Genomic DNA, 56,259 nt, shown 5'->3' with positions numbered 1-56,259 from the left:
TCGCGCTTCGACTGCGTGCTGATGGATGTGCAGATGCCGGTGATGGATGGCCTGGAGGCGACCCGCCGGATCCGCGCCGACGCGCGCCTGGCCGGCCTGCGCGTGCTGGCGATGACGGCCACCGCCACCAGCGACGAGCGCGAACGCTGCCTGGCGGCCGGCATGGACGACTTCATCGCCAAGCCGATCCAGCCGGCGCTGCTGGTGCGCACGGTGGCGGCGTGGCTGCCGGCGCGGCGCGCGCTGGACGTCGGCAACGACGATGGCGATGGCGATGGCGATGGGAATGGAAATGGTGCCGGCGATGGCGCGGGCGCCGCGCCGCGCCGCCCGCATGGCACGCTGGTGGGCGACCCGGCCGTCGTCGACCTGTCCGTGCTGGCCCAGGTGCTGGGCTACCAGCCCGACAAGATCCGCAATTTCGCCGTGAAGTTCCTGCAATCGGCCGAGGCGGGGCTGGCGGAACTGGATGAGGCGCTGGCCGCCGGCGACATCGGCCGCGTGCGCGAACTGGGCCATCGGCTGAAGGCGGCCGCGCGCACCGTGGGTGCGTTCGGCATGGGCGAACTGTGCGAGCGCATGGAGACGCTGCCGGCGGCCGGCCCGGCGGCGGAACGGGGTGCCTGGGCGCTGATCGGGCAATACCGCCCGCTGCTGGGGCAGATCAGGGAACACATCTTGAACCATACGACGATTGGCGACCATTGACATGAACCACCCGCTGCGCATCCTGCTGCTGGACGATGACGTCTTCATGCTGGAACTGCTGACGGAAATGATCGGTAGCCTGGGTTATCCCCACGTGCACGCCGACACCGACGCCCGCAGCGCGCTGAAGGCGCTGCCGACATTCCGGCCGGACCTGCTGATCTGCGACCTGTCGCTGCCGGAAATGGATGGCATCGAGTTCCTGCGCACCGTGGCCGAGAAGGGTTTCACGGGCAGCGTGGTGCTGCTTTCCGGCATGGACAGCGGCATCCTGCGCGCGGCGCGCACGCTGGCGACGGCCCAGGGACTGACGATCCTGGGCGCCTTCAGCAAGCCGCTGGCGCGCACCGCGCTGGCCGAGCTGCTGGCGGCGGCCGGCGCCAGGTCCGCACCGCTACACGGCGACAGAAAATAGGTTATTATTTGATCCATCCCCGCTTGATTCCCTCTTGCAAGTCTCGTTATCCGACTTGGCTGAAGCGCAGTTGATACTCGTTGATACTTTTTCGTTGGTACTTTCGCTGGTACTTTCGCTGGTACTTTCGTTGATACGCGGTTGATACGCGGTTGATACTGAGCAGATATTCGATCGATGCTTTTGATCGATGCCTCGATCGATGCTGTGATTGATAATGTGACTTGACATTGAATTGTTGCGCGACGGCTCCATCTCCCTGTCAATGGGCTGGTGGGTCTCAAGGCTGAGGCACCGGGCGCGCCAGGCGAACTTAATCTGATCCCGAAAGGGGAAAACAACATGAGCGAAAATATCAAACACATTACCGACGCGTCGTTCGAAGCCGACGTGCTGAAATCCGACCGCCCCGTGCTGGTGGACTTCTGGGCCGAGTGGTGCGGTCCGTGCAAGAGCATTGCACCGATCCTGGAAGAAGTGGCCAAGGAATATGACGGCAAGCTGACCATCGCCAAGCTGGACGTGGACGCGAACCAGACCGTGCCGGGCAAGTTCGGCATCCGCGGCATTCCCACGCTGATCCTGTTCAAGAACGGCGTGCCGGCTGCCCAGAAAGTGGGCGCGATGGCAAAAGGCCAGCTGACCTCTTTCATCGACAGCAATATTTGAGTAATATAGGTGGTGCTGCGCCCGCAGCACCACCTGCCTGGCCGGGTCCGAGGCATCCGCCCCCCGAGAATATAGAGTCCACGCAGTTCCCTCCCCTACCTTACTTTCCCGTCACGGGACACTCAAACACCTATGCATCTATCTGAATTAAAGGCCTTGCACGTTTCGGCGCTGCTGGAAATGGCCATCAGTCTGGATATCGACAATGCGGCCCGCCTGCGCAAGCAGGAGCTCATGTTCGCGATCCTGAAGAAGCGCGCCAAGTCCGGCGAGCAGATCTTCGGCGATGGCGCCCTGGAAGTGCTGCCGGACGGTTTCGGCTTCCTGCGTTCGCCAGACGCCAGCTACATGGCGTCCACCGACGACATCTATATCTCGCCGTCGCAGATCCGGCGCTTCAACCTGCATACCGGTGACTCGATCGAGGGCGAAGTGCGCACGCCGAAAGATGGCGAACGCTATTTCGCGCTGGTCAAGGTGGACAAGGTCAACGGCGAATCGCCGGAAGCCTCGAAGCACCGCATCCTGTTTGAGAACCTGACGCCGCTGCACCCGAACGAGCCGCTGCGCCTGGAGCGCGAGATGAACGGCGCCGAGAACATCACCGGCCGCATCGTCGACCTGATCGCGCCGATCGGCAAGGGCCAGCGCGGCCTGCTGGTGGCGTCGCCGAAGTCCGGCAAGTCCGTGATGCTGCAGCATATCGCGCACGCCATCACGGCCAACCACCCGGACGTGACGCTGATCGTGCTGCTGATCGACGAACGCCCGGAAGAAGTGACGGAAATGCAGCGCTCGGTGCGCGGCGAAGTCGTCGCCTCCACCTTCGACGAACCGGCCACCCGCCACGTGCAGGTTGCCGAGATGGTCATGGAAAAGGCCAAGCGCCTGGTCGAGATGAAGAAGGACGTGGTCATCCTGCTGGACTCGATCACCCGCCTGGCCCGCGCCTACAACACCGTGATCCCCGCTTCGGGCAAGGTGCTGACCGGCGGCGTGGACGCCAACGCGCTGCAGCGCCCGAAACGCTTCTTCGGCGCCGCCCGCAATATCGAAGAAGGCGGCTCGCTGACGATCATCGCCACCGCGCTGATCGAAACCGGCTCGCGCATGGATGACGTGATCTACGAGGAATTCAAGGGCACCGGCAACATGGAAGTGCACCTGGAGCGCCGCCTGGCCGAGAAGCGCGTCTACCCGGCGATCAACCTGAACAAATCCGGCACCCGCCGCGAGGAACTGCTGATCAAGCCGAACGAGCTGCAGAAGATCTGGATCCTGCGCAAGCTGCTGTACTCGATGGACGAGATCGAAGCGATGGAGTTCATCCTCGACAAGATGCGCGCCACGAAGACCAATACCGAGTTCTTCGACATGATGCGGCGCGGCGGCTAACGAAAAAGTTGCCGCAAAAATGGGGACGTACCCCATTTTCCGGGAAACATTTCCTGGAAAATGGGGTCCGTCCCCATTTCTTTTACTGCGTTTGGTGTATAATTTTCGGCTGTTTTTAACCCCGGCAAGTGGGCGGCAATCGGGTCGAGAAGCTGTTGGACCGCCGAAGTGCTGTTTGGCTACCAAACTTTAGAGAGTAAGCACCATGAAACAAGATACCCATCCGGATTACCGCGAAGTCGTCTTCCACGACCTGTCCTGCGACTTCAAGTTCGTGACCCGTTCCACGATCCAGACCCGCGACAAGATCACCCTCGACGGCAAGGAATACCCGCTGGTCAAGATCGAAGTCTCGTCGGAATCGCACCCGTTCTTCACGGGCCAGCACAAGATCGTCGACACCGCCGGTCGCGTGGAAAAGTTCCGCCAGAAGTTCGGCAAGGTCGGTTCCAAGACCGCCGTCTCGCAGGGCTAATCGCCTCGTGCGCGAAAAAAGGCAGCTGCGGCTGCCTTTTTTTATTGTTATCGCCGATACTCCTGTTTCCAACGTCAGCAATACCGATTAATGAAGCCAGTCCGCCTTCCCGCCTCTGCCGTCCTCGCCCTGCCCCGCTGGGCCCTGATCGCCCTGGCCATGCTGTACATCCTGCCGGGCGTGATCGGACGGGAACCGTGGAAGAACGACGATGCCGCCAGCTTCGGGATCATGTGGACGATGGCGCACGGCACCTGGCAGGACTGGCTGTGGCCGAACATCGCCGGCATGTCGATGCCGGAAGAAGGCCCGCTGATGTTCTGGCTGGGCGCGCTGTGCATCAAGCTGTTCGGCGGCCTGTTCGGCGATGTGCTGGCGGCCCGCATCGCCACCATCGGGGTATTCCTGCTGGGCGCGCTGTCGCTGTGGTATGCCACGTTCAACCTGGGCCGGCGCCCCGAGGCGCAGCCGCTGAAGCTGGCCTTCGGCGGCCAGCCCGAGCCGGACGACTTCGGCCGCACGCTGGCCGATGCCGCGCTGCTGATCTATCTCGGCTGCCTGGGCTTCCTGCAGCACGGCCATGAAACCACGGCCGAGCCGCTGCTGACGGCGCTGCTCGCACTCACGCTGTACCGCTCGATACGCTACATGGAAAAGCCGTGCTGGCGCAATGCCGCGCTGATCGGCCTGGCGCTGGGCCTGATGACGCTGACCCGCGGCTGGGTGCCGCCCGCTTTCGTGCTGGTGGCCCTGTTCATCTGCACGCGCTTCCTGGCGATCCCGGCCGGCAAGGCGCTGCCGCACCTGCTGGCCTCGCTCGGCGTAGCGTGCGCCGTCACGCTGCCGTGGCTGGTCCCGGCGTTTGCCGCGCGGCCTTATGGCCAGGCGCCGCTGGTGGCCTGGAATACGTGGAACATGGCCCAGCTGGCGCTGCCGAGCCTGCGCCCGCTGCAGATCTTCTTCCGCGACGGCGTGTGGTTCTTCTGGCCCGCCTGGCCGTTCGCCCTGTGGGCTGCCTACGCGTGGCGCCGGCAGAACGACCTGCTGCACATCGTGGTGCCGACCACCTTCGTCACCGTGTCGATGATCATGCTGCTGATGCACCCGGCGCCGGAACATGCCCAATTGCTGATGCTGGTGCCGCCGCTGGCCATCATGGCCGCGTTCGGCCTGCTGACGGTGCAGCGTGGCGCGATCAACGCGATCGACTGGTTTTCCGTGATGGTGCTGACGCTGTGCGCGGCCGTGCTGTGGCTGTTCTGGTATGCCCAGCTGACGGGCTGGCCGCCGAAGCCCGCCCGCAACGTGCTGCGCCTGGTGCCGGGCTATGTGCCGGAAGTGAACTGGCTGGCGCTGATCGTGGCGGCCGCCGCCACCCTCGGGTGGTTCCTGCTGGTGCACTGGCGCGTGTCGCGCCGGCCGTCGGTCCTGTGGCGCGCCGTGGTGCTGTCCTCGGGCGGCGTGATCCTGATCTGGATCCTGTGGATGACGCTGTTCCTGCCGCTCACCAACTATAACAAGAGCTATGCCACGGTGGCACGCCAGGCCGCGGCCGTACTGCCGCCCGATACCGATTGCGTGACCAGCAATGCCGGCCCGGCCCAGCGCGCCTCGTTCGCCTACTTCGGCAAGCTGCCGTTCAACAGCGTGGACCACGCGCAATGCCGCGTGCTGCTGTGGCAGGACTACACGCGCGGCGTGCGGCGCGACCCGCCCGGCAACTGGACGCTGCTGTGGGAAGGCCGCCGCGTCAGCGAGCGCAGCGAGCGTTTCCGGCTGTTCCGCCGCGCCGTGCCGTGACCGGCATGCGCATCACGCTGGCAGGTGCCGCGCTGGCCGCCGCCGGCACCTTCAGCCTCGCCTTTGCCCTCGGCCAGCCGGCCATGGCGGCCGCCAAGTCCTCCGCCGCCGCACCGGATGCCTGGCCGCGCCTCGCCATCACGGGCGAGCATACGCCGCCCACCAGCATGCTGGTCGACGGCAAGCCCGCCGGGCGCCAGACCGACAAGGTGCGCGAAATGCTCGAGCGGGTCGGCGTGCCGCACACCATCGACTTGCTGCCCTGGAAACGCGCCTACATGAAGGCGCAGCGCAATCCGCTGACCTGCGTGTATTCCACCACCCGCACCGCCGAGCGCGAAGCCGGCTTCAAGTGGGTAGGCCCGATCGTGCAATCGGACTGGGTGCTGATGGCGCGTGCCGACCGTCCGCTGCGGCTGCGCACACTGGAAGATGCGCGCCCCCTGCGCATCGGCACCTACGCCGGCGACGCGCGCGACGAGTTCCTGCGCAGCCGCGGCTTCACCGTGGAGGCCGTACAGGACGATGCCGTCAATCCGGAAAAACTGCTGCTGAACCGGATCGACCTGTGGGCCGTGGCATCGCGGCCGGAACTGGACACCATGCGGCGGCTGGGCCGCGATGGCCAACTGGTGCCGGTACTGGTGTTCAACCGCGTGGGCCTGTACCTGGCGTGCCACCCCAGCGTGCCGGACCGGCTGGTGGCGCGCATGAACGCCATGCTCGACACGATGCGCCGTGACGGTTCGCTGAACCGTATCGACCGCCGCTACGATGGACGAACCGGCAACGACAGGCGCGCGGGTAAAAACAGCGGACAAAACACAGAGAAAAACGCAGGGAAACAGCCTTTGTAAATCAGGCTAGACAGACCGGAATCAGCCGTTGCCTTGCTGTTGCATCTGGGGATTTTTTCTTCAGGAAACTAAAGACAAAGCTTGTGGAGCCCGGTATAGTCCACATATACGCTACGTTGCCGCTCGGCATTAAAGACCGCTCACAGGTCATCAGATACAAGCTGCCGCCCAGGCAGCGCCCGTGCCCCGCCCAACGACACCTCCGGCAGTGCCCCATTCGCGTGCCGGATTTCCAGCTGGTGCTGATGTGCCCCACAACCGCATATCGAGCCCCGGCGAACGACAATCATCCGTGTATCAGTAACAGTCGAGTCTGCCTACATGTTCAATCTCTATAAACTTCAGCTTGCGCTCAAGAACACCTGGGTGCGCCTCGCCCTCGTCGTGCTGGCTGTCGCGGCCGTCGTTTTCGCCGTCATTCGCACCGAAGTCGTGCAAGACACGAGCCCGGTCGTCCGTTCGCAGAACATTTCGGAAATCACCGCCCTGGTGGGCCAGCGTGCGCGGCTCGATTACCTGCTGATCGCCCGTCCGCTGTCGGATTCGCCGCGTTATATCTACAAATTCAAGGATTCTTCCCAGCTGCACGTGGTGAAGGTGCCCAGCACCTCCCACCTGAGCCTGGAGCGCGAAGTGCTGCTGCGTAACGGCCTGCCGTACGCGATCGCCAAGGAAGACTACCTGTCCAAGCACAAGGCCGTGCTGCTGGACGATGGCGGCACGATGGCGGGCGTGACGGCTTTCGTGCAACGCCACGCATTCGACATCTTCCTCGTGGTACTGCTGCTGTTCGTGCTGAAGTTCGGCATTCCCGGCATGGGTGGCGCTTCCGCGTCCGTGATCACTCCGGACAAGCTGAAGGGTTCGATGGACGACCTGATCGGCATGGAAGACATCAAGCAGGAAGTGCTGCACCTGGAAGACATGATCCGCAACCGCGCCGTCTACAAGCAGCACAACATCGACAAGCCGTTCAACGTGATGCTGACGGGCCCTGCCGGTACCGGCAAGACCAAGCTGGCCGGCTACCTGGCCAAGCGCCTGGGCTACCCGCTGATCTCGGCTTCCGGCTCGGCGCTGGAATCGGGCTACATCGGTGGCGGCTCCAAGTCGCTGAACGCGCTGTACCGCAAGGCTGCCGCCCGCGGCAACTGCATCATCTTCCTCGACGAAGCGCAGGCGCTGTTCATGCCCCGCGGCCGCGGCGAGAAGAAGTGGGAAGACGATACCGCCAATACCCTGCTGGGCCTGCTGGACGGCGTGAAGAGCGACGAAGGCAAGGGCGTGATCTGGGTGGTGGCGTCGAACTTCGACGACAACAATTCGCAGATGGATGAAGCGATGCTGCGCCGCTTCTCCGTGAAGATCAACTTCCGCCTGCCGAACAAGCAGGAACGCAAAGAACTGCTGAGCTCGTTCCTGAAGCGCAAGGAAGACGGCCTGGTGGACTGGAACGACATGAACCTGGACCAGATCGCCGAGATTACCCAGAACCTGTCGCCGGCCCTGCTGGAAACCGTGGTCGACCGCGCTTCGCTGCTGTCGATCCAGGACAAGACGGTGATCAATACCGACCTGATGTTCCGCGCCTTCGAGCGTGCCACGATCGGCCTGACCGACCGCGCCACCACGGCCGAGAAGACCCGCCAGCGCGAGCGGATTGCCTTGCACGAACTGGGTCACTTCTTCATGCAGATCGATCCCTACCTGCGTGCCGGCCTGACGCTGGACGAAGTGAAAGAAAAATCGCACCTGCTGAAGATCAGCACGGAATCGGTCTCGAAGCTGAACGCGCTGGGCTATGTACTGTCCGCCGGTGACGACATGTCGCTGCGCACGCTGGAAGAACTGGAACGCGACGTGATGCAGCTGTACGGCGGCGTCGCGGCGGAAGAGCTGTTCTACGGCGCCCGCGGCATCTCGGTGGGCAGCCAGAACGATATCCAGAAAGCGACCTCGATGCTGCACACGATGGTCAACAGCCTGTCGATGTATTCCCGTTCCAAGCTGGACTACAGCCAGTTCAAGAACGAGATGAGCGGCGAGCACACGCTGGTGCAGGTGGAAGCCAAGGCCGACGAGCTGTACAGCGAAACGCTGAAATCGATCGGCGATTACCGCGACGTGATGGAATCGCTGAAGGACGTGCTGATGGAACGCTACGTGCTCACCAAGGACGACGTGTTCAAGCTGCTGCATGAACGCCTCGATCCGGTACCGCTGCGCCTGGCAGCCTGAGACCGGCACCTCGCCCCATGACAAAAGGCCCGCTGATGCGGGCCTTTTGCCGTTGATGCTCATCGCATCAGCGGCGCGCGATCATCTGCACATTGGTCAGGTTGGCGGCCACGCGGGCAGCCGGCAGCCGCTCGAAACCGTTGATGGTGACTTCATCGCCGTGGTCGCGGAAGCTCAGCTCGGCACCGCTGTCTGTCACGAAGGCGCCGGGGCCTATCGCACGCAGCCGGGTGGACACCATGCGCTGGGCGGTGCCGTCGGCGCGTTGCTGCGAGCGATACGAGTCTTTCAGTTGCACGAAATAGTGATTGCCGCGCTGGGTGAACTGGGCCACCTGGCCGTTGCTCAGCACGTAGGTATTGGCGAACTCGTCGAACTCGCCGATCCCGAGCGTGTACGACTGGCGCGGCGCGGTGACGGCGACGCTGGCCTGGTCCGGCTGGGCCGGCGCTTGTGCCTGGGCCGAGAATGGTGCCAGGATGCTGAGGGCGAGTGCTGCTGCGCCGATAAACGATTTGTTCATGTGAATCTCCGAAGTGGTTTGCCAGGTGGTCACCGCCTCTTCTGTAATGTGCGGCGACATATGCAAGGTAACAAAGACAACTTCGGGAGGGCAGCGAGAAGCGATGAAACGTCGAATATGCGGGATGAAACGCATTCGCCCCCGTCTGGAACGGCTTTCATCCAGGCACCATGTCGGGCTAACTTGACGCGAACTGCGCAGTGACCATTCCGCTCCGCCGCACGGTCGGGATTGCGCACCAGGTCGCTGCAAAGCGGCTCGGATCGTGCGTAGAACCGCCTTTTCCGGCTCGGCGGCGGTCCGTGCGCACCTGCTCTACAGCGGCGCCCTCGCGCTCCCCCCCACAAAAATGACTCTTGGTAAGTTTTGTTTTGGTAGCGTGACAATTGGCGAGAATGATTGCATTAATTACATGCTATTCTGCCAACTTACCCATCCACTCAATTACTCAGGAAGAGTCATGTTGAACAAGAATAAGGTCACGCTGGCGTTGGCATCGGCAATGTTTGCAGGCAGTGCATTCGCAGCACCCGTGGTACTGGATTTCGAAGGTATCGGCACTCAGGCGCAGATCCTGGATTTCTACAATGGCGGCACGGATAGCGAAGGGAACAGCGGCACCAATTACGGCATTTCCTTCGGTCCCGACGCGCTGGGCCTGGTCGACGAGGACGCGGGCGGCACCGGCAATATCGCCAATGAACCTTCCGGCGAAACCGTGATGTTCTTCCTGACCGGCAGCGCCATCCTGAACAATGCCGCGGGATTCGACACCGGCTTCTCGTTCTATTATTCGGCGGCGTACTCCGCCAGCGTGGACGTGTATTCCGGCTTGAACGCGACCGGCACCCTGCTGGGCACGATCCACCTGTCGGCGCAGCACACCAGCAATTGCGTGGGCGATCCGTACGGCCAGTATTGTAACTACACGGCGGCTGGCTTGAGCTTCGACGGTGAAGCCCGTTCGATCGATTTTTCCGGCACCGCCAACTACGTCGTTTTCGACAATATCACCTTCGGCGCGGCGACCCCGCCTCCTCCGGTACCTGAACCCGGCACGTACGCCATGCTGGGCCTGGGCCTGGCCGGCATGGCCGCGTACCGCCGCCTGGCGAACCGCAAGGCTTGATCGTCGATGGTATTTTGCCGGGCCGCTGCAACGCGTTGAACGCTTGCGCATGCATGTCGAATCATGGACCGGCGCTGTTTTACAAGCGCCTGGATGATTGACATTACGGCTTCAAGCGTTTGATTCCCGTATTCGCGCGAAAATACGTGAAAGCGGGTTTCATTGGAATGATGGGCAACCGGAACAAGGTCGCCCATCAGTGCGTCTACCAGTCCAGGGGCCCGGTCGGGTCAGGATCCCGGATTAAATAGCAGGTAAGTATCTCGTCGGGATAAGACTGGAAATTGCTTGCCTTGTGTTTGCGGTATGCCAGCTCATCAGCGTAGCCAGTTATATCCCAGCCTTTGTCAGGTTCCTCGGTCGCGTCATGAGTCAACAACAGCACGGAATAGCGGCATTGAGGTGCCGAGCGCATCAGCCGAAATGTCGTACGCCCCTCCCCACGCTCGATAATTCGATAGGGCATCGACTTGCATTGACTGAATGGGGTCAGCCAGGCAATACGCTTGTCGGTGATAGTGAGCGTTCCATAGCAGGCGCGGCCGGTTCCAAGGTACCGGCTGGTCGGGGGCTTTGCTGAAGCTGCCGTAACAGTCAGGCAAACGCTGACGATGCAGAGGCTCAGGATGCGCCTTTTTTTCGATGCACATGGCATGTTGTGTCTCACACGGCAGTCATTATCGTTTCCTGTCATAGCGCATATCCTGTTTGCCTGTTCATTGCGCTGTTCGATACTTCCTTGTCCAAGATGTCTCCTGCCGGTGTAGCGAGAGAGACATCGTAGAACTGGATAACAGACACAATAGTGCGCTATCGCAATAATTTACTGTACGTCGGCAGCACGCCGACGGCAGGGCACCCCATCGGCCCCAAGTGTTCGCAAGTAATGCAGGTGATGGAATCGCCGCACGTGCAGCTTGCCAAAATATAGTTAATGAGATTCATTCTCATCTATAATAAGCTACCAACTTCCGCTCACCGCCAACACCGACGACACCCATGCCGGCCGCTTCTTCCCCCCACGCGCCTGCCGGACTGCCCGCACAGGTGCAGCAGCTGTATGCCGGGCACCACCAGTGGCTGCTCGGCTGGCTGTCGCGCAAGCTCGGCTGCACCTTTCATGCCGCCGACCTGGCGCACGACACGTTCGTGCGCCTGCTGTCCAGCGAGCGAGCGGTGGCGATCGACGAGCCGCGCGCCTTCCTCACCACGGTGGCGAAGCGGCTGCTGCTGAACCACTACCGGCGCGAACAGATCGAACGGGCTTACCTGGACACCCTGGCCGCCCTGCCCGAAGCGCTCGCCCCCTCGCCGGAAGAGCGCGCGATGGTGCTGGAAGCGCTGTGCGCGATCGACCGGTTGCTGGACGGCCTGCCGGCACCGGTCCGGCAGGCGTTCCTGTATGCGCAGCTGGAGGGCATGCCCCAGGCCGATATCGCCCAGCGCCTGGACGTGTCGCAGACAACGGTCAAGCGCTACCTGGTGCGCGCGATGACGCAGTGCTACTTCGCCGGCGCGGCCAACTGATGGCGCTGGACATTCCCGTTCCGCCCCAGGTCGCGCCGGCAATTGCCCGCCGTGCGGTCGAGTGGCTGGTCGAACTGCAGGCCGGCACGCCCAGCGCCGACCTGCGCGACGCCTGGCAACGCTGGCGCGCCGCCCACCCCGACCATGAGCGGGCATGGCGCCATGTCGAGAGCGCCCATGCGCACTGGCAGGGCGTGGCATCGCCGATGGCGTCCGCGACGGCCCAGGCGGTGCTGGCCAAGCCCGGCTCGCCAGGGCGCAGGCACGCCGTCAAGACACTGGCGCTGCTGGTCTTCACCGGCAGCGGGCTGGCCACCGGTGCGGCGACGGCACCGTGGGACAACTGGCTGGCGGACGAGCGCACCGGCATCGGCGAACGCCGCACGCTGCGGCTGGCGGAGGGCAGCGCGGTCACCCTGAACGGCGACAGTGCGCTCGACATCGACAGCCACCTGCACCGCCTGCGCCTGGCCGCCGGCGAAATCCTGGTATCGATGCCCGGCGCGCGTACGCTGCCGCTCACCGTGGAAACCGCGCACGGCACGCTGCGCGCCCTCGGTGCCCGTTTCGCGGTGCGCCTGCTGGCCAACGCCTCGCGCATCGCGGTGTTCGATGGCACGGTCGACCTGTTCGCGGCGGACGGAGCGCACATGCGGCTGCATGCCGGCCAGGGCACCAGGATCGGTCCCGGCGGTATCGCAAGGCCCGTCGCGGCGGACGAAGCCCTGACCGCATGGGCCGACGGCATGCTGATCGGCGGCCACATGCGGCTGGACGAATTTCTTGCCGAGCTGGCGCGCTACCGGCGCGGCACCATCCATTGCGACCCGGCCGTGGCAGGCCTGCGCGTGGCCGGCACCTTCCCACTGGCCGACACCGACCGGGTGCTGCGCGCCATCGCCGGGGTACTGCCCATCGAGGTCGTTCATTTCACGCGCTACTACGTCATGGTGCGTCCGCGCCAATGATGTCCGGCGCCGCCGCGAAAAAATAATTCCCGGAAGGTGGTCTGTCTGGCCGGCTCGCGTGTCAAGGGTATGAATACCCCTGTTTACTTCCACCCGAGAACACCATGCATGACTATTCCCCGCCGGCGCGCGCGCGCCTGCACCTGACCACGCTGGCGCATGCGCTGGCCCTTGCCTTGCCAGTCCTTGCCTTGCTTGCACCCGCTTGTGGCGCGCTGGCTGCCGGAGCGCCCGCCACCGCGGAAACGCGGCGCCAATACGACCTGCCCGCCGGTCCACTCGATCCCGCGCTGAACCGCCTTGGTCGCGAAACCGGCATCCTGCTTGCCTACCCCGCCGACCTGACCACCGGCCTGAACACCGAGGGCGTGCGCGGCGCCTACACCGTGGCCGAGGCACTGGCCAGGCTGCTGCGCGGTACCGGCATCGTGGCGGTGGCGGGAGCGGACGGGGGCTACACGCTGATCCGGCAGTCCACCGCCGGCAGCGTGCAGGAAGGCGGCGCATCGCGCGTCATGCCCAGCGTGATCGTCGACGGCCTGCGCGAAACGGCGGACGGCCCCGGCACCGGCTATGTGGCGCGGCGCAGCGCCGGCGCCACCAAGTTCGACGTGCCCGTCACCGAAATCCCGCAATCGATCTCGATCGTCACGGCTGACCAGCTGGCCACGCTGAAGCCGGTCAGCCTCGGCGAAGCGATGGCGTATACGCCGGGCATCGTCGTCGATCCCGGCTACACCAATTCCTTCGACGTGTTCTACAGCCGCGGCTTTCGCCTGTCCGACACCAGCGGCGGGATCTATCGGGACGGCCTGAAATTCGGCGGCGCCGGCTGGGCCTCGGGCCAGCAGGAGGTGTATGGCCTGGAGCGGCTGGAACTGATCAAGGGCGCCGCGTCGGTGCTGTATGGCGCGGCCGCCCCGGGCGGCGTGCTCAATACCGTGACCAAGCGGCCCACGGCCGACATGGTCAACGAAGTGCGTGGCTCGGCTGGCTCGCGGGGCCGGCGCGAGGCGGCCGCCGATCTCGGTGGCGCGATCGGCCCGGCGTGGAGCTGGCGCGTCACGGCGCTGGCGCGCAACGACGACACCCAGGTCGACCATGTGCCCAACAACGGCCGCTATTTCGCGCCGGCCGTGAAATGGCAGCCGTCGGCCGCCACCTCGCTGACGCTGCTGGCCCATGTGCACGACCGCCGCACCGCCTACCAGTATTCGCTGCCCGCCGAGGGCACCCTGATCGCCTCGCCGTACGGCAGGCTGCCGCGCGGCCGCTTCGTCGGCGAGCCGGAGTTCGACCGCCAGGATGCGCGGCAGTACGGCGCCGCCCTGCTGTTCGAGCACGCCTTTTCGGACAGTACGCGGCTGCGCCACGCCACGCGCTACCTGAAATCGGAGAACCACGTGCAGTTCATCGGCCTGGACGGCGCGCTGGCCGACGATCCACGCCGGCAGGCACGCACCGCCTACGACGAGTGGGAGCGCACGCGCGGCATTTCCAGCGATACCTCGATCGAACAGCGCTGGCAGGGCCTGGGCATGACACACACGCTGCTCGCCGGTTTCGACTACGCGCGCCACAAGCCGGAAAGCCAGTGGTCGCTGGCGGCGGTGGCGCCGCTCGACCTGTTCGCGCCGGTGTATGGCGCGCGGCCGGAAGCCATGACGCTGGTGCCTTCCTACAGCACGCGCGCGATCGCCACCCGCAAGGGCCTGTACGTGCAGGACCAGGCCAAGCTGGGCGAGCGCTGGGTATTCCTGCTGGGTGCGCGGCACGACTGGGCCAGCGATGCCCGCTCCCCGCTCGGCGGCACGCCGCGCTGGTCGACCGAACGCACCGAGGCGACCACGGGCCGCGCGGGCGCAGTGTACCAGGCCGGCAACGGCTTCGCGCCGTTCGCCAGTTTCAGCCAGTCGTTCGAGCCGCAGGCAGGCGTCGACGTCGCGGGCAACCGCTTCAAGCCGACCCGCGGCGAACAGGCGGAACTGGGGCTGCGCTGGGAAGTGCCGTCCACCGGCGTGCTGCTGTCGGCCACGGTCTATACACTCACGCAGCAGAACGTGATGACCAGCGATCCGCGCATGCCGGCGGTCCGCATGCAGACGGGCGAAGTGAAGTCCGAGGGCGCGGAGTTCGAGGCGAAAGGCCGCGTCGCCAGGCACGTCGACCTGATCGCTTCCTATGCCTATACGAACGCCCGCACCACGCGCAGCCTGCGGCCCACCGATATCGGCCTGCGCCAGCCTTCGGTGCCGCGCCAGCAGGCCGCCCTGTGGAGCGACGTGGCACTCGCCGCATTCGGCTGGCCGCAGTTGCGGGCCGGCCTGGGCGTGCGCCATACCGGATCGATGAGTGATGTGCAGGGTACCAACGCGCGCGTGCCATCGACCACCACGGTCGATGCGCTGCTCGCGTGGGAAACCGGCCAGTGGCGCACCGCCCTCAATTTCTCCAACCTGACCGACCGCGAATCGCTCACCTGCAGCTACGCAAGTTGCCTGTACGGTGAAGGACGGCGCGTCACGGCCACCATCGGCTACCTCTGGTGATGCGCGCCGCGCTGGTCCTCGCCCACCGCTACGTGGGGCTCCTGCTGGCGGGATTCCTGCTGCTGGCGGGCGTGACCGGCAGCGTGCTGGCCTGGTACGAAGAGCTGGACGCGGCGGTCAATCCCCGCCTGTTCCACGTGGCGCCGCCCGCCGATGGCGCGGTGCCGCCCGATCCGCTGCGGCTGCGCGAACTGGTCGCCGAAGCCCTGCCGGCGGCCCGCGTGGATTTCGTGCCGCTGCTGCGCAGGCAGGGCGAGGCGGTGTTCTTCCTCGTCGCGCCGAAGCCTGGCGCGGCGCTGGAGAACGACCAGGTCTTCGTGAATCCCCATTCAGGCGAACTGCTGGGTGGCAGGCGCTGGGGCGATATCGGCCAGGGCAGCACGAACCTGCTGCCTTTCATCTACCGGCTGCATTATTCGCTGGCCCTGGATACGGCAGGCACCACGCTGCTGGGCATCGTCGCGCTGCTGTGGGCGATCGATTGCTGGGTCGGTGCCGCGCTGACGTTTCCCGCCCGCCGGCACCGTTCCGGCAAGCCCTGGCTGGCACGCTGGTGGCCGGCCTGGCAGGTGCGCCGCGGCACCAGCGCCTACAAGCTGCAGGTCGACCTGCACCGCGCCGGCGGCCTCTGGCCGTGGGCGATGCTGTTCATCATCGCCTGGAGCAGTGTCGGGTTCAACCTCCAGGTCGTCTACGACCCGGTCATGCGCGCCATGTTCGCGCACCAGCCGGCGGAAGAACTGCTGCCGCGCCGCGCCACGCCGCAGGCGCAACCGGGCATGAGCTGGGAAGCCGCCTTGGCCAACGGCCGCCGCCTGATGCGCGACGCGGCGGCCGCGCGCGGTGCCACGGTGCTGGAAGAAACGCTGCTGCGCTACGACCCGGGAACCGCCACGTTCCGCTACGTGGTGAAGAGCAGTGCCGATATCCGCGACCGCTATGGCAGCACCGCCGTGGTGTTCGATGCGAACACCGGCGAGCCCCGCTTCCACTGGTGGCCGACAGGCGGCGCCGCCGGCGATACCATCAGGACGTGGATCACCAGCCTGCATCTCGCGGCGCTGTGGGGCATGCCGTTCAAGGCGTTCATGTGCGTGCTGGGGCTCGCGGTCGCGGTACTCTCCGTGACCGGCGTGGTCATCTGGCAGCGCAAACGGCAGGGGCGGCGCGCCACGCAGGCCAGGCCCACGCCGCCGGGCATCAGCAATGCTCACTGACCGCGCCGATCGTTATCACATCGGCAAGACGCCGGCGGCGGCGTGCAGGGTTGCTCCTGCTGGGCAAATCAGTGATAATGCACGGCGCGTTGCCGGGATGGCGGAATAGGTAGACGCACGGGACTCAAAATCCCGCGCCGCAAGGCGTACCGGTTCGATTCCGGTTCCCGGCACCACAACACTTCTTGGCGCGGCCGCATTCAGCATCTTCGCTGCCAGATCAATGGCTTTCACCCAAGCCGCCTGCTCCACTCCTCCATGAATATCGTATTCCCGCGTACGCGCCCGATGCGCGGCCTGCGATTGCGGCTATAGCCAGCGCGGATGCCCGGGCGTGAAATACTGCCCGCCCGGCGTGCGCGGCTGCATCAATGGTATTCCGCCTGCTCCTCGAAGACCGCGGCGCTGACATTTTTCGCCTTGTGGCCCTGGCCGGACGGCTGCACCACGAATTGCAGTGAATCTTCCAGCGCTACCGGATCTTCTTTCTCGTCTTTGCCGATATAGGTGGTCGGCGAGAATGGCGCGATCGCGCCGCCGAAACATTTGACCATTTTTTCTGTCGTGAAGTCCGCGGGCTTGAGCCGGCTGGCAGCCGCCAGGATGGCGCAGTCGATCATCGTACCAGTCAGCCAGCCGACGGAACTCGCATAGCCGGCGCACCAGCGTATCGCGCTTTGCTCGATACCGGCTTCGAGCGTGAATGACCGGCTACCGGTGAAGCAGCTGCCGAGCACGACCCCGGTAATGTTGAAATCCTGGGATTTCAATGAAATCAAGGCGAACAGCGCATGGAGTTTCACATTACCGGCCGACTTGCTGTCGCCATGCGCGGCGATATACACGATCGCGTTTCGATAGCGGGTCTTGCACAGGCAGTCGAGTGCCTTGTCGAAGCTGGACTCATCATAGAAGTTGGCGTGGAAAACCTCGGTATCGCCCGCGTACTTGGCGACGCCTTCGACGAACGGCAGCACGCTGCTCCGGTTCGCGTCACTTCCGTCGAGTTCCCACGGGCTTTCAAATACGAGGATGGCCCTGCTGGCATGGGGTTTTTTCATTCTTGCCTGTCGGTCAGTTGGGAAATTTCAGGTAGCGCCCCTGGTGCTCCGCGTGGCCCAGGATGACCAGGACAGGCGCCAGGTAGGAAGTGATCCGGACCATGGTGACATGCTGTTCCAGCCAGGCCCGCAAGCTGTGGGGGCCGGTCGTCAGCGGGACTTCGCAGCCCCGGAACGCGGCTTTCAGGGCCGCCACCTGGTCGCTGCTGATGGTGCATTCGCCCTGGCGGCCAAAGCGCAGCGTGATCGCCCCCGCGCCCGAGACGCGGTACGAGAACTGGGAGCGCCTGGCCCATGTGAGCTCGACGGTAAAGCCCCGGGCATGCAGCCACCTGTCATCTGCCACGCCGGCTGGAGCGGATGGTGCGGCCTTCACCGCAGGGCCGAGGCGCTGTCCTTCACGGAACAGGGCGTATTCGATGACGTCAGGCGTGCAATGCAGTGCACGCGCGGCCTGCGCCGTGCAGGCGACGAACCGCCCATACGACGCGCTCTGCTGGCCTGCACCGTATGCCGGCCAGGGCCCGTATTCGTCGAAGGCGTGGTGATGCAATGCACGCATCACCATCTGGTCATAGATCAGCAGCGGTCCTTCGGCCGATTCCAGGCCTGCAAAATAAAGGATTTTTGACAGGGTGGACAGGCCAAGATGGGGAATCGCAAACGCGTCCACCACGCGGCTGGCCGGCCATTGCCGGCCCAGGCACTGGATCAGCGTTGTCGTGATCAGCTCCGCGTTATCGAACACGGCCGCCAGGGGTTTGCGGTTGCCCTGCCCGGCGACGCCGCGCGGATAGCCCCACACCGGCACCAGGGCCACGCCGCCTGGGCCGCCCAGGCGCTGCACGACAGTGCGCACGTCGCTGCGTGACAACGTAAATCCCGCATCGATCTGCGCCTGGCCATAGCCCGCGGCGCTGAGCAGGCCAGGCAGATTCGGGAAGGCGGCCCAGTTCTTCGGCATGTAGCGAAATGCCTGGCTGCTTACCTCCTCCGCGGCCACGCCTTTTACGAGCTCTTGTAATGTCATCGATCGTTTTCCATGGAAGTGGCCACAGCCGCCTGGTTCGCGCCGGATACCTGTGCCGCTGGCACGGCAGCGATTGCTGGCTGGATCGCCATCAAAATCCCTCAGCCCAGCGTTCCCAGAAGCCTGGCTCGTCGTGTTCCGCATTGTTCATGGCATGCTCGAGCGGCATGGCATAGAAGCGCACGCCGGCATGGCGCATGCTGCCATCCGGATGTTCCAGGTAATCGCGCAGCACGCGATAGCCGGCCAGCGACTCGTCGTAGGGAATGTGGAGATAGACTTGGCCGAGATACGGCGCCATGACCCGCGGATCGGCAAACGGACCGCACCGGGTCCAGGGCACGCCATGCGCATCGAGCCAGGCAAGGATGGCAGCGCGTGTGGCGTCGTCCTCGAAGCGGTAGTGCCTCCACTCGGCGCGGGGCCGGGGATGGAATTCCAGGTAGAGCACCGCGCGCTGTTCCCTGCGCGCGATCGCATCGATGTGTTCAACCAGTCCAGGCATGCATGAATCCGCCGCAGCGGGTGCGAGTCAAAATGCCATGCTACCAAAGAAATTGCTAATGGGAAATATATTTCCCTATCAAAGTTTTTCCCGGCCCATCTGGATGGGTCCGCTTCCGGCCCGGCCCCGCCAGCTATCTGCTGCGGCCAGGAGCGCGATGGACCGCCGTCCCGGCACTGGCGGTCTTCAACCGGGATCGATCATCCTAGCGCTCGGCCCGCATCCGCTTGAAGGCCCCCGTCGGTACTTCCCGCGGCACGTCCCGCGTATCGATGTCGAGCTGCGTGACGGTGCCGGCGCCCGTGGCCGGGTTCAGCAGGTGCACGCCGCCGAGGTAGTGCTTGCCCTGCTCCAGGCCGGTCCAGCTGACGCCCACCTGGTACGAGCCGCCCTGCGCCACGGCGGCCGGCAGCGCCAGCTTGACGCTGCCCCTGGTATCCCTGGGAATCGCCGTGGCATACGACAGCGTGAAACTGGTGCTGCTGCCGTTCTTGAGCTGGTAACCCAGCACGCAGATCTTCGCCACGCCCATGCCGGGCTTGACCAGAGTGACGCTCTCGTTCGAATCGGCGTGGCCGCTGTAGCCGACCAGCTGGTTGTACTGGTCCAGCACGGCCAGGTCCAGGTCGTTGTCGGCGCCGCCTTCGGTGTCCCGGTTGGAGATCTCGAACCGCGCGATGACGGTATTGTTCGGGATGCCGATCGACACCGCCTTCACGCCCGCGCCGCGGGCCTTGCAGGCATTCGCCACATCGTCCATCGATTCGATCGAGCCGGCGGGTGCCTGCGTCACGGTCTGCGCCAGGCGCGTGTATTCGCGCATGCCGCCCCGCTCCGCCGTCATGACACCATCGAAGCCGGCCTGCACGTCGATCTGGCGGCTGCCGCTGGTGCTGGTGGCGGAGACCACCGCCGGGGCTTCCACGCCACTGTTATAGCGCGCCTGCAACGGGCTGCGCACCTTGCGCTCGCCATCCTCCCACACCAGTTCGCCCAGTTTCCATGCGCCGTGCGCGGCATCGGTGCGCGCCAGGCTGACGGTGTAGCTGCGGGTCTCGCCCGGCGCAAGCTGCAGCGTGGCCGGCGTGACCGTCACATCGAAACCATCGAGGCTGGTGCTGGCGTTGTAGAGCGCCGTCGTGTCGCCGACGTTGGTGACACGGCGGGTGATGGTCTGGTTGCCGACGACGCCGGGCAGCGCGATGGAGGCCAGGTTCAGCGCATGGCCGGGCAGGCTGCCCTGCCCGCAATCGACGGTTTCGCCGCTGGCGCCGCACACATAGCGCTGGTATTCGGCCGGGGTGATGTCATACACCAGGCCGGGATCGGCGGAGACATTCGGCACCACCAGGCCGGCTCCCTGGCCCCACGGCAGCGTGCCGTCCATGTCGCCTTCGAGCGATGTCGGCAGCACGGTGCGGGCGCTGGTCATCAGCGCCGACTTGATGGCGGACGGCGACCAGCCGGCATGCCGCTGCTTCAGCAGCGCGGCGATGCCGGCCACGTGCGGCGTGGCCATCGAGGTGCCGGACATGTACATCGACAGGCTGTGGGCCCGCCCGGTGCCGGCCACGACGGCGCCGCGTTGCGCGGGGCTCAGGCTGGGCGAGATGCCGGCCAGGATATCGACGCCGGGGGCGGTCATGTCGGGTTTCATCACGCCGGGATCGAAGACGTTCGGGCCGCGCGAGGAAAAGTCGGCCAGCGCCGGGCCGTACATCGGCGTCAGCTCGCTGGCCGACAGCGCGGCGCGGGCGCCGGCCGTGCCCGCGTAGGCGTAGATCGCTTCGCCGTCCGCCTGGCCGACATAGATGGTGGGCAGGCTGTACAGGCTGAGCGTGGGACCGGAACCGTTGTCCAGCAAGATCACGCCCGCGCCGCCAGCGGCCTTCACCACGTCGACCTGCCGGGCCGGCTCGATGAAGCCGCGCGAGCACGCCACGATCTTGCCGGCCACCTTGGCCGGGTCGAGCTGGACGGCACCGGCTTCCTCCGCGCCGAAGCACTGCTGCGCAAACGAGCTGTCGCCGCCCGCCACGACGGCGGCACCAGCGCGGATCACCGGCATCGCGGGCAGCGCCCTGGCGTTGAGCGAGCTGCCGTGGAAGACCTGGCCGTTGGCCAGCGTGACCGCGGCGGTGTGCGTCCGGTCGTGGGTGGCGGCGGCCACCGTGGCGAGCCACGGGCCCATATGGTTGACGGTATTGCCGGGACCGTAGTTGCCGCCGGCGGCGGCCACGAATACGCCGGCCGTCACCGCATGGCGGAACGCCTGTTCGACCGGTTCCAGCGGGCTCAGGCCGCCTGTGATCGAGTAGTTCAGCACATCGACACCATCCGTCACCGCGGCCTCGATGGCCGCGATGCTGTCGCTGTCGTAGCACGTGTTGCCCACCTCGGCGTTGGCCGGCCGGAAGCTCCAGCACACCTTGTATGCGGCGATGCGCGCACGCGGCGCGATACCGCTGCGCAGGGCCAGCATGTCTCCGTTCGGTGCGAGGGCCGGCACGTTGGCGTTGCCGGCCGCCGTGGTCGACGTGTGGGTGCCATGCCCGCCCATGCCGGCCGGTCCGCCCAGCGAATCGCGCGGCGACTGGAATTCGGTCCAGTGCAGCGCATTGCCGCTGGCCCGGAACCCCGCGTCGAAGTAACGCGCACCGATCAGCTTGTTGTTGCACTGCTCTTCCGTGAAGCCTTCGCCGGCCTGGCAGGCGCCTTTCCAGCGAGCGGGCGGCGCACCGTATGCAAGGGTGGCGCCGCCGTCGAAGGTGGGCCGGCCCTTACTGTCGATCCGGTCGGCGTACGACAGGTTTTCCGGCCACACTCCGGTGTCGATCACGCCGACGATGATGTCTTCGCCCGCCTGTTCGCTGCCGCCGAGCTGTTCCCACAGGCCGCCCGGCTGGTCGAGGCCGAGGAAGGCCGGGGTGTAGTTGGTGATCACGCGCTGGCGCTGGTCGGGCACGATGCGCAGCGTCTTGCCGCTGGCTTTCAGCGTGCGCACTTCGGCTTCGGTGAGGCGCGCGGCAAAGCCATTGAACACCACCTGGTATTGGTGCGTGATCGCGGCGGCCGGCAAGAGCGCCTTGACCTGGTCCTGCCTGCCGCTGAGGTAGCCCTGGTACTGGCGAGCGGGTGTACTCGACACATCGAGCCGCTGGCCGGTGGCGACCATGGTCGCGCGCAAGCCACTGATGTCGCCGCGATAACTGGCCACCGGCGGTTCGGCCAGCTGGACGATGTAGGCCCGGCGCAGGTCGGCGGCATGGGCCGCATGGAGGCAGGCCAGCACTGGTAGCGCTCCCATCAACAGCCGTAAAAATCGGTGATTCCGAACCCTGGATTTCGTCATTGCAGCACCCTCCCCGTGTGGTTTGCGTTACTTCCTGACCAATAGTCGACAGGCGAATATAGCAACCTCGCCGGCAGGAAGGTATGGAATTTTTGACAAAAAAAACTCGGCGTTAACAAATTCCAACGGAATAAGGGAAACGTTCCCATCACGTTCCGATCAATATCCCGGCGATAAAAAGCGGCTTCGATGATGCAATTTCATTCTGCAGAGCTGGATGGAACGGCAACAAAAAATGCGGTTTTTTTACCCGCTAAAAAAAAAAAAAATAAGAAAAATGCATCAGGCGATGGACAAACCACCAGATCCTCAGCATATTTGGCTTCATGACAACCCGAGGAGGTCCAATGAAATTCGTCGCTTCCCACGCGGCGGCGGCCGTTTGCCTTGCTGTGGCAGCCGGTCCCGCGCTTGCTGACGCGTTCAGCACCCTGGCAGTCAACCACGTCACCGTGACGGTGATCGACCTCGATCCGGACGATGGCATTGCGGCCGCCATCTCGTTCCTGCCCGACCCGGCAATGTACATGGGCGGTGCCCTGGTTCGCGGCGAGGCGCTGAACTATCGCGACAGCATCAACGAGCCGGGCGCCCAGTACAAATCGTATTTCAACCGTGGCGCCTGGCCTGCCACCAATGTGGCGGGCAGCGTGCATACCGACCTGGCAACGCAGGCCGGCAGCGTGACCGGGTCCAGCGGCGGCGTCGGGTTCACCGCTGCGGATATATCTGGTAGCGCTCACAGCGGCACCGACCAACGCTCGCATTTCTGGGGCTATGCCAGCCTGCCCGGCAGTCCGAGCGGCCTGCTCGACTTCACGCTGACCGCCAATACGAAAGTGGTGTTTTCACTGGACGCGTCGATGAGCGCCAGCACCACCATCGCCACGCCATGGCAGGGCAACAGCGAAAGCGCCTCGGCCATGTTGAAACTCTTCGCGGGCGGCCTGGCGCCGGATGGCGTGACGCCGCTGGAAGACCTGGCCGAGCAAGGCATCAGCGTGCTGGCGGGCGAGTCGGACAGCTGGAGCGGCGTACTGTCGGCAAGCTTCAGCAACCTGGGCGACGTGAGCACCCAGGGCGTGTTCGGCGCCAACGCCACGATCCAGGGCGACGCCGTGCTGGCAGCCGTGCCGGAACCGTCGACCTACGGGATGCTGCTGGGCGGACTGGGACTGATCGGCGCGCTGGCGCGCCGCCGCCAGCGTGCCGGATGAAGCCCGCTCACCGGACCTTGCTCACGGCCTTTGCTCACTGACCGCAGCTCACTGAACGCAGCCCACTACGGAGAACCCATGAAGCGCTTTGTAATGCATACCCTGGCCCTGGCCTGCATGGCGGCGGCGGCCGGCCCGGCCCTGGCGGATGCCAGCAGCAGTGCGGCTTTCGGCAACCTGGTCATCACGCTGACCGACCTGGATACCGGCGACGGCATCGCACCGTCGCTCACCTTCAACCTGAACGGGCCCTCGTTCATCGACAGCCGGGCCGAGGGCTTCGGCGAGGTGTCGGAGAGCTACCAGTTCCAGAACTACGCGCCGCAGCAGGGCGGCCTGTTCACGGGCGAGACGCACTCCGCCTGGTCGTCTTCCGTGGGCAGCATCATGACCGCGAATAACGTGGCGGGGTTCACGTGGATGTCCGCGGAAGGCGCGGCGCACAGCGCGCTCGATGCCTACGGTACGTATCGCGCCGCATCCATCGGCGCGACGCCCGAGAATACCTTCACGCTGTCCGCCAACACGGCGGTCACCTTCAGCGTCACCGCGGACATGCACGCCCGCACCTCCATGGGCTACAACCTGGAAGCCGACATGGCCGAGTATGCGACGTCCCATGCCCTGCTGAACGTGGGCGGGATGGTGAACGGCACGTTCGTGACGGATGCGCAGGAACGCTATATCGATGCCGGCTTCGACGTCCTCGACGACAACACCGTGGTCGGTGTCAGCAACAGCTGGGACGGCGTGCTGTCGGCCAGCTTCGCCAACACGGGTGGCGCCGAGACCAGCGGATTTCTCCAGACCTTCGTCATCGTGGAAGGCTATTCGTCGGTGTGGGATGGCGTGACGCCGGTACCGGAACCCGGCACCTATGCCATGCTGCTGGGCGGTCTCGCCTTGCTGGGCGTGGCGGCACGCCGCCGCAAGGCATGACAGGCCGCGCCCGCGGGTTCCGCCGGCACACTCGAGGCGCAAGACGACGGTCCAGCCACAGCAAGCTCTGGTAAGCTGCCGCGTCATCGATCTCATGGGGAACCGCATGAAAACCTGTTCGCTCGCACTGGCATTGCTGGCGATGTGCTCCGGCGTTGCCGCGCAGGAGGCGCCAAGGGGCGAGGCTTTGGGCAATCCGGAAATGGAAGGGCTGGTGGCGGCGTGCGCCAAGGCGGTGGAGCAGCGGGCGGCGGCCTATCGCGCGCTGCTCGATGAGCCGCTCAGCTGCGGCACCCGCCTGGCGAAAGGTCCCCTGCTGGCACGTTCGTCCGAACAGTACCGGGCGCGCGTGGACCAGGCATCGCGGCGGATCGTGCAGGAGTCGCGCGCCGATCACCAGGGAATCCGCGGCGCATGCGAATCCATGGCGCTCGCCTGCATCGACCGGCATCCCGGCCTGTCGCCCGCACAGAAGATGACGGCGATGCAGGCCATCGCGGTCGATGGCGCCAACTAGGCAGCCGCTGGTTCATCTCATTCACTCGTCCAATATGATCGACTCTTTCTCCCGTAAATCAGGCAACTCTTCCCAATATTCGTCTTCGCTGAACGAGAACTGGGCAGCCCTGGAAGCCTGGCTGGGTAAAAACTGGCCGGAAGGCCTGCAAGACCTCAATCCGCCAGCGAGCGCGGAGGAAATCGAAGCGCTCGAGGCTGCGCTCGGCGTTCGCCTTCCCGGCGACTTCGTCGATTTCCTGAAGGTGCACAACGGCCAGAAAGGAAATGCCGGCGGCCTGTTCGACAACTCGGAATTCCTTTCCACCGGCGCCATACTCGAGCAATGGACGGTGTGGAAGGATCTTCTCGATTCCGGCGAATTCCAGGGCATCGAATCGGACCCGGCGAGCGGTATCCGGAGTGACTGGTGGCACGCCAGGTGGATACCATTTACCCACAATGGCGGTGGCGATCATTACTGCCTGGATCTTGCCCCTGCCCCCGGCGGGATCGACGGCCAGGTCATCACCATGTGGCACGACATGGGTACCAGGGAAGTGGAAGCAGCGGGAATCCGGCCCTGGTTCGCAAGATATGTCGACGCGGTGCTGGCCGGGAAATATGCGTACTCGGACGATTTCGGCGGGCTCGTGGACATCGACTTCACATGATCATCACACTGGCCATCCCGGGGGCCGCTGGATAGCCCTCCATGAGGCCCATGGATCATGCCATTTACCATTTCCTCCTGTTTCCGATGCCCCACCTGTTTCCGCGTTTCGCCCCCGACATCCGTAACCTCGACCTCCCGCTCATCGACGGCCACGCCCGCATTCCGCCGGCCTTCCTGCTGGACCGGGACGGGCCGTTCGAGGTCAACTACATTCCGTTCGAGTCCGTCAATCTCGCCGCGCGCGTCGTGCTCGTTGGCCTGACACCCGGCTTTGTCCAATGGCGCAATGCGGTGGCCGAGGCGCAGGTCCAGCTACGCGGTGGTGCCAGTGCCGACGAGGCGCTGTCCGCCGCGAAGCGGGCCGGCGCCTTCAGCGGCCCCATCCGCCCCAACCTGGTCGCCCTGCTCGACCGCATCGGCCTGCACCGCTGGCTGGGCTTGCCCGGTTGCGCCACGCTGTTCGGCCAGCATGCCCATCTGCTGCATCTCGCTTCGCTGCTGCGCCACCCGGTGAGCAGGGGTGGCAAGAACTACAGCGGCACACCGGCGCCGATCGCGCACCGCTTCCTGCGGCGGCAGATCACCGAATACTTCGCTCAGGAAGCGGCCCTGTTTCCCGATGCCGTCTTTATCCCGCTCGGCCCGGCTGTAGCCAATGGCCTGCACTGGCTGGCCAAGGAGGGCGTGCTCCAGCCCGCGCAGATCCTCGATGGCTTGCCCCACCCGTCCGGTGCCAATGCCGAGCGGATCGCTTATTTCCTTGGCCGAAAAGAGCGGAGCACGCTGTCCACCAGGACCGATCCGGTGCGGCTCGACAGCGCCCGCGAAGCGCTTGCACAAAAGCTCGAACGGTTGTGCGGGGGAACCGGCCTGGTCACCTGAAGCGGTGCTGACCGGCTGCGGTCAGGAGGCTTGCCTGGCCCTCACGCCGCGCCGGCGAAAACCACTGTCCTCGCCGCCGGGAACTGGTGTTCGCTTACCAGTGCCGCGATGCCCGCGGCAATTTTCCGGCCACCTTCGGCCGACGGCTCGATCGGCGACGATGCGGCGTAATCGCCGGGCATCGCGCAGATCAGGCGCAGATCGAGCACAGGAATGCCGCGCAGCACGGCTTCGCGCAGGATGACGTCGTTGAACAGCGCGAGTGCGCCGCGCAATCCCGGCGACAGCCCGGGTACCCCGTCGTAGATGGTCGACACGGCATACGGGATGCCGCACGCCGACACCAGATCGAGCATCGCACGGTAATCGCGCCGGAAGCCGGCCTGCCATGCGGCAAGCAGTTCGGCGGCTTCCAGCACGGTCGCCGCCGGGGTCTGCATGGCGCCGACCAAGCCAAGCACGTCGTTGCCACCGCAACTGATCACCAGGTGGGTGGGCGCCCTTTCCTTCCGCAAGGCGCCAATCCGCCCGACCTGCGCCGGCATGTCCGCCAGCACGCTGCCATCCTGCGCGCACAGTGACGCCTCATGCCCGGCACCGAGCCGGCGCCGCAATTGCTCGATGACCTGCGTACCCGGCGGAACATACGAGCCGTTATCGAAAATCGAATCTCCCAACAATACAACGTGTGCCATGTTCGTGAACCCTGGTTCGTGAAAACCACGATAGTGCCACCGCGGCGCGACAGGCCACGCCGCATTGCGGCCACGTGCATGGGGAGTGCCGTCAGCCCTGGGGTGCCATCCACACCAGGTTCCACAAGTGCCCATCGATATCCTCGAAGCCCTGGTCGTACATGAAACCGTGGTCCTCGGGCGGATGCGGCGTGCGCCCGCCCGCCGCGACAGCCCTGGCGATCAGGCTGTCCACTTCCTCGCGGCTCTCGCAGCTCAGGCAGATGATGACCTCGTTGGCCTCCTTCGCCTGCACAAGCGGCTTGTCGATCAGCGACCTGAAGAACGCTTCGGTCATCAGCATGGCGTGGATGCTGCCGTCGACGATGTTCATGAACGCCGCCTGGTCGCTGGAATACTGCGCATTGAAGGAAAAGCCCAGGGCGGAAAAGAAGGCCCTGGATTTGTCGAGGTCCTTGACTGCCAGGTTGAAGATGATCTGTTTGTTCATGACGACTCCCATGGGAATGTGGATCGGATGGTGGGTCCTGCATGCTGACGACGAATCATGGCGCCTGGAATCGACAAGCGCGCCGATTATTTTTGGCGCTGTTCGCGTTGAGTAGCTTTGCCGTTGAGCACGAAACTTTCTTGCATGCCGAGCGCGACAAAAGAGCTGATCAGCTAGTCTGACGCCACGACAATGTGCAACCATTGGCGCGGCGCCGTCAGCTCGGCGGCATCGAGCACGCGCTGCCAGCCGGTGTAATTGGCGAGATAGCGGCTGGCAACACCATTAAATCGCCGCAGCCAGGTCTTGAAGCGGCTATGCCATCCGTTAACACCCTGGATATGGAGTGCGCCGTGCACCCGGATGCCGGCACGCACATTGATCGCTTCGTGCGTGATGCCGGCCTGCTTCGCAAATGCCTGGTACGCCTTGGCCGCATCGGTCACGAGCAGCACATCGGGCGCCAGCACAGGCTTCAGATGTTCCATCAACTGGCCAGCGCTGACCGGGCCGCGACCTGTCACGAAGTCACACGTTTGCCGGTTGCGGTCACGAGCCACGAGGATGCAGTCCAGCTCGCTGCTGATGCCGCGCCGGCTGGCCTTGCCGCCGCGTTTGCGGGGCGGGCGGTCCAGGTGGCGCGAGCCCTTCTGTGATTCCAACAAATAAGTTTCATCGGCCTCGACGATGCCTGATAGGTGCGGACGCGGTGCCCGGAGCACGGCGGCGATGAACCGGTGGCGCCATCGAAAGCTGGTCGACTTGGCCACCGCGACGCGCATGGCTGCAGAGCGCACGGGGGTCGACTCGATCAGGCATTGCAGGTATTGCAGCCACTTGTCGCGCAGGCGCAGACGGGCAAGCGGTGTGCCGGTCAGGGCATTGAAGCTGCGCCGGCATGTTACGCAGCGATAGCGCTGCAAGCCACTGGCCTGTCCGCAACGGTGAGACTTCTCGCAGCCGCAATGGGGACACGGCGGCTTTCCGGCGGCTTCCTCGATCAAGCGATGGCACTGGCCTGGCTGCTCGACGCTGGCCAGAAAGCCCTGCAGCAATGCGACCTGATCTTTTGAAAGCTGTTGCTGCATCAACGCTTCGATCAGTACTCCAACCTCCGCGGTGCCCATGTCGCCTCCTGATATACATGAAGTATCTCAACAGGAAGTCAGACCGTGATTCCGGCGGGAAGTTCGCTTAATTACCGCTCACAGCGCCTTATTTTTTCGTGCTGTCCGGTTCGTTCCACAGGCGCATCGCACGCGCCCTTTGCCGGTGGCATGCCGTCATGATTTCTTTTCGATCGCTGGCATTCCAGTCATCATTGTATTACGATCATAATACCAAGTAGACAGGAGCGGAAATGCGGTACGACGCGGACCACAAGCAATCGACACGGGCGAGGATCGTGGAATCCGCCGCCAAGGTGCTGCGCAGGGATGGCATTGCCACCACCGGGGTGGCCAGCCTGATGGCGGAAGCGGGGCTCACGAACGGCGCTTTCTATGCGCATTTCGACTCCAAGGAGGCGCTCGTTGCCGAAGCCGTGGTCGCCGCACTGCAGGAAACCGGAGCAGTCTTTGCCCGCAAGATCCGCGAAGCTGCTCCGGGACAGGGCCTGGATGCCCTGGTCAACCATTACCTCGACCCGAGGCACGTGACTTACCCGGAACGCGGCTGCGCCGTCGCCGCGCTGGGCCCCGAGCTTGCGCGCCGCCCGGATGCCACCCGCGCGTTCGTTGGCCAAGCGATCGACGAACTGGTGGCCATCTTTGCGGACGCACTGCCGGCCGGGCATCGCGATGCCATGGCGGTGGCACGCGCGGTGTTCGCCTCGCTGGTCGGCACGATCCAGTTGGCGCGTACCTGCGATCCATCGCTCATCCCCGTGGTGCTCGAAGCGGGTGCCATCGCGGCCAGGACGATCGGCCAGCTTCCTGGAGCGGAAAGCCAGCCTGCGCAGGCAAAAGTTTCCTGATGTGCTCACGGCCGGCAGGAATGCCATCGGCCCGGCACTTCATCATTCTCGTTCCGGCGCATGCCTGGCTGGAGGGTAGAGGGACCGGCGCGGCGATGGCGACTTGCGCGCGGCTGACATGCACGACCAACGCAAAGGAGGAAACACATTCCAGTATCCATCCGATCATTACGGTAAGTCATCGATCCTGCAAGACACCGGTCCGCCGGCGCAACTGCCGGAGGTTCGTTCCTGATACTTCAGAGAGTTCCAATGACCACGATGAAAAAACTTCTTTCCTGCCTGGCTGCCACTAGCCTGGCTGTGTGCATGGCCGGCGCCAAGGCCGAAGGCGTCCGGATGGACGCCAGCTTCAGCAACGTGTCGATCGGCGTCATCGACCTGGCCCCTGGCGATGGCGTCGACGCATCCTATTCCTACCAGTTCGACTACCTGCGTTACACGCTCGGCATTCGGAATCCGGGTTCGTTCGACCATGAGATCGACGACACGACGTCGGGTCTGATCCCCGTCGATCACATCCTGTCTGCCGGGCCGTCGAATGCCGAAATCAAGGCGACCGGCCTGCTCGGCGATTTCAGCATCCATGGCAACGCCTTGCACAATCTGGGCAACCAGGGGGGCGTGAGCCTGAACGCCCGGCAGGGCTATACGTTTACGCTCGGTGCGCACAGCGCGCTGACCTTGTCGGGCAGCGCCTTCCTGGATATCGCCTACCGGACCACGAGGGACTACTGGCAAATCGGCCATGGCAGCGTGCATGTCATGCTCGATACCGGCGAGGGACCGGGTGCGCAGAGGTTTTCCCTGATCCATTATTCGCCACTGGAACCAGCCGAACGGGAAGAATTCTCGCTCTACTATGCCAACCCGACCGACCAGGCGATCACCGTGGATGCCCTGTTCGTCCTGGGTGCCGGTTCCGAAACGCAAATCCCCTCAGTACCGGAACCCTCCACGTACGCCATGCTGGCAGCCGGATTGCTGGCGATCGGTGCGACAGCCCGCCGCCGTGCCTGAGCGCGCCATCGGCAAGCACCCGGTCCATTCGCGCGACGACGCATTGTCGCGGTAGACCGATGCGCCGGCCACGCGCCGGCACATAGTGCCCAGGCCCTGGCATCGTCGATGGCAGGGCTTGCGCTGCTTGCCGGATGCGTGGGCGGGTCCCGGACAGGAACCCGCCCGCAGCGGCAAGCTCGGATGATCAGGCCCAGCCGATCATGCCCAGCCGATCAGGAACGGCGGCGTGCTGCCGCGCCGAGCATCAGCAGGCCAACGCCCAGCATGGCATAAGTCGACGGTTCCGGAACCGGCAGGGGCCCGGCGAAAGCCTGGCCGGCAGCTTGCACCGTCAGGGTCCCGGTCCAGTCGGTGCCGTAGATATTACTGAAAGAAACCGATGCGGTGCCGGCCTTGTCACGGACCTGGTAGGTCGCGGCTTCGATCCAGCTGCTGTCGAAGTGATCCTGGGATGTGCCACTGTCAAACAACTCCATTCGGGTGGTGGACGTTGCATACGTGCCTTCGCCCGGTTCCGTTCTGCCCGCGTGTATCTCATAGTCCGAATAGAACGTGACGGCGGTTCCGGCGGACACCGTAAAGTCGAAATAGGACAAGGCATACGCCGCGTTCGCCTGGCCGACGGCGTCGTCGGCACCGTCGGCGTGCACCGTTGCCGACAATACCGTGTTCCCGAACGACGTGCCTGGCTCGAAGCTGGCGGCCGTGTTGTCCGCACCGTCGGTCCAGCTTCCCGCCACCGGTGCCGATCCATCGCCGAAATGCCGGAATACGATGCCATCGTGGTACCCCGTTACATCGACGAATCCCGATGTCCAGGTCAGGTTGGCAGCGATACCGTCATCCGGTGTCAGGTCGGTCAGCGTGTAGCGCAGGTTCGATACGGTGCTCGAAGAAAATGACGTATCGGCGGCCAGCGTGGAAGACGCGGCGGACAGCAAGGCGATGGCGCCGAGCAGGCGGACACTGCGCAGCGTCCGGGGGACAACGGTGTAATGACGGTTCATGGCATCTCCAATGGGTCAGGGAATGCCACTCTAGCAAAGAATACGAATTATTGTCTTATAAACAATTACTTGCGAGTTGAAAGCCGTCGTTTTCCCGCCCCCCCGGCAAATACAGAAGCTCACACGCCAACCAGGCGAGCCTGCGGGTATTGGTACGCCCGAGCCCGCGGGCATCGGCGCATCGCGCCAGGGTGTGCGGGACAAGCGGCGTGTATCAGCATGTATCCGCGAACGGCCGGGATACGAACGGCCATGTTTCGCATACGCGCCGACATGCCCCATACACATGGCGGTGGCCTACTGGGAGTACGCCAACTCACCCAGAAAAGGAAACGCCATGAAAACCATCCACTCCCTGATTTCCAGCCTCGTCCTGGTAGCCGCCGCGTCGATGGCGATCACCGCCCACGCCCAGGTCGCCGGCCTTGGCCGGGTCGACCTGCTGAAAGAAGACATCGTCGTGCCGGGCAAGGAACTGGTGCAGGTACGGGTGGACTTCGCCCCGGGTGTCAAGGCGCCGCGCCACTCGCATCCCGGCGAGGAAATCGCCTATGTACTGGAAGGTACGCTGGAATACCAGATCGATGGCCAGCCGCCGGTGACGCTGAAGGCGGGGCAGACGCTATTCATCCCGGCCGGCGCCGTGCACTCGGCGCACAACGTGGGTAGCGGCGAATCGAAGGAACTGGCCACCTACATCGTGGAGAAAAGCAAGCCGCTGGTGACGCTGGCGAAGTAAGGCGGGGCAGGCAAGGCAACGCCGGCTTCCATCCGGGCGCCCCTACTGGCATATGGCGGGGTTGTTCCAGCCGGGCCTTTAACGGTAGAGTATCGACTCGCTGTGCCGGCCATCCCGGGCCATGATCCCAGCCCAGGATTCCGGCCCATGATCCAGGCCCGTGATCCAGGCCCATGAGCCGCGCCACAAGCACAGGCAGCATCCACCCGGAGGAGCGCACTTGACGACCTTGACGCAGATGACGCACATGACGGAAACGACGCACACGGCGCCGATGCCGCAACTGGGCACGACGCTGGAGTTCGTTACCAGGAAAAACTTCGAAGCGGTGATGAATATCGAGTTGCCGCCGCACCAGGCCCAGTTCGTCGCCAGCAATGCCTTTTCGCTCGCGCAGGCCAGTTTTTATCCGAACCTGCGGCCCAGGGCGATCCATCACGACGGGCAGCTCGCCGGCTTTCTTCTTTACGGCATCAACACCAACGACGAACCGGGCTGCTACGGCATCTTCCGCCTGATGGTCGACCCGAAGTTCCAGAGCCGGGGCGTTGGCCGCCGCGCGATGGAACTGCTGCTGCAAGAGCTGCGCGCGCAGCCGGACTTGCGCCGCATTACGATCTGCTACATGCCCGGCAATGAAGTGGGCAAACGTTTCTATGCCTCGCTGGGCTTCGTGGAAGTGGGCCTGGACGACGAGGGCGAAATGATCGCCGAGATCAGGCCGGCTGTTCGCGGTTCCCGGGGCTTCCCTTGATCAGCGCATAGCCTGCTTCCCGGTCGGGTAGTACGCCGGCATGCACCAGCCGCGCCACGATGCCGCCATCAGTGCGCCCCAGCCGCGCGGCGATCTGGCCGATCGGCATGCCGGCTTCGAATTGCTGCAGCAGGGTGTCGGCATCGTCGGCCGACCATTTCTTGCCCACGTTCGGCAGCACCACGCCGTTGCGCATCACCGGTGCGCGGCGCGCCGGGCGGGAAAGTTCCGCGGCGAGCACGCCTTGCAAGGCCTGGCGTGCGATGAACAGCGCGCGGATCACTTCCGGTGCGGCGCAGGCGTCGCCTTCGCGCAGGGATTCGCCGGTGCGGGGATCGGTGCCCAGCGCCAGCTGTTCGAGGATGGTGGATGCCTGTTCCGGGCTCATGATGTGCCTTTCTCCAAGAGGTTCATGGGCCATCTTAGCCGCGGGAACGCGCGCCGGCGGGCCATCGAAACCTACACCTGGAACGGCTCAACGGCAGGCGGTTTTACCGGAACTTGCGGTACAGGCGGGCTGATGAGGCGACAGGCACACTATGAGGCACAAGCAGGCTATGAGGGCACAGGCAGGCTCTGAAGGCACAGGCGGGCGGATGAACCCACAGGCAGGCCGATGACGCCCCAAGCCGGCCCATGAGACGGCAAATTCAGCGCGCGCCCTCCGCCTGCCTGACCACCGCCCGCGCATTGAACGCGATCACCGCCCCGGCCAGCGACAGCCCGCCCAGTGCCACCGCGATATTCGTGTGGGCAGCCACCCAGCCGATCACGGGCGGCCCCATCAGGAAACCCGTGTAGCCGACAGTGGCCGCCGTGGCCACGCCGCCGCCGGCGGACATGCCCGGCGTGCGTGCAGCGGCCGCGAAGATCAGCGGCACCACGTTGGCGGCGCCGAGCCCGACCAGTGCGAAGCCGACCGCCGCCACCGCGTAATGCGTGCCGAGCACGGCGATCAACAGGCCCAGCAGGATGGCCACGCCGCCGGACACCATCACGTTGGCGGCGCCGAAGCGCACCGTGAGCCGGTCGCCGGCGAAGCGGCACGCGGCCATCGCGATCGAGAAGGCCGAATAGCCGATGGCTGCCGAGGCCGGCGTGGCACCGGTGCGTTCCGTCAGCAGCAGCGCGCTCCAGTCGACCAGCGCGCCCTCCACCGCCATGCACAGCAGCGCCAGCAATCCCAGGAACAGGGCCGGGCCGCGCGGCAACGCAAAGTGGGACGTGTGCGCGGCCGACGCCGGTCCCGTCATCACCCGCGGCATCACCACCAGCGTGGCCGCAACGATGACGGCGCTGGTCGCCAGGGCACCGGAACCGTCGCCGAAACCGCCCTGTATCAGCAGCCCGCCCAGCGCCGCGCCCACCAGCCCACCCAGGCTGAAGAAGGCGTGGAACGACGACATGGTGGGAACGCCGCGGGCAATCTCCACCTCGCTGGCGTTGGCGTTCATCGCTACATCCAGCGCGCCGTTGCTGGCGCCGAAGGCGAATGCCGCGAAGAACACGCCGACCGGATGGCTGGTGCAGATCAGCACGGCCGTCATCACGGCAAACGCAAACGCGGAGGCCAGCGTGGCGCGCCGCGAGCCCCAGCGCGTGGACAGCCAGCCGGCCAGCGGCATCGATGCCATGGCGCCGGCGGCGATGGTCAGCAGCAGCATGCCCAGCACGCCGGTGTCGAGCCCGGCGCGGGCCTGGACCACGGGCACGTGCGCCGCCCACAGGCCGATGCCGGTGCCGTTCAGCAGGAAAATCGTCGAGATGGCCCAGCGTGCCGCGGCGATGGTACGGTCGGTACGGTCGGTCATGGCTTACCTTTCAGCGAGGAGGAGATCGGGGCCGCCTTCGCGGCGCAGCGTGGCGAGCAGGTCGGCGGGAGCATCGGCTTCGAGGACAACATGGTCCAAGTCGGCCGCGGTGCCGATGGTGAATGGCGCCGACGCGGTCAGGCGGTCGTTCAGCACCGCCGCGGCACGGCGCGCGCTGCCGGCCAGCATGGCGCGTTTCAACACCGCCTCCTCGTCGTTGGTGGCGCCCAGCCGGCCGGGCGCCAGGCTGCACAGGCCCACGATGCACAGGTCGGCACGCAGCGCCTGGATGTCGGCCAGCGTGCGGGCACCGAGCACGGCGCCACAGTGGGCGGAATATGTCCCGCCCAGCAAGATCACGCGGGTGCGGCGGAACTCGCCCAGCGCCAGGGCGATCTGCGGGCTGTTGGTGACGATCGCCGCCGCGCAGCCATCGTCGAGCTGCCGGGCCAATGCCAGATTGGTCGAGCCGGCGTCGATCAGCACCGTGTCGAGCGGCTTCAGCAATGGCCGCAAGGCTTGCCCCAGCAATGCCTTGCGCTGCTGGTCGGTGCCCTCTCGCTGGGTAAAGCTGGCTTCGCCGCCGCGCCGCACCGCGCCGCCATGCACGCGCCGCAGCAGGCCGGCCAGGTCGAGATCGCGCAGGTCGCGCCGCACCGTGTCTTCCGAGATATCGAAACGGCGCGCCAGCTCGGCCGCCAGGACTTTCCCTTCCTCGTCGACAGCTTCCAGTATCAGGCGCCGCCGTTCTTCCGCTAATTGCATGTGTCCTCCGTGTTTTGCGCTATCTTAAATCAAAAACGCAAAAACACGTAAACAAACGCAGAAACATGCATCGTCAGCCTTACTGCATCGATGGTCTTACTGCATCGATGGTCTTACTGCATCGATGGTCTTACTGCATCGACGGTCTTGCATGCATCAACGGTCTTTATAGGGCGCCGCGCGCAAGGTATCCGGTCGGGGGTCGGGCGGACTGGTGTCGATCTCGCACAGCCACGATTGCGCGTATTCGACCGTTTCGCCGTGGCGGTTGCGGATGCGTTCGAACCCCGTCAGCGTGAAGCGGTTATCGCCGCACCACAGGATGCGGGGGTCGATGAGGGTTTCGCGGATCACCTGGGAATCGTGCTCCATCAGGCGGGCCAGCTTGACGGGACGGCGCAGGCCCTGGTCATCCGTGTCGAGGATGCGCAGGTCGCCGAAGCGCGGCGCGGCACGGTCGCCCAGCACGCGGCTCGGCAGCGACACGCCGCCCATGCGCAATTTCACCATCTTGATTCTCATACTTGCCCACCAGAAAAATACTGTGTTTTTATACAGTATATCAGGGGCGGACGCGGGCGCCGTTTTTTGGCCGTTCAGTCTGGAATGCTGCCGGTGGACGCCTTACGGGGGCAGCACCGTACCGCCGCCCAGCCGCTGTACTTCTTCCACGGCCTTCTGCGCGTTTTCCTTCGACAGGATCACGCGCTTGCCGTCGCGGTCGGCGTTCTTGCGGGGAATCAGGCTGCCGGTCGGTGTATAGGCGTCTTCGAAGACGGGTTCCTCGCCACCCTGCCCCGGCGCCGCACAGGCGGACAGCAACACGGAGGCCGCCAGCACCGCGATTCTCATGGTGCCTCCCTTAATCACGGCCGCTGCCCGCGGCATTGCCCATCGCCTGGGCATCGTGGACCATCCTGCCCGCATCGTCGCGCGACAGCACGAGGGTCTTGCCATCCCTGTCCACCTTCTTGCGCGGAATATTGCTGCCGGTAGGTACGTAGCTGGTTTCTTCGCTGAATGTATTGACCTGGTCGCCAGGCTGGGGCGCGGCGCATGCCGTCAGCAGGACGGCAGCGCTTAGGATGGCATATCGCATGGAATCCTCCGTGTATCGAATCGTCGAGCGTAGCACCGCATCCCACGGCTGTGCCGGCTTGAAATATGCAAAAGACAATTTCCCGACAATTCGAGACACGTTGCAAAGTCATCATACAACCGGCCGGGCGCCAGGCGCGTGCTGGTATAATCGGCACTTCTCGAGGACACCCATGCGCATGACCGATACCACCGCCACTCCCGCCGCGCCGAAGAAGCGCCACCGCAATCTCGCCCAGGGCGTGGTGGAAAGCATCGGCGCCAGCATCCGGGAAGGCATCCTCAAGCCGGGCGAAAAACTGCCGACGGAATCGGTGATCATGGAACTGCACGGTGTCAGCCGTACCGTGGTGCGCGAGGCGATCTCGCACCTGCAGGCAGCTGCCCTGGTGGAAACGCGCCATGGCATCGGCACTTTCGTGCTGGAGCCGCCGGCGCAGCCGCTGCTGATCTCGCCCGACACGATCCAGACCATCGAAGACGTGCTGGCCATCCTGGAACTGCGCATCAGCCTGGAAACCGAGGCGGCCTGGCTGGCGGCCGCGCGGCGCACCGATGCGCAAGTGCGCGACATGGCCGAGGCACTGCAGCGCATCCTGCAGGGCGGTTCGATCGAGGCGGACATGCAGTTCCACATGCTGATCGCGCAAGCTACCGGCAACCGCTATTTCGTCGACATCCTCACGCACCTGGGCACTACCATCATCCCGCGCGCGCGCCTCAACTCGGCGCAGCTGTCGCACGACGAACCGTCGGCCTACCTGCAGCGCGTGAACCGCGAGCACGAAGACATCTTCCATGCCATCGAGCGCAAGGATCCGGAAGGCGCCCGTGCCGCCATGCGCACCCACCTGTCCAACAGCCGCGAACGGCTGCGCAAGGCACAGGAAGAAAGCACCGCCGGCTGAGGTCGACTGGGCGCCGCCCCGGCGTGCGTCCCCCAGCAATGTTTCCAGAAAAATGGGGAAGGCCCTAGTGCCGCTTAGATAAGCCACCCCAAGTGCAAATTCCGGGGTCAGACCCGCCGGGTCTGACCCCAGCCCTTCGCTGTTGGGGTGTATGCGTGCACTTACATGTGTCCGGTACGCTAACTTAACGGCATCAGGGACTGATCCCATCTTTGAAGCACACCTTCGCACCAAAACGCTTGCCCTGCTTTCGATATGGTTGTACGATGTCATACAACGATGGCGAGCCATCAGAACCCCTTACCTGTTGTTCCACTCATCAAAGAAGCGAGACACTCATGCAACCGTTAGAACTCCAAAAAATCCTGAACCATGGCCTGCTGTCGTTCCCGGTCACGGACTTCGACCAGGAAGGCAACTTCCGCGCGGATACGTACGCGAAGCGCCTGGAGTGGCTGGCTCCGTACGGCGCATCGGCGCTGTTCGCCGCCGGCGGCACGGGTGAGTTCTTCTCGCTGACCCCGAACGAATACGGCGACGTGATCAAGACCGCCGTCGATACCTGCCGCGGCGTGGTGCCGATCCTGGCCGGTGCCGGTGGCCCGACCCGCCAGGCGATCGCCTACGCACAGGAAGCGGAAAAAATCGGCGCGCAAGGCATCCTGCTGCTGCCGCACTACCTGACCGAAGCCAGCCAGGACGGCCTGGTGCGCCACGTGGAAGAAGTCTGCAAATCCGTCGATTTCGGCGTGGTCGTGTACAACCGCGGCGCCTGCCGCCTGACCGCCGACTCGCTGGAAAAGCTGGCCGACCGCAACCCGAACCTGATCGGCTTCAAGGATGGCATCGGCGACATCGAACTGATGATGTCGATCTGGCGCCGCATGGGCGACCGCTTCAGCTACCTGGGCGGCCTGCCGACCGCGGAGATTTATGCGGCCGCGTACAAAGCGCTCGGAGTCCCTGTATACTCGTCGGCTGTCTTCAACTTCATGCCGAAGCTGGCGATGGACTTCTATCACGCGATCGCCAACGATGACCGCGCGACCCAGAACCGTCTGATCGACGAATTCTTCCTGCCTTACCTGGCCATCCGCAACCGCAAGGCCGGCTATGCAGTGTCGATCGTCAAGGCCGGCGCGAAGATTGCAGGCTACGACGCCGGTCCGGTGCGCGCACCGCTGACCGACCTGAACGAAGAAGAATTCGCGATGCTGGAAAAACTGATGCGAGCACAAGGCCCGCAGTAAAAGGAGAGCACATGCAGCAGATTAAAGGTGAAATGATCATTGGCCGCTCAGTCGTGAGCGGCAAGGAAGGCTCCGTCAAGGCCATCGATCCGTCGCGCAACGAACAGATCGAACCGGCTTTCGGCCTGGCTTCCCAAGCCGAGCTGGACCTGGCTTGCAAGCTGGCGTGGGAGGCGTTCGATCGCTACCGCGAAACGACGCCGGAACAGCGTGCCAAGTTCCTGGAAACGATCGCTGACCGCATCATGGACCTGGGCGCGACCCTGGTCGAACGTGCGATGCAGGAAACGGGTCTGCCGCAGGCCCGCCTGGAAGGCGAGCGTGGCCGCACCTGCAATCAGCTGCGCCTGTTCGCGAAAGTCGTGCGTGACGGCCGCTACCTGACCGCCACGCTGGACTCCGCCCTGCCGGACCGTGCTCCGGCACCGCGCCCGGACATCCGCCTGCGCAAGATCGGCCTGGGCCCGGTTGCCGTGTTCGGCGCCAGCAACTTCCCGCTGGCCTTCTCCGTGGCCGGTGGCGACACCGCGTCCGCGCTGGCAGCGGGTTGCCCGGTCATCGTCAAGGCGCACTCGGCTCACCTGGGTACCTCCGAGCTGGTGGCAAAAGCCGTGCAGCAAGCCGCCATCGACTGCGACATGCCGGAAGGCGTGTTCTCGATGCTGATCGGCTCGGGCCAGACCATCGGCCAGAACCTGGTCAGCAACCCGGCCATCAAGGCCGTGGGCTTCACCGGTTCGCGCGCCGGCGGCGTGGCACTGATGAAGACCGCCGCTGCCCGTGAAGAGCCGATCCCCGTGTATGCGGAGATGAGCTCGATCAACCCGGTGTTCATCTTGGAAGGCGCGCTGAACGCCAACGAAAAGCTGCCGCAGCAATTCGCCGATTCGCTGACCCTGGGCGCAGGCCAGTTCTGCACCAACCCGGGCCTGCTGATCGCGATCGACTCCCCGGCACTGGACAAGTTCCTGGAAGGCGTGAAAGTCGCGCTGGCCGCCAAGGGTGCCGCCACGATGCTGACTCCTGGCATCCACTCCGCCTACAACAAGGGCGTGGCGCAACTGGCCGGCATCGAAGGCGTGAAGCTGGTTGGCCAGGGCAAGACGAGCGAAGTGCCGTGCGGCGCCGTTGCTGCACTGTACGAAACCTCGGGCGAACATTTCCTGGCCAAGCCGGAACTGGAAGGCGAGATCTTTGGCCCGACGTCGCTGCTGATCCGCGTCAAAGACGAAGCCCAACTGGTAGCGGTAGCAGAACACGTCGAAGGTCAGCTGACCGCCGCCGTGCACGCCACCGGCAATGACATCGCCGTCGCGAAAAAGCTGCTGCCGACCCTGGAGCGCAAGGCTGGCCGTATCCTGTTCAACGGCTTCGGCACCGGCGTGGAAGTGTCGCACGCCATGGTGCACGGCGGCCCGTTCCCGTCCACGTCCGACAGCCGCTCCACCTCGGTGGGCGCGTCCGCGATCGATCGCTTCCTGCGCCCGGTCTCGTACCAGGACGTGCCGGCCGAGCTGCTGCCGGCCGCGCTGGACAGCGCCAATTCGCTGGGCATCCCGCGCGTCGTCGACGGCGAGCTGGTGCTGAAGTAATGGCGAACCCGTCGATCGAACGTATCGACGGCGTGCATTGCACGACGGGCGAAAGCCCGGCGTGGGATGCCGCTGCCCGGGCGTGGTACTGGGTCGACATTCCCGCGAAACGCGTCTGGCGGCTCGATGCCGCCGGCAAGGCGCGCTCGTGGGACCTGCCCGAGATGGCCGGCTGCGTGGCACCCCGTGTCCGTGGCGGCCTGATCGCCGGCATGGAAACCGGCATGTACGACGTCGACCTGTTCGACAACGGCACGGTGGCCACCACGCTGCTGGGCAAGCCGGACGATCTCGGCGCGGGCATGCGCTTCAACGATGGCCGCACCGACCGCCAAGGCCGCTTCTGGAGCGGCACCATGTTCATGGACATGGCTGCCGCGAAGGACATCGGGCAGCTGTACCGCTACGATGGCAACGGCCTGTCGCAACCGGTGGTGTCGGGCCTGCTGACGCAGAATGGCCTGTCGTGGTCGCCGGATGGCAAGACGATGTACCTGTCCGATTCGCATCCGAAGAGCCGCCTGATCTGGGCCTTCGATTACGACACCGCCACGGGGATCCCGTCGAACCGCCGCGTGTTCGCCAACTTGGCCGATCACGTGGGCCGTCCCGATGGCGCCGTGGTCGATGCCGATGGCTGTTACTGGATCTGCGCGAACGATGCCGGCGCCCTGCTCCGCTTCACGCCTGCCGGCAAGCTGGACCGCCGCATCGACGTGCCGTTCGCGAAACCGTCGATGTGCACGTTCGGTGGCGCCGACCTGCGGACGATGATCGTCACCTCGATCGTTTCCGGCAAGCCGGAAGATGCCGAATGGGGTGGCAGTGTCATCTTGCTGAATCCCGGCGTGCAGGGGTTGGCGGACGCTTCGTGCGCGTTCTGATGTAATTCGTTTTACCCGCTGTAAAGAAGGGCCCGTGTTCATGGACTGGACACGGGCCCTTTTGTTTTTTGGTTCCACTGGCACCGGAATGCCAGCATTGCCTGGTGCTTGCAGTTGTCGCCGTGATGCACTTCGGTGCCGCCCTGTCGCAATGGTGACCGACGGGCCGGACTATTCCTGCATATCCGATTTTCTCCGCTCGCGACGTCTCGCATAGCTGATCAATGCCACGCAAATAACGCCGTGTACGCCACTGCTAGCAGCAGCAACCAGCAGGCAACTCCAGATATCCTTTAGGGGTGGAACGAGAAGAATGTAGAGCGCAATCGACAAGAAGAACGACAGGAATGTGATGACAAAAATCTTGCGCCCACTCCACTTGTATCGCTCTGCGCACTCAGTCAGGACACCGCCGAGAAAACCTCCGAATTCCACCATGAGACTCATCTTTTCCCTCCAGTAAAGTTACTCCGCGTTAGCGGTTCGCTAGGCGGTCATCTTTACTGTCTGGCTGATCTCCGTATTGCGATAGGCCATCATGCTGGCACTGGCGCGGCGCCGCCGCGGTTCATCCGGCGTCCGTCAGGGCACGCAAACCTCTCCCGCATCCAGGCCCCGCCGCCAACGGCTCAGGCCGACGCCCACTTCCCTTCATATACGGGCCGGCCCTCGTCGAACTGCAGGGTCGCCCGGATCGAGCGCAAGGCGGTGATCGGCGCCAGCGTGCAGTCGAGCTGCGCCAGCAGCGCCTTGCCGACGGCATCCAGCAACGGCTGCGGTCGGCCGGGGGCAATGCGCATCAGCAGGTAGAGGAAGGCGCGGTCGGGGGCGCCGTCTGCCACGGCGGCGTACGGCGCGGGATAGGCCAGCACGCGGGTGCCAGTCAGCGGGAAGACGGAATTGCCGGTCTCGTCCTGGAATTGCGTCAGCGTGCGGCACAGCACGTTGCACAGCGCCTGCATGTCGACGTGGCCGTCGAGATTGCCGGTGTATTCGATTCTCAAGTGTGGCATGCGGTGGTTGTTCTGGTCAGGAAAATGCCATCGTAAACGGTTCTTCGTCCGCGCATTGCAAGTTCACCGGACGGTCCAAAGGCCAGCCATTCCGGCAGCCAGGAAATCTTTCAAAAGAATCGGAGCCTGTCACCGGTTTTCGGGAATCGTTGCAATAAAAATGGTGACTGTCACCGTTTTTCGGGAAATGTTGCTCGTGGCAGTGCGGTGCTTAATTTCTGCTGGTGGTGGAGCCGCGCAGGATCAGTTGCGGTTCGATCAGCGTGAACGGCTCGGTTGGCCGGCCGGCGATCGTGTCGAGCAGCTTTTCCATGGCCGCCACGCCCATCCGCTCGCTGTGCAGGTCCACCGTGGTCAGTGGTGGCGAGGTGTAGTTGCCGTAGACGATATTGTCGACACCGGCCACGGAGATATCGGCCGGGATGCGGAAGCCCAGCGTCTGCGCCGCCTTCATGAAGCCGAGTGCCATCAGGTCGTTGTAGCACACCAGCGCATCCGGGTGCTCGGCGCCCAGCATCATTTCCGGGCACAGCCGCTCGCCTTCGTGCGCGGAGGGCGTGGCGGCATCGTAGACCGCCAGTTCCAGCCCGTGCGCGGCCAGGCATTCCTTCACGCCGCCCATGCGCTCCTCGTCGCGGCGCGAGCGGGAAAAGCCCATGTAGGCGAAGCGCTTGTGCCCCAGCGTGACGAGGTGGCGCGTCATCATGTAGGCGCCGCGGTGGTCGTCGCTGGCCACCGTGGGCAGCGTGAGGCGCGGCAGGCGGCCGAAGAACACCAGCGGCTTGTCGAGGCCGGCCAGCCATTCCAGCTCGGCATCGGGCATGCGCGAAAAGATGATCAGGCCGTCGACGCGGCGCGACAGCGCTTCCAGCAATGGCCGCTCGCGGTCCGGGTTCTCCTCCGTATCCACCAGCAGCACCGTATAGCCGTGCGCCTGCGCCACCCGGTTGGCGCCCTTGACGATGCTGGTGAAGTGGGGGTTGCTGACGTCCAGCACGGACAGCCCGACGGTTTTCGTCTTCCCCGTGATCATCGATTGCGCCAGCGGGTTGGAGCGGTAGCCCAGCTGGCCGATCACGTCGGCGATACGGGCTTCCACCGGCGGCGAAAAGCGCTGCGTGCCGTTGATGAACTTGGAAATGGTGGCGGTTGAAACGCCGGCGGCGGCAGCCACGTCGCGAATGGTCGGGATGGGTTTTTTCATGATGGGGTCGCCAGGGGTGCCGGCGATCTTAACCCGGCGCCCGGCAGGAAAGCAATCGGCGGAAATGCGCTTGTAAAACGTTTAACTTCGTTCGCATGATAACGCGTTCCAGCGCACGGCAGTACTCCCGGTCGGCGGAAAGGCGGCATCGGCCACGATTTCCGGATGCATCATCCGGAAATCGTGGCCGATGCCGGCACATCATTGGCTGCTGGCCGGCATGCAGGCGCCGGGCGCGGCGCCCGCCGCGACTGCCGAGAAGCGGAACGTCGTCACCGACTTGAATTCCTGCCCCGGGTACAGCGCCGTGCTCGGGAACGACGGATGGTTCGGGCTGTCGGGCAGGTGCTGGGTCTCGAAGGCGAAACCGTCATGCTGGCGGTAGGGACGGCCGCTGCTGCCCCGCTCCGTGCCGTTGAAGCCATTGCCCGTATAGAACTGGGCGGAGGGCTCGGTGGTGAGGATTTCCAGGCGCCGCCCGCTGGCCGTCTCGTCGATCACGGCGACCCGCGCCAGCGTGCCGGCCGGATGGTCGAACACATAGCTGTGATCGAAGCCGCGCGGCGGTGCCAGCGTGCCGGCGGGCTGCGCCAGCAAGGGTGTGATGTCGGTGGGCCGCCGCAGGTCCAGCGGGGTGCCGGCCACCGGCGCCAGTTCGCCGCTCGGCAGCCGCTGGTCGTCCGTCACCGCGTAGCGCTGCGCGGCGATGCAGAAACGGTGCGTCTGCAAGCCGCCGCTGCCGGCGCCGGCCAGGTTGAAATAGCCGTGGTTGGTGAGGTTGAGGACGGTAGGCTTGTCGGTGCGCGCCGCGTACTCGATCGAGAATTCGTCGCTCGCCCGCTGCAGCCGGTAAGTGACGTCGATCGTCAGCGTGCCGGGGAAGCGCTGGTCGCCGTCCGGGCTGACCAGCGTGTAGACGGAACCGAGCGAGTCCTGGTCGGCGAAATCGCGCCGTTTCCAGACCCGCTTCTCGTAGCCGTCGGGGCCGCCGTGGATGGTCATGCCGCGGGCGTTCGGGATCAGTTCGACGGTCTTGCCATCGAGCGTATAGCGGGCATTGGCGATGCGGCCGGCATAGCGGCCGATGACGGCCGCATGCTTGGTTTTCGAGCGCTCGTAGGTGGCGAGGTCGGGCTGGTCGAGGATCACGTTGGCGCGGCGGCCGGTGCGGTCGGCCACCGTGGCGCCGGTGATCGTGGCACCGTAGTCGATGGTCGACAGCGTCATGCCGCGCCCGTTGGTCAGCGTGACCTGTTCGATGGCCTGGCCGGTGGCCAGCGTACCGAAGGGCCGCACCTGGACACCGGAGGGCGTGGCGGGTCGGCCTTCGCCTGCCGCGGCGCCGGCCCATGCCAGCGCCAGTGCGGCCATCGTGATGGATGGACGGATCATGGGTCCCTTGTTACAGGTCGGTGATTTCCTTGTGGTGCGGCACCAGCGCCTTCATCAGGAACCAGGCCAGCAGGTAAGCCACCGCGCACAGCGTGAACATGATCATGTAGCCGGTGGACAGGCTGCCCTGCGCGCCGTAGTAGTCGAACAGCCAGCCGCCCAGCTTGGACACGGCCACGCCGCCCAGGCCGCCGGCCATGCCGCCGATGCCCACCACGGAAGCCACGGTACGCTGCGGGAACATGTCGGACACGGTGGTGAACAGGTTGGCCGACCAGGCCTGGTGCGCCGAGGCGCCGATGCCGATCAGGATGACGGGAACCCAGAAGCTGATCGAGCCCAGCGGCTGCGCGGCCAGTACCACCAGCGGGAACAGCGCGATCACCAGCATCGCCTTCATGCGGCCGTCATACGGCGAATAGCCGCGGTTCATGAAGTAGGCGGGGAAATAACCGCCGCCGATACTGCCGAACATCGTCATGCTGTACAGCACGGCCAGCGGGACCACGATGTCGCCAGGACCCATCTGGTATTCGGCGGCCAGGTATTTCGGCAGCCAGAACAGGAAGAACCACCAGATGCCGTCGGTCAGGAACTTGCCGCCGGCGAACGCCCAGGTCTGGCGATACGTCAGCAGCTTGGTCCAGGGCACCTTCTTGGCACCGACTGGTGCCGCCGCGGTGGCGCCGGTACCGGAATCGCTGCGCACATAGGCCAGTTCGTCGGCCGACAGTTTCTTCTCCGGCGAGTCGAACATCAGGTGCCAGAAGATCATCCAGACGAATCCGATGGCGCCGATGGCGATGAACGCCGCCTGCCAGCCCCAGTAGATGGCGATCGGCGGCACCGTCAGCGGCGCCAGGATCGCACCCACGTTGGCGCCGGAGTTGAAGATGCCGGTCGCGAAGGCCCGTTCCTTTTTCGGGAAGAATTCAGCGGTGGCCTTGATCGCGGCCGGGAAGTTGCCGGCCTCGCCGACCGCCAGCACGGCGCGCGAGATGATGAAGCCGACGATGGAAGCCGGTGCGGCCACCATGCCCAGCGCACCCATCGCGGTGCCGACCGCATTGCCCATCGGTACCGAGTAGGCATGCAGGATGGCGCCGCCGGACCAGATGGCGATCGCCCACAGGTAGGCTTTCTTGGTGCCGAGCTTGTCCACGATCGGGCCGGCGAACACCATCGACAGCGCGTAGACGAACTGGAAAGCGGCGGTGATATTGGCGTAGTCCGAGTTGGACCAGTTGAATTCCTTCGAGAGCTGCGGCGCCAGCAGGGAGAGTACCTGGCGGTCAAGATAGTTGACGGTGGTGGCAAAGAACAGCAGCGCGCAGATCGTCCAACGGTATTTACCGGCGGGTGCGGCGGCGCGCTGGCCAGCGCCTTGCTGGCTTACGGGCTCGTTCAGCTTCATAGGGATCACTTGTGTAGGTTATCGTTTGATCTCTCTCGGTCTCCAGCGAGATCAGCAGCACCAGGCGCGGGGCCTTAGTTGTATGTCATCGTACAACCTAACAAGACGTTAAGCAAGCAAAAATCCCCGCATTTTCACTCATTGGCCTGACCACTTTCGTCATGCTTGCCACCCGGTTTGCCGTCTGGCCTGGTACCCATCGACGGCTGGGACCGAACCCTGCGGCTTCCGGAATGCGCCGGCTGGTCATTACTTATTTGCAAGCGAACCGGTAACAATAAAACACGGGTCGCGATAAAAGCAAGGCAACGCTGTCGCCACCACGCAACATCACTCCCCGGCGCGGCGCGCTGGAACCGCATCTGACCCGCGCAAGTCCTTAATTTCCAAGGGGAAATTGTGCTACTGTACGGAAACTTCCAGTTTGCCTGCCACCATGAATCTATCCGCGCTGATCACTCTGTTCTCGCCGTCGGCCGACCCGTCGCTGCTGCAATACGGCATCTACGACGCACGGCTGGTCGCGCTGTCGGTCCTGATCGCGATCTTCGCTTCCTGGATGGGCCTGTACATTGCCGGCCACCAGGGCGCCACGCAGACCAAGGGCCTGCGCACCGCCGCCCTGCTGTCCGGCAGCCTGGCGCTCGGCGCCGGCATCTGGGCCATGCACTTCATCGGCATGCTGGCGTTCGACGTCTGCACCGGTACCCGGTACGAGCCGCTGCTGACCGGTCTGTCGCTGCTGCCGGGCATGGCCGCGTCGGCGGTGGCCCTGTCGATCACCCGGCGCGACCGCCTCACGCGCGGCACGCTGCTGCTGGGCGGCGTGCTGGTGGGCGCAGGTATCGGCGCCATGCACTACAGCGGCATGGCGGCCATGCAAACGGCGCTGACGCTGCGCTACGACCCGTGGATGTTCGCCCTGTCGATCGTGGTCGCGGTGGTGCTGGCAACGGTCGCGCTGGGCGTGCGCTTCGGCTTGCGCGTGCGCGCCCGGCAACTGTCGTCGCGCCAGCGGCTGGGCATCAGCGCCGTCGTGATGGGCTGCGCGATCGCCGGCATGCACTACACCGGCATGGCGGCGGCGCGCTTCATCGGTACGCCGCCCGCCGTCGCGCTGCCGGACGACACCGACGAGATGGCCCTCTCCGTCAGCGTGATCACGGTGCTGTTCACGCTGGCGGTGATGGCCGTGCAGGGCCTGCTGCGCTACCGCCAGATGTATCTGAGCCTGCTGCAGAGCGAAAGCTCGATGCACGCGCTGCTGACGACGACCGTCGATGGCGTCGTGACCATTGACCAGCAGGGCATCATCCGCGAATTCAATGCATCGGCCGAGCGCATCTTCGGCTGGCGCCGCGACGAGATCGTGGGACAGTCCGCCAGCATGCTGATGGCGGATCCGGAAGCGTCCGAACGGGACGGCCTGCTGCACCGTATCCGCAGCGGCGACATGCGCCCCGAGCGTACCGGCGAGGAAGTGATGGCCCGCCGCAAGGATGGCTCCGAAGTGCCGATCCGCAAGGCGCTGGGCCATGCGAAGCTGATCAACCGGAACCTGTATGTGCTGTTCGTTACCGATATCAGCGAGCGGCGCGCCATCATGCAGGCGCTGCGCGACAGCGAACGGCAGTTCCGTTCCCTGATCGGCAACATCCCGGGTATCTCGTTCCGCTGCCGGGTGGAAGCGGGCTACCCGCTGGAATTCATCAGCGACGGCGTGGAATGGGTCAGCGGCTACCCGGTGTCGGATTTCATCGGGCCGGACAAGACCCGCACCTTCGCCGAACTGATTTCGCCAGCCGACAAGGCGCGCGTGCTGGGCATCTTCAACCTGTGCGCATCGAACGGGCTGCCGTTCACGGTCGAACACCGTATCCGGCACGCGGACGGCAGCTGGCGCTGGGTATGGGCGCACGGTGCGCTGGTGCGCAACGACGACGGCACGCCATGCTGGCTCGATGGCGTGGTGCTCGACACCACCGAACGGCGCCAGATGGAAGAAGACCTGCGGCAGGCCAAGGAAAAGGCCGAGCAGGCCGCGGCGGCCCGCGCCACCTTCGTGGCCAACATGAGCCATGAGATCCGCACGCCGATGAATTCGATCCTGGGCTTTACCGACGTGCTGCTCGATACCGAGCTGAAGCCGGAACAGCGCGGCCACCTGGACACGGTGCGCAATGCCGGCCGCGCGCTGCTGCGCCTGTTGAACGAGATCCTCGATACCGCCAAGCTGGAAAAAGGCGCGGTGGAACTGGAACTGGCCGACTTCAACCTGCTGGCGCTGATCGACGAACTGTCGTCGACCTATAACACGACGGCCCGTGCCAAGGGGCTGGCGCTGAACATCGCCTTCGCGCCGGAGCTCTCGCCCTGGCTGCACGGCGATGAGCTGCGCATGCGCCAGGTGCTGACCAACCTGCTGGACAACGCGATCAAGTTCACCGCCGCCGGCGGCGTGACGCTGTCCGCGGCGCAGGAAGGCGACAAGCTGCGCATCGCCGTGAAGGATACCGGCATCGGCATCGCGCCGGACCGCCTGGCCGCGATCTTCGATCCCTTCACGCAGGCCGATGCCTCGATGACGCGCCGTTTCGGCGGTACCGGCCTGGGCACCACCATCAGCAAGCAGCTGGTCGAGCTGATGGGCGGACGCATCTGGGCCGAAAGCACGCCCGGCGAAGGCACCACGTTCCATGTGGTCCTGCCGCTGGTGCCGGCGCTGGCGCCGCAACAGGCGCTCGCGCCGCGCCACCGCCAGCGCGTGGCCTACGAGCTGCCGCCGCTGCGCGTGCTGGCCGCCGACGACGTGGCCCAGAACCTCGAACTGCTGGCGCTGCTGATGGGCAAGCGCGGCCACACGCTGACCCCCGCCCACGATGGCGGCCACGCGGCCGAGCTGGCGGCGCGGCAGGATTTCGACGTGATCCTGATGGACGTGCAGATGCCGAAGGTGGATGGCCTGGCCGCCACGCGGATGATCCGCGAAGAGGCGGCCCGCAACGGCCGCCCGCGCGTGCCGGTGGTGGCGATGACGGCCAGCGTGCTGGAAGCGCACCGCAAGGCCAGCACCGCGGCGGGCATGGATGGTTTCGCGTCCAAGCCGGTGGACTGGTATGCGCTGTCGCACGAGATCGCCCGCGTGCTGGGCCTGCAGCCGGTATGCGCCGTGGAACCGCTGCAGAAAGCCAGTGCCGCGCAGGTCCTGAACCGCGCCGCCGGCGCGCAGCGCTGGGGCGGCAACGCCGGGCAACACCAGCTGGCGCTGTGCCGCTTCGACCTGGACCATGCGCTCAGCGCGCGCCAGCTGGCGGCGCTGCAAGAAACCGGCGACAGCGCGGGCCTGCAGGCCCAGGCGCACCGGGTACGCGGCGTGGCCGCCAACCTGGGTCTGGAACAGCTGGCGGCCACGCTGGCCGGGATCGAGAAGGCCGCCGCGGCGGGCCGCGATGAACTGGCGACGAGCATGCCGCCGCTGCTGGCGCGTTATGCGGAAGAACTCGGGCAGGCGCTGGAAGCCGTGCGCACGCAGGCCTGCCCCGATCCCGAAGCGCCGTCCTGCGTCGCCGCACCTACCGGCGTGGCGGCGCCGTTCGATGCCGCCGCGGTGCGCGCGGCGGCGGAAGCGCTGCAACGCTCGCTGGCGCGCGGCGCGCTCGACGATGCCGCACTGGCCAGCCTGTCGCAGGCGATGCACGGCCACGTGCCGCCCGCCATGCTGGCGCCGCTGCAGATGGCGATCGACGACTTCGACTTTACCTTGGCCGAGACCAGGCTGGCGACGATGCTGGAAACGGTTCTTGGCACCGATATGGAAACCACCCCATGAAACAGAATGCCAGACTGCCACTGATCCTTGCCGTGGACGACGAGGCAAGCAACCTGCAACTGCTGCGCCAGATCCTGCAGGACCATTACCGGCTCCTGTTCGCGAAGGACGGCGCCCGCGCGCTCGAACTGGCGCGCCAGGAGCATCCCGACCTGATCCTGCTCGATGTGATGATGCCCGGCATGACCGGCCACGAAGCGTGCCGCACGCTGAAGGCCGACCCGGCGACCGCGGCGATCCCGGTCATCTTCGTGACCGCGCTGTCCGACCAGGACGACGAGGTACGCGGCTTTGACATGGGCGCGGTGGATTACATCACCAAGCCGGTCAGCGCTCCGATCGTGCGGGCACGGGTGCGCACGCACCTGTCGCTGGTGCGGATGGATGAACTGAAGGACAGCCGCCTGCAGATCGTGCAGCGCCTCGGCCTGGCGTCCGAGTACAAGGACAACGAGACCGGCATGCACGTGATCCGCATGAGCCACTATGCGCGCCTGCTGGGCATCGCGGCGGGCATGAGCGAGGCGCAGGCCGACGACCTGCTGCACGCCGCGCCGATGCACGACGTGGGCAAGATCGGCATTCCCGACCGCATCCTGCAAAAGCCCGGCCCGCTCGATCCGGACGAATGGGCCATCATGAAATCGCACGCCACGATCGGCGCCGACATCATCGGCGACCACCCGCACGGCATGCTGAAACTGGCGCGCAATATCGCCCTGTCGCACCACGAGAAATGGGATGGCAGCGGTTACCCTGGGGGGCTGGCCGGCGAGGCGATCCCGCTCGAGGGCCGCATCTGCGCGATCGCCGACGTGTTCGATGCGCTGACGTCGGAGCGCCCGTACAAGAAGGCCTGGCTGGTGCAGGACGCGGTGGAATTCCTGCTCAAGCAGCGCGGCGCGCACTTCGACCCGCGCCTGGTGGACCTGTTCGTGGAACAGTTGCCGGCGATTTTGGCGATCAAGGAGAAGTGGGCGGAGACGCCACTTGGGGCCGCCGCTTGATGTTCGTGGAGGACGTGGCGTGTGGCCGGGCGTGGGGCTGGTATTGAAACGTTGAGCGCAGCGGAGAACCGGTGTCCAAATTAATGCCGTTAAGTAAGCATTGCCTGACACATTGAAAGCGCATGCATTCACCCCAACAGCGAAGGGCTGGGGTCAGACCCGCCGGGTCTGACCCCGGAATCTGCACTTGGGGTGGCTTGCCTAAGCAGCACTAGTATCGGACACCGGTCTTCACCTCAAGCGGTGCTGTTCCAAGCGGTAGCCGCGATGCCGCGACAGAAACTGGTGAACTCCCACCATCGCCCCGTTGTTGCGCTGCACGTTCGGGAATTTGCAGACCGTGACAGTGGCAGGGAGTCCGGTATCCATATTAGCGACGCATCAGCTCGCTGCATTGATCCAAGTCAAACGACTCGACGCTATGTAGATTTTTTTGCAACATCACAATACAGCTCGGCATAATTGGCGGCCATTTTTTCCGACGTAAACAGCGCGGCATAGCGCTCGCCGGCACGCTGCCCCATTGCCTGCGCCAGCGCCGGATCTTCCCACAGCGTGCGCATCGCGTTGCCGAACGCGGCCGGGTCGCTGGGCGGTACCACCAGGCCCGTCTCGCCATCGATATTGATGTAGCTGGTGCCCGTGCCGATCTCGCTGGAGATCATCGGCTTGCCGAACATCGCCCCTTCCAGCAGCGAAATGCCGAATGCCTCGGAACGCAGGTGCGAGGGGAATGCCAGCGCATAGCACAGCGTCAGCAGCGCCACCTTGTCCTGTTCGTCGACGGCGCCGAGGAAACGCACGTGCTTCAGGCCGAGGCGCCGCGCGTGTTCCTTCAACTCGTTCTCGATCGGCCCGGCGCCGACGATCACCACCGGGTATTCGCAGCGCGCCAGCGCGTCGAGCAGGATGTGCAGGCCCTTGTAGTAGCGCAGCACGCCGACGAACAGGAAGAAGCGTTCGCCCACTTCGGCGCGCCAGTGCGCCAGCCTTTCGGGCGTCGGCCGCGGATAGGTGTCGCGGTCCAGGCCGAACGGGATCGCCCGCACCTTGTCGCCATAGCGGCGCAGCACGTCGGACGAGGCAAAATAGTTCGGCGAGGTGGCGACGATGCCGTCCACATTGGCCAGGAAGCGGTGCATCAGCGGCGAATATAGCTTCAGCAGGGTTTTCTGCCGCACGATGTCGGAATGGTAGGTGACCACCGACGGTTTCTTCACCCGCGCGAGGAAGTGCGCCAGGTCGCCGAACGGCCACGGGAAGTGGTAGTGCACCACGTCGGCCGTGCGCGCCAGTTCCGCCAGCCTGCGGATGGCGGCAAACGACATCGCGTTCGAGGCGATCTCGATATCCTGCGGCACGCGGTGCACCACGTGGCCGTCGATCTCCATGCGCGCCGGGCCGCCGTTGCGCGTCAGCGTCAGCACGTCATTGGTGATGCCCAGGCGCGCCGTGCCCACGCACATCTGGCGGATCGCCTGTTCCACGCCGCCCCACGAATCGGGGTAATACGTCTTGTAGAAATGCAGAACGCGCATCGTCAGCCCTTCAGCACCGATTCATACACGGCGGCCGTCTTGCGCGCCGTTTCGCGCCATGTCAGCTGCACCGCGCGCGCCCTGCCGGCGGCGATGCAGCGCCGCCGCAAGGCTTCGTCGCGCGCCAGTTCCAGCATCGCCGCGCCGATCGCGCCGACCGACAGCGGATCGACATCGATCGCCGCGCCGCCCGTCACTTCCGGCACCGACGTGGCGTTCGATGCCACCACCGGCACGCCGGAGGCGAACGCCTCCACCACCGGGATGCCGAAGCCTTCATACAGCGACGGGAACACGAAGACGCCCGCCCCCGCGTACACATGGCGCAGTGCCTCGCTGCTGGTCAGGCGGCTGAGCCACACCACGTTTTCGCCGCGCTGCTGCGCGGCCTTGATCTGGTCGACCAGCTCGTTGCTGCGCGCCCCCGCCGCGCCCACGATCACCAGCTGGCGCAGCGAGCGCACGCTGGCCGGCAGGCCGAGATAGGCCTGCAGCAGCGCACCGATGTTCTTGCGCGGCTGCAGCGTGCCGACGGTGAGGAAATACCCGGGGCGCAGGCCATGCTCCGCCAGCGTGGCGGCGACCAGGGCCGGGTCGGGCGCATCGAGCCATTCCTCGTCGACACCGCACGGCACCACGCTGATGCGGCGCTCGTCGACCCCGAAGCACTGCACCAGTTCGGCGATCGTGTAGCGGGTGTGGGCGATCACGTGATCGGCCTTGCGCGCGGCCTTCGCCTGCAGCCAGTTCTTCACGCCGCGCAGGCGGGGGTTGCACCATTCGGGGTGCGAGATCGGCAGCGCGTCGTGCAGCGTGGCGACGATCGGCCGGTCGATCCGCACGATGCGGTAATCGGTCGCGTGGAACAGGTCGACGTCGAGGTGATCGCGCGCGAATGAGCCGGGCAATGAGCCGGGCAAAACCAGGTCGCGCAGGGTCGCCAGCGGGAATGGGCGCGGCATCGGGCGGCCGACCGACAGCCGCGCCGCCGGGCCGAACGAGCGGGCGTCGACGGCCACGCCGGCACGCGGCAGCTCGCGCAGCAGTGCGCGGCTGTAGATGCCGATTCCGTCGAGGTGGCCGCCGGTCAGGGCAGGTTCGGTGGTGGTGGCGGAAAGGCCGACTTTCAGTGTCACGCCTCGTACATCCAGCGCAAGGTGTGCTCCAGCGGCGGTGGATCGATCGCGCCGACCACGGCCTGCAGGCGCGTGTTGTCGCCGGTCAGGCGCACCACTTCATTGGCGCGCACGAAGGCCGGGTTGACGTGCACATCGATCCGGTAGCCGGCGATGGCGCCCATCATGTCGAGCGCCTCGCCCAGCGAATAAGCCTTGCCGGAGCAGATGTTGAAGGTCTTGCCGATGGCGGCCGGCCCGGCGGCGAGCAGGTGGCGGTAGCTGGCGGCCACCACGCGCACGTCGGAAAAATCGCGCCAGACGTGCAGGTTGCCCAGCTCGATGCGCGCCTCGCGGCGGCGGAAATGCGCGACGATCTTCGGCAGCAGGAAGTTCTCGGCCTGGCCCACGCCGGTGTAGTTGAAGGGCCGCACGAAGATCAGCGGCAGCCGGTCCATCCACAGGCGCGCCATGTATTCCATGGCCAGCTTGCTGACGGCGTAGTCGTTGGCGGGAGCGGCCGGCGTCTCCTCGCCGATCACGCCGGCGTCGGCGTTGCCGTAGATGTTGGCGGACGATGCCAGCAGCACGGCCGTCGGCTTCTTCGGCGCGCTCGCCAGCGCTTCGAGCAGGTTGCGCGTGCCCATCACGTTGACGCGGTAGATCTGCTCGACATCGCTGTGCGCGACGAAGGCGATGGCGGCCAGGTGCACCACCACGTCCGGCTGCAGCGAATGCACGGCGGCAGCCAGCGCGGCACGGTCGGCCAGGTCGACGGCCACCGTTTCCGGCCCGTGTTCGCTGCCCGGGCTGGCCAGGCCGAACACTTCATATCCGGCGGCGCGCAGTTCCTGTGCCACGTAGCGCCCGGTGAAGCCGGCGATGCCGGTCACCAGTGCGCGCTTGCCGGCACCCTCGCGCGTGGGGGACAGCAACTGCAGTGCCGCAGCCATGTCAGAACGAGAAGCCGGCGGTGTTGCGGCGCAGGTCGGCCTCGACCATCATCTGGCACAGCTGTTCCAGCGTGGTCTTCGGTTCCCAGCCCAGTTCGGCCCTTGCCTTGCTGGCATCGCCGATCAGCAGGTCCACTTCGGCCGGGCGGTAGAATTTCGGGCTCACGCGCACCAGCACCTTGCCGGTCTGCGCGTCATGTCCCGTTTCGTTTTCCGCGCTGCCCTGCCATTCGATCGCGATGTCGACGGCCTTGAAGGCCATCGTCACGAAATCGCGCACGGTCTCGGTGCGGTTGGTGGCCAGCACATAGGTATCCGGCTGGTCGGCCTGCAGGATGCGCCACATGCCTTCCACGTATTCCTTGGCGAAGCCCCAGTCGCGCTTGGCATCCATATTGCCCAGTTCCAGTACGTCGAGCTTGCCCAGCTTGATCTTGGCGACCGAGTCGGTGATCTTGCGGGTGACGAATTCGCGCCCGCGCAGCGGCGATTCGTGGTTGAACAGGATGCCGGAGGAGCCGAAGATGCCGTACGACTCGCGGTAGTTCACGGTCATCCAGTGTGCATACAGCTTGGCCACGCCATACGGGCTGCGCGGATAGAACGGCGTGTCTTCCTTCTGCGGAATGGCCTGTACCTTGCCGAACATTTCCGAGGTGGATGCCTGGTAGAAGCGGATCTTCGGATCGACGATGCGGATCGCCTCGAGCAGGTTGACGGCGCCGATACCCGTGATCTCGGCCGTCGTGACCGGCTGTTCGAACGACACACCGACGAAGCTTTGCGCCGCCAGGTTGTAGATTTCATGGAAGCGGCCGTTCTGCAGCAGGCGGATCGACGACGACAGGTCGGTCAGGTCGTGCTCGACCAGCTTCAGGTTCGGGTGGTTCTGGATACCCAGCTCTTCGATGCGCCAGAAGTTGACGGAGCTGGTGCGGCGGAACGTGCCGGTGACTTCATACCCCTTCTCGAGCAGCAGTTGCGCGAGGTATGCGCCGTCCTGACCGGAAATGCCCGTGACCAGGGCGCGTTTCATGTTTTGCATAATGATCGAATGTCGAGAAGGTTGAAAGAAGCCCGATATTGTAACAGAGGCATGACAATGACCCGCCCGCGGGCACAGGCGGATTACATCAATTACATCTTGTTACAGCGAAACATTTCGCCGGCGCCGGC

54 protein-coding genes and 1 tRNA gene (2 of these 55 only partly in view) are annotated in these 56,259 nt (G+C 65.2%); 30 read left to right on the top strand and 25 right to left on the bottom strand.

All coding sequences use genetic code 11. The features are described 5' to 3' along the window. The 8 genes from EYF70_RS01480 to EYF70_RS01445 form a co-directional block, all read left to right on the top strand. Nucleotides 1–708, top strand: partial view of a PAS domain S-box protein gene (locus EYF70_RS01480; protein WP_165497546.1) — the 3' end only. Its footprint begins 3,927 nt before the window's first position; only the last 708 of its 4,635 coding nucleotides appear in the window; its start codon lies beyond the left edge, outside the window; it ends in the stop codon at nt 706–708. 1 nt (nt 709) lies between these two features. After that, the gene (locus tag EYF70_RS01475; protein WP_229420657.1) at nt 710–1,123 is read left to right on the top strand and encodes a response regulator; all 414 of its coding nucleotides are present in this window, start codon (nt 710–712) and stop codon (nt 1,121–1,123) included. Nucleotides 1,124–1,465: 342 nt separating this feature from the next. Beyond that, nucleotides 1,466–1,792, top strand: coding sequence for a thioredoxin TrxA (gene trxA / locus EYF70_RS01470; RefSeq protein ID WP_107140476.1), 327 nt, complete (start codon nt 1,466–1,468; stop codon nt 1,790–1,792). Between the two features lie 132 nt (nt 1,793–1,924). After that, nucleotides 1,925–3,187, top strand: coding sequence for a transcription termination factor Rho (gene rho / locus EYF70_RS01465; RefSeq protein ID WP_130187463.1), 1,263 nt, complete (start codon nt 1,925–1,927; stop codon nt 3,185–3,187). 205 nt (nt 3,188–3,392) lie between these two features. Continuing rightward, complete coding sequence (locus EYF70_RS01460) at nt 3,393–3,662, top strand: type B 50S ribosomal protein L31 (protein WP_131143808.1); 270 nt, start codon at nt 3,393–3,395, stop codon at nt 3,660–3,662. A gap of 90 nt (nt 3,663–3,752) precedes the next feature. Next, complete coding sequence (locus EYF70_RS01455) at nt 3,753–5,462, top strand: ArnT family glycosyltransferase (protein ID WP_131143807.1); 1,710 nt, start codon at nt 3,753–3,755, stop codon at nt 5,460–5,462. 5 nt (nt 5,463–5,467) lie between these two features. Continuing rightward, nucleotides 5,468–6,319: a substrate-binding periplasmic protein gene (locus EYF70_RS01450; RefSeq protein WP_229420656.1), complete on the top strand. Its 852-nt coding sequence runs from the start codon at nt 5,468–5,470 to the stop codon at nt 6,317–6,319. Nucleotides 6,320–6,640: 321 nt separating this feature from the next. Then, nucleotides 6,641–8,557, top strand: a complete 1,917-nt coding sequence (locus tag EYF70_RS01445; protein ID WP_131143806.1) for an AAA family ATPase — start codon at nt 6,641–6,643, stop codon at nt 8,555–8,557. 67 nt (nt 8,558–8,624) lie between these two features. Here EYF70_RS01445 and EYF70_RS01440 read toward each other — a convergent pair whose 3' ends face one another. Then, on the bottom strand, nt 8,625–9,080 hold the full coding sequence (locus tag EYF70_RS01440) for a hypothetical protein (RefSeq protein WP_131143805.1): 456 nt from the start codon (nt 9,078–9,080) through the stop codon (nt 8,625–8,627). Between the two features lie 460 nt (nt 9,081–9,540). Between EYF70_RS01440 and EYF70_RS01435 the strand changes: the two genes are divergently transcribed. The 6 genes from EYF70_RS01435 (at nt 9,541) to EYF70_RS01410 (ending at nt 16,646) form a co-directional block, all read left to right on the top strand. After that, nucleotides 9,541–10,209, top strand: a complete 669-nt coding sequence (locus tag EYF70_RS01435) for a PEP-CTERM sorting domain-containing protein (protein WP_218943747.1) — start codon at nt 9,541–9,543, stop codon at nt 10,207–10,209. A 999-nt stretch (nt 10,210–11,208) separates the two neighbouring features. Further along, nucleotides 11,209–11,736, top strand: a complete 528-nt coding sequence (locus tag EYF70_RS01430; protein ID WP_131143804.1) for a sigma-70 family RNA polymerase sigma factor — start codon at nt 11,209–11,211, stop codon at nt 11,734–11,736. Next, nucleotides 11,709–12,704 (top strand): FecR domain-containing protein, encoded by a 996-nt coding sequence (locus EYF70_RS01425; RefSeq protein ID WP_229420655.1) that lies wholly within the window; start codon nt 11,709–11,711, stop codon nt 12,702–12,704. The genes EYF70_RS01430 and EYF70_RS01425 overlap by 28 nt, the downstream gene beginning before the upstream one ends. A gap of 104 nt (nt 12,705–12,808) precedes the next feature. Continuing rightward, a complete protein-coding gene (locus EYF70_RS01420) occupies nt 12,809–15,253 on the top strand; it encodes a TonB-dependent siderophore receptor (protein ID WP_131143803.1) in 2,445 nt (814 codons plus the stop codon). Beyond that, on the top strand, nt 15,253–16,470 hold the full coding sequence (locus EYF70_RS01415) for a PepSY-associated TM helix domain-containing protein (RefSeq protein ID WP_229420970.1): 1,218 nt from the start codon (nt 15,253–15,255) through the stop codon (nt 16,468–16,470). The genes EYF70_RS01420 and EYF70_RS01415 overlap by 1 nt, the downstream gene beginning before the upstream one ends. Before the next feature lie 91 nt (nt 16,471–16,561). Beyond that, nucleotides 16,562–16,646, top strand: a tRNA-Leu gene (locus EYF70_RS01410). Between the two features lie 192 nt (nt 16,647–16,838). On the opposite strand, the gene EYF70_RS01405 is transcribed toward EYF70_RS01410, so the two are convergent. From EYF70_RS01405 to EYF70_RS01390, 4 genes are all read right to left on the bottom strand, one after another. Beyond that, entirely contained in the window at nt 16,839–17,531 is a 693-nt protein-coding gene (locus tag EYF70_RS01405; protein ID WP_131143801.1) for a hypothetical protein, read from the bottom strand. A 13-nt stretch (nt 17,532–17,544) separates the two neighbouring features. Next, complete coding sequence (locus EYF70_RS01400; RefSeq protein WP_131143800.1) at nt 17,545–18,561, bottom strand: 8-oxoguanine DNA glycosylase OGG fold protein; 1,017 nt, start codon at nt 18,559–18,561, stop codon at nt 17,545–17,547. 91 nt (nt 18,562–18,652) lie between these two features. Next, entirely contained in the window at nt 18,653–19,066 is a 414-nt protein-coding gene (locus EYF70_RS01395; RefSeq protein WP_131143799.1) for a hypothetical protein, read from the bottom strand. Nucleotides 19,067–19,271: 205 nt separating this feature from the next. Further along, nucleotides 19,272–22,358, bottom strand: coding sequence for a S8 family serine peptidase (locus tag EYF70_RS01390; protein WP_165497545.1), 3,087 nt, complete (start codon nt 22,356–22,358; stop codon nt 19,272–19,274). A gap of 249 nt (nt 22,359–22,607) precedes the next feature. On the opposite strand from EYF70_RS01390, the gene EYF70_RS30970 reads away from it, so the two are divergent. From EYF70_RS30970 to EYF70_RS01365, 6 genes are all read left to right on the top strand, one after another. Next, nucleotides 22,608–22,748, top strand: a complete 141-nt coding sequence (locus EYF70_RS30970) for a hypothetical protein (protein ID WP_165497544.1) — start codon at nt 22,608–22,610, stop codon at nt 22,746–22,748. Nucleotides 22,749–22,765: 17 nt separating this feature from the next. Then, on the top strand, nt 22,766–23,635 hold the full coding sequence (locus EYF70_RS31465; protein WP_229420654.1) for a PEP-CTERM sorting domain-containing protein: 870 nt from the start codon (nt 22,766–22,768) through the stop codon (nt 23,633–23,635). A 78-nt stretch (nt 23,636–23,713) separates the two neighbouring features. Then, complete coding sequence (locus EYF70_RS31460; RefSeq protein WP_229420653.1) at nt 23,714–24,574, top strand: PEP-CTERM sorting domain-containing protein; 861 nt, start codon at nt 23,714–23,716, stop codon at nt 24,572–24,574. A 106-nt stretch (nt 24,575–24,680) separates the two neighbouring features. After that, a complete protein-coding gene (locus EYF70_RS01375; RefSeq protein ID WP_131143797.1) occupies nt 24,681–25,091 on the top strand; it encodes a hypothetical protein in 411 nt (136 codons plus the stop codon). Next, nucleotides 25,078–25,743 (top strand): SMI1/KNR4 family protein, encoded by a 666-nt coding sequence (locus EYF70_RS01370; RefSeq protein WP_218943746.1) that lies wholly within the window; start codon nt 25,078–25,080, stop codon nt 25,741–25,743. Before EYF70_RS01375 ends, EYF70_RS01370 begins: the two co-directional genes overlap by 14 nt. A gap of 50 nt (nt 25,744–25,793) precedes the next feature. After that, on the top strand, nt 25,794–26,627 hold the full coding sequence (locus EYF70_RS01365; protein WP_229420652.1) for a hypothetical protein: 834 nt from the start codon (nt 25,794–25,796) through the stop codon (nt 26,625–26,627). A gap of 41 nt (nt 26,628–26,668) precedes the next feature. Here EYF70_RS01365 and EYF70_RS01360 read toward each other — a convergent pair whose 3' ends face one another. The 3 genes from EYF70_RS01360 to EYF70_RS01350 all read right to left on the bottom strand — a co-directional run bounded on the left by EYF70_RS01360 (nt 26,669) and on the right by EYF70_RS01350 (nt 28,939). Then, nucleotides 26,669–27,322: an SGNH/GDSL hydrolase family protein gene (locus tag EYF70_RS01360; RefSeq protein WP_131143796.1), complete on the bottom strand. Its 654-nt coding sequence runs from the start codon at nt 27,320–27,322 to the stop codon at nt 26,669–26,671. Between the two features lie 91 nt (nt 27,323–27,413). Beyond that, complete coding sequence (locus EYF70_RS01355) at nt 27,414–27,812, bottom strand: VOC family protein (protein ID WP_131143795.1); 399 nt, start codon at nt 27,810–27,812, stop codon at nt 27,414–27,416. Between the two features lie 173 nt (nt 27,813–27,985). After that, complete coding sequence (locus tag EYF70_RS01350) at nt 27,986–28,939, bottom strand: IS1595 family transposase (RefSeq protein WP_307722108.1); 954 nt, start codon at nt 28,937–28,939, stop codon at nt 27,986–27,988. 233 nt (nt 28,940–29,172) lie between these two features. Between EYF70_RS01350 and EYF70_RS01345 the strand changes: the two genes are divergently transcribed. Together EYF70_RS01345 and EYF70_RS01340 are read left to right on the top strand one after the other, a co-directional pair. Beyond that, nucleotides 29,173–29,787 (top strand): TetR/AcrR family transcriptional regulator, encoded by a 615-nt coding sequence (locus tag EYF70_RS01345; protein ID WP_131143794.1) that lies wholly within the window; start codon nt 29,173–29,175, stop codon nt 29,785–29,787. A gap of 252 nt (nt 29,788–30,039) precedes the next feature. After that, entirely contained in the window at nt 30,040–30,807 is a 768-nt protein-coding gene (locus EYF70_RS01340) for a PEP-CTERM sorting domain-containing protein (protein WP_131143793.1), read from the top strand. Between the two features lie 215 nt (nt 30,808–31,022). On the opposite strand, the gene EYF70_RS01335 is transcribed toward EYF70_RS01340, so the two are convergent. Further along, on the bottom strand, nt 31,023–31,817 hold the full coding sequence (locus tag EYF70_RS01335; RefSeq protein WP_131143792.1) for a PEP-CTERM sorting domain-containing protein: 795 nt from the start codon (nt 31,815–31,817) through the stop codon (nt 31,023–31,025). A 337-nt stretch (nt 31,818–32,154) separates the two neighbouring features. On the opposite strand from EYF70_RS01335, the gene EYF70_RS01330 reads away from it, so the two are divergent. Beyond that, nucleotides 32,155–32,556 (top strand): cupin domain-containing protein, encoded by a 402-nt coding sequence (locus tag EYF70_RS01330; protein WP_131143791.1) that lies wholly within the window; start codon nt 32,155–32,157, stop codon nt 32,554–32,556. Nucleotides 32,557–32,776: 220 nt separating this feature from the next. Continuing rightward, complete coding sequence (locus tag EYF70_RS01325; protein WP_131143790.1) at nt 32,777–33,310, top strand: GNAT family N-acetyltransferase; 534 nt, start codon at nt 32,777–32,779, stop codon at nt 33,308–33,310. On the opposite strand, the gene EYF70_RS01320 is transcribed toward EYF70_RS01325, so the two are convergent. From EYF70_RS01320 to EYF70_RS01295, 6 genes are all read right to left on the bottom strand, one after another. After that, nucleotides 33,273–33,698 (bottom strand): hypothetical protein, encoded by a 426-nt coding sequence (locus EYF70_RS01320; RefSeq protein WP_131143789.1) that lies wholly within the window; start codon nt 33,696–33,698, stop codon nt 33,273–33,275. The two genes, EYF70_RS01325 and EYF70_RS01320, sit on opposite strands and share 38 nt — an antisense overlap. Nucleotides 33,699–33,960: 262 nt before the next feature. Continuing rightward, nucleotides 33,961–35,121 carry an MFS transporter gene (locus tag EYF70_RS01315; protein WP_131143788.1) on the bottom strand — a complete coding sequence of 387 codons (1,161 nt, stop codon included), beginning with the start codon at nt 35,119–35,121 and terminating at the stop codon, nt 33,961–33,963. Nucleotides 35,122–35,124: 3 nt separating this feature from the next. Then, the gene (locus EYF70_RS01310; RefSeq protein ID WP_131143787.1) at nt 35,125–35,886 is read right to left on the bottom strand and encodes a DeoR/GlpR family DNA-binding transcription regulator; all 762 of its coding nucleotides are present in this window, start codon (nt 35,884–35,886) and stop codon (nt 35,125–35,127) included. Between the two features lie 156 nt (nt 35,887–36,042). Then, nucleotides 36,043–36,408: a hypothetical protein gene (locus tag EYF70_RS01305; protein ID WP_131143786.1), complete on the bottom strand. Its 366-nt coding sequence runs from the start codon at nt 36,406–36,408 to the stop codon at nt 36,043–36,045. A gap of 102 nt (nt 36,409–36,510) precedes the next feature. Further along, nucleotides 36,511–36,738, bottom strand: a complete 228-nt coding sequence (locus EYF70_RS01300) for a hypothetical protein (RefSeq protein ID WP_131143785.1) — start codon at nt 36,736–36,738, stop codon at nt 36,511–36,513. Between the two features lie 10 nt (nt 36,739–36,748). Further along, entirely contained in the window at nt 36,749–36,985 is a 237-nt protein-coding gene (locus tag EYF70_RS01295; RefSeq protein WP_131143784.1) for a hypothetical protein, read from the bottom strand. 178 nt (nt 36,986–37,163) lie between these two features. On the opposite strand from EYF70_RS01295, the gene EYF70_RS01290 reads away from it, so the two are divergent. The 4 genes from EYF70_RS01290 to EYF70_RS01275 all read left to right on the top strand — a co-directional run bounded on the left by EYF70_RS01290 (nt 37,164) and on the right by EYF70_RS01275 (nt 41,618). Continuing rightward, complete coding sequence (locus tag EYF70_RS01290; protein WP_131143783.1) at nt 37,164–37,892, top strand: FadR/GntR family transcriptional regulator; 729 nt, start codon at nt 37,164–37,166, stop codon at nt 37,890–37,892. 338 nt (nt 37,893–38,230) lie between these two features. Beyond that, entirely contained in the window at nt 38,231–39,142 is a 912-nt protein-coding gene (gene kdgD, locus EYF70_RS01285) for a 5-dehydro-4-deoxyglucarate dehydratase (protein ID WP_131143782.1), read from the top strand. An 11-nt stretch (nt 39,143–39,153) separates the two neighbouring features. Then, nucleotides 39,154–40,734 carry an aldehyde dehydrogenase (NADP(+)) gene (locus EYF70_RS01280; RefSeq protein ID WP_229420651.1) on the top strand — a complete coding sequence of 527 codons (1,581 nt, stop codon included), beginning with the start codon at nt 39,154–39,156 and terminating at the stop codon, nt 40,732–40,734. Beyond that, nucleotides 40,734–41,618, top strand: a complete 885-nt coding sequence (locus EYF70_RS01275) for an SMP-30/gluconolactonase/LRE family protein (RefSeq protein ID WP_174800383.1) — start codon at nt 40,734–40,736, stop codon at nt 41,616–41,618. The genes EYF70_RS01280 and EYF70_RS01275 overlap by 1 nt, the downstream gene beginning before the upstream one ends. Before the next feature lie 171 nt (nt 41,619–41,789). Here the strand turns inward: EYF70_RS01275 and EYF70_RS01270 are convergent, their stop codons facing one another. The 5 genes from EYF70_RS01270 to EYF70_RS01250 form a co-directional block, all read right to left on the bottom strand. Beyond that, nucleotides 41,790–42,065, bottom strand: a complete 276-nt coding sequence (locus tag EYF70_RS01270; protein ID WP_131143781.1) for a hypothetical protein — start codon at nt 42,063–42,065, stop codon at nt 41,790–41,792. 182 nt (nt 42,066–42,247) lie between these two features. Continuing rightward, a complete protein-coding gene (locus EYF70_RS01265; RefSeq protein WP_131143780.1) occupies nt 42,248–42,631 on the bottom strand; it encodes a 5-carboxymethyl-2-hydroxymuconate isomerase in 384 nt (127 codons plus the stop codon). Nucleotides 42,632–42,842: 211 nt separating this feature from the next. After that, complete coding sequence (locus EYF70_RS01260) at nt 42,843–43,835, bottom strand: LacI family DNA-binding transcriptional regulator (protein ID WP_131143779.1); 993 nt, start codon at nt 43,833–43,835, stop codon at nt 42,843–42,845. A 201-nt stretch (nt 43,836–44,036) separates the two neighbouring features. Next, nucleotides 44,037–45,227 (bottom strand): aldose epimerase family protein, encoded by a 1,191-nt coding sequence (locus EYF70_RS01255; protein ID WP_131143778.1) that lies wholly within the window; start codon nt 45,225–45,227, stop codon nt 44,037–44,039. A gap of 10 nt (nt 45,228–45,237) precedes the next feature. After that, entirely contained in the window at nt 45,238–46,641 is a 1,404-nt protein-coding gene (locus tag EYF70_RS01250; protein ID WP_131143777.1) for an MFS transporter, read from the bottom strand. A 436-nt stretch (nt 46,642–47,077) separates the two neighbouring features. On the opposite strand from EYF70_RS01250, the gene EYF70_RS01245 reads away from it, so the two are divergent. Both EYF70_RS01245 and EYF70_RS01240 read left to right on the top strand, forming a co-directional pair. After that, nucleotides 47,078–50,470: an MHYT domain-containing protein gene (locus EYF70_RS01245; RefSeq protein WP_131143776.1), complete on the top strand. Its 3,393-nt coding sequence runs from the start codon at nt 47,078–47,080 to the stop codon at nt 50,468–50,470. Next, nucleotides 50,467–51,477: a response regulator gene (locus tag EYF70_RS01240; RefSeq protein WP_131143775.1), complete on the top strand. Its 1,011-nt coding sequence runs from the start codon at nt 50,467–50,469 to the stop codon at nt 51,475–51,477. Before EYF70_RS01245 ends, EYF70_RS01240 begins: the two co-directional genes overlap by 4 nt. A gap of 419 nt (nt 51,478–51,896) precedes the next feature. Here EYF70_RS01240 and EYF70_RS01235 read toward each other — a convergent pair whose 3' ends face one another. The 5 genes from EYF70_RS01235 to EYF70_RS01215 all read right to left on the bottom strand — a co-directional run. After that, nucleotides 51,897–53,015 carry a glycosyltransferase family 4 protein gene (locus tag EYF70_RS01235; RefSeq protein ID WP_131143774.1) on the bottom strand — a complete coding sequence of 373 codons (1,119 nt, stop codon included), beginning with the start codon at nt 53,013–53,015 and terminating at the stop codon, nt 51,897–51,899. Between the two features lie 2 nt (nt 53,016–53,017). Next, nucleotides 53,018–54,151, bottom strand: coding sequence for a glycosyltransferase family 4 protein (locus EYF70_RS01230; protein WP_229420650.1), 1,134 nt, complete (start codon nt 54,149–54,151; stop codon nt 53,018–53,020). Next, nucleotides 54,148–55,083 carry an NAD-dependent epimerase/dehydratase family protein gene (locus tag EYF70_RS01225; protein ID WP_131143772.1) on the bottom strand — a complete coding sequence of 312 codons (936 nt, stop codon included), beginning with the start codon at nt 55,081–55,083 and terminating at the stop codon, nt 54,148–54,150. Before EYF70_RS01225 ends, EYF70_RS01230 begins: the two co-directional genes overlap by 4 nt. Before the next feature lies 1 nt (nt 55,084). Next, nucleotides 55,085–56,128, bottom strand: coding sequence for a GDP-mannose 4,6-dehydratase (gene gmd, locus EYF70_RS01220; protein WP_131143771.1), 1,044 nt, complete (start codon nt 56,126–56,128; stop codon nt 55,085–55,087). Between the two features lie 102 nt (nt 56,129–56,230). After that, nucleotides 56,231–56,259, bottom strand: partial view of a PEP-CTERM sorting domain-containing protein gene (locus tag EYF70_RS01215; RefSeq protein WP_131143770.1) — the final stretch only. Its footprint extends 607 nt past the window's final position; the window shows 29 of its 636 coding nt (coding positions 608–636); its start codon lies off the right edge, out of view; its stop codon occupies nt 56,231–56,233.

The organism is Pseudoduganella albidiflava, from assembly GCF_004322755.1.
Classification (GTDB): Bacteria; Pseudomonadota; Gammaproteobacteria; order Burkholderiales; family Burkholderiaceae_D; genus Rugamonas; species Rugamonas albidiflava.
Note: the sequence above shows the minus strand (reverse complement) of the source record. Positions and strands in the feature narration are given on the sequence as shown.

What these genes read in the sequence shown, in the direction of transcription:
- EYF70_RS01320 (WP_131143789.1), bottom strand. Translation starts at nt 33,698, where the DNA reads ATGAGCCCGGAACAGGCATCCACCATCCTCGAACAGCTGGCGCTGGGC.
- EYF70_RS01430 (WP_131143804.1), top strand. Translation starts at nt 11,209, where the DNA reads ATGCCGGCCGCTTCTTCCCCCCACGCGCCTGCCGGACTGCCCGCACAG.
- EYF70_RS01295 (WP_131143784.1), bottom strand. Translation starts at nt 36,985, where the DNA reads ATGCGATATGCCATCCTAAGCGCTGCCGTCCTGCTGACGGCATGCGCC.
- EYF70_RS01415 (WP_229420970.1), top strand. Translation starts at nt 15,253, where the DNA reads ATGCGCGCCGCGCTGGTCCTCGCCCACCGCTACGTGGGGCTCCTGCTG.
- EYF70_RS01225 (WP_131143772.1), bottom strand. Translation starts at nt 55,083, where the DNA reads ATGGCTGCGGCACTGCAGTTGCTGTCCCCCACGCGCGAGGGTGCCGGC.
- EYF70_RS01375 (WP_131143797.1), top strand. Translation starts at nt 24,681, where the DNA reads ATGAAAACCTGTTCGCTCGCACTGGCATTGCTGGCGATGTGCTCCGGC.
- rho (WP_130187463.1), top strand. Translation starts at nt 1,925, where the DNA reads ATGCATCTATCTGAATTAAAGGCCTTGCACGTTTCGGCGCTGCTGGAA.
- EYF70_RS01370 (WP_218943746.1), top strand. Translation starts at nt 25,078, where the DNA reads ATGGCGCCAACTAGGCAGCCGCTGGTTCATCTCATTCACTCGTCCAAT.
- trxA (WP_107140476.1), top strand. Translation starts at nt 1,466, where the DNA reads ATGAGCGAAAATATCAAACACATTACCGACGCGTCGTTCGAAGCCGAC.
- EYF70_RS01345 (WP_131143794.1), top strand. Translation starts at nt 29,173, where the DNA reads ATGCGGTACGACGCGGACCACAAGCAATCGACACGGGCGAGGATCGTG.
- EYF70_RS01270 (WP_131143781.1), bottom strand. Translation starts at nt 42,065, where the DNA reads ATGAGTCTCATGGTGGAATTCGGAGGTTTTCTCGGCGGTGTCCTGACT.
- EYF70_RS01335 (WP_131143792.1), bottom strand. Translation starts at nt 31,817, where the DNA reads ATGAACCGTCATTACACCGTTGTCCCCCGGACGCTGCGCAGTGTCCGC.
- EYF70_RS01255 (WP_131143778.1), bottom strand. Translation starts at nt 45,227, where the DNA reads ATGATCCGTCCATCCATCACGATGGCCGCACTGGCGCTGGCATGGGCC.
- EYF70_RS01315 (WP_131143788.1), bottom strand. Translation starts at nt 35,121, where the DNA reads ATGACCGACCGTACCGACCGTACCATCGCCGCGGCACGCTGGGCCATC.
- EYF70_RS01240 (WP_131143775.1), top strand. Translation starts at nt 50,467, where the DNA reads ATGAAACAGAATGCCAGACTGCCACTGATCCTTGCCGTGGACGACGAG.
- kdgD (WP_131143782.1), top strand. Translation starts at nt 38,231, where the DNA reads ATGCAACCGTTAGAACTCCAAAAAATCCTGAACCATGGCCTGCTGTCG.
- EYF70_RS01460 (WP_131143808.1), top strand. Translation starts at nt 3,393, where the DNA reads ATGAAACAAGATACCCATCCGGATTACCGCGAAGTCGTCTTCCACGAC.
- EYF70_RS01265 (WP_131143780.1), bottom strand. Translation starts at nt 42,631, where the DNA reads ATGCCACACTTGAGAATCGAATACACCGGCAATCTCGACGGCCACGTC.
- EYF70_RS01405 (WP_131143801.1), bottom strand. Translation starts at nt 17,531, where the DNA reads ATGAAAAAACCCCATGCCAGCAGGGCCATCCTCGTATTTGAAAGCCCG.
- EYF70_RS01310 (WP_131143787.1), bottom strand. Translation starts at nt 35,886, where the DNA reads ATGCAATTAGCGGAAGAACGGCGGCGCCTGATACTGGAAGCTGTCGAC.
- EYF70_RS01330 (WP_131143791.1), top strand. Translation starts at nt 32,155, where the DNA reads ATGAAAACCATCCACTCCCTGATTTCCAGCCTCGTCCTGGTAGCCGCC.
- EYF70_RS01395 (WP_131143799.1), bottom strand. Translation starts at nt 19,066, where the DNA reads ATGCCTGGACTGGTTGAACACATCGATGCGATCGCGCGCAGGGAACAG.
- EYF70_RS30970 (WP_165497544.1), top strand. Translation starts at nt 22,608, where the DNA reads ATGATGCAATTTCATTCTGCAGAGCTGGATGGAACGGCAACAAAAAAT.
- EYF70_RS01305 (WP_131143786.1), bottom strand. Translation starts at nt 36,408, where the DNA reads ATGAGAATCAAGATGGTGAAATTGCGCATGGGCGGCGTGTCGCTGCCG.
- EYF70_RS01360 (WP_131143796.1), bottom strand. Translation starts at nt 27,322, where the DNA reads ATGGCACACGTTGTATTGTTGGGAGATTCGATTTTCGATAACGGCTCG.
- EYF70_RS01300 (WP_131143785.1), bottom strand. Translation starts at nt 36,738, where the DNA reads ATGAGAATCGCGGTGCTGGCGGCCTCCGTGTTGCTGTCCGCCTGTGCG.
- EYF70_RS01280 (WP_229420651.1), top strand. Translation starts at nt 39,154, where the DNA reads ATGCAGCAGATTAAAGGTGAAATGATCATTGGCCGCTCAGTCGTGAGC.
- EYF70_RS01475 (WP_229420657.1), top strand. Translation starts at nt 710, where the DNA reads ATGAACCACCCGCTGCGCATCCTGCTGCTGGACGATGACGTCTTCATG.
- gmd (WP_131143771.1), bottom strand. Translation starts at nt 56,128, where the DNA reads ATGCAAAACATGAAACGCGCCCTGGTCACGGGCATTTCCGGTCAGGAC.
- EYF70_RS01450 (WP_229420656.1), top strand. Translation starts at nt 5,468, where the DNA reads ATGCGCATCACGCTGGCAGGTGCCGCGCTGGCCGCCGCCGGCACCTTC.
- EYF70_RS01340 (WP_131143793.1), top strand. Translation starts at nt 30,040, where the DNA reads ATGACCACGATGAAAAAACTTCTTTCCTGCCTGGCTGCCACTAGCCTG.
- EYF70_RS01455 (WP_131143807.1), top strand. Translation starts at nt 3,753, where the DNA reads ATGAAGCCAGTCCGCCTTCCCGCCTCTGCCGTCCTCGCCCTGCCCCGC.
- EYF70_RS01420 (WP_131143803.1), top strand. Translation starts at nt 12,809, where the DNA reads ATGCATGACTATTCCCCGCCGGCGCGCGCGCGCCTGCACCTGACCACG.
- EYF70_RS01440 (WP_131143805.1), bottom strand. Translation starts at nt 9,080, where the DNA reads ATGAACAAATCGTTTATCGGCGCAGCAGCACTCGCCCTCAGCATCCTG.
- EYF70_RS01445 (WP_131143806.1), top strand. Translation starts at nt 6,641, where the DNA reads ATGTTCAATCTCTATAAACTTCAGCTTGCGCTCAAGAACACCTGGGTG.
- EYF70_RS01365 (WP_229420652.1), top strand. Translation starts at nt 25,794, where the DNA reads ATGGATCATGCCATTTACCATTTCCTCCTGTTTCCGATGCCCCACCTG.
- EYF70_RS01350 (WP_307722108.1), bottom strand. Translation starts at nt 28,939, where the DNA reads ATGGGCACCGCGGAGGTTGGAGTACTGATCGAAGCGTTGATGCAGCAA.
- EYF70_RS01275 (WP_174800383.1), top strand. Translation starts at nt 40,734, where the DNA reads ATGGCGAACCCGTCGATCGAACGTATCGACGGCGTGCATTGCACGACG.
- EYF70_RS01400 (WP_131143800.1), bottom strand. Translation starts at nt 18,561, where the DNA reads ATGACATTACAAGAGCTCGTAAAAGGCGTGGCCGCGGAGGAGGTAAGC.
- EYF70_RS01235 (WP_131143774.1), bottom strand. Translation starts at nt 53,015, where the DNA reads ATGCGCGTTCTGCATTTCTACAAGACGTATTACCCCGATTCGTGGGGC.
- EYF70_RS01260 (WP_131143779.1), bottom strand. Translation starts at nt 43,835, where the DNA reads ATGAAAAAACCCATCCCGACCATTCGCGACGTGGCTGCCGCCGCCGGC.
- EYF70_RS31465 (WP_229420654.1), top strand. Translation starts at nt 22,766, where the DNA reads ATGAAATTCGTCGCTTCCCACGCGGCGGCGGCCGTTTGCCTTGCTGTG.
- EYF70_RS01435 (WP_218943747.1), top strand. Translation starts at nt 9,541, where the DNA reads ATGTTGAACAAGAATAAGGTCACGCTGGCGTTGGCATCGGCAATGTTT.
- EYF70_RS01290 (WP_131143783.1), top strand. Translation starts at nt 37,164, where the DNA reads ATGACCGATACCACCGCCACTCCCGCCGCGCCGAAGAAGCGCCACCGC.
- EYF70_RS01250 (WP_131143777.1), bottom strand. Translation starts at nt 46,641, where the DNA reads ATGAAGCTGAACGAGCCCGTAAGCCAGCAAGGCGCTGGCCAGCGCGCC.
- EYF70_RS01355 (WP_131143795.1), bottom strand. Translation starts at nt 27,812, where the DNA reads ATGAACAAACAGATCATCTTCAACCTGGCAGTCAAGGACCTCGACAAA.
- EYF70_RS31460 (WP_229420653.1), top strand. Translation starts at nt 23,714, where the DNA reads ATGAAGCGCTTTGTAATGCATACCCTGGCCCTGGCCTGCATGGCGGCG.
- EYF70_RS01245 (WP_131143776.1), top strand. Translation starts at nt 47,078, where the DNA reads ATGAATCTATCCGCGCTGATCACTCTGTTCTCGCCGTCGGCCGACCCG.